The organism is Thermogemmatispora sp., assembly GCF_042408735.1.
Lineage (GTDB): Bacteria > Chloroflexota > Ktedonobacteria > Ktedonobacterales > Ktedonobacteraceae > Thermogemmatispora.
In genome coordinates, this window is the sequence record NZ_JBHOQV010000186.1 from 1 (window position 1) to 45,901 (window position 45,901).

At 62.7% G+C, this 45,901-nt stretch carries 36 protein-coding genes, 2 tRNA genes and 2 rRNA genes; 22 read left to right on the plus strand and 18 right to left on the minus strand.

What is annotated here, in order from left to right:
• Positions 1-349: 349 nt before the first annotated feature.
• Complete coding sequence (locus tag ACFMO7_RS19610) at positions 350-2,035, minus strand: DUF4129 domain-containing protein (protein WP_376797175.1); 1,686 nt, start codon at positions 2,033-2,035, stop codon at positions 350-352.
• Positions 2,036-2,505: 470 nt separating this feature from the next.
• On the opposite strand from ACFMO7_RS19610, the gene ACFMO7_RS19615 reads away from it, so the two are divergent.
• From ACFMO7_RS19615 to plsX, 3 genes are all read left to right on the plus strand, one after another.
• Positions 2,506-5,181: a type ISP restriction/modification enzyme gene (locus tag ACFMO7_RS19615; protein ID WP_376797176.1), complete on the plus strand. Its 2,676-nt coding sequence runs from the start codon at positions 2,506-2,508 to the stop codon at positions 5,179-5,181.
• A gap of 359 nt (positions 5,182-5,540) precedes the next feature.
• Positions 5,541-5,912: a response regulator gene (locus ACFMO7_RS19620; protein WP_069805377.1), complete on the plus strand. Its 372-nt coding sequence runs from the start codon at positions 5,541-5,543 to the stop codon at positions 5,910-5,912.
• A 92-nt stretch (positions 5,913-6,004) separates the two neighbouring features.
• Positions 6,005-7,054 carry a phosphate acyltransferase PlsX gene (gene plsX / locus ACFMO7_RS19625; RefSeq protein ID WP_376797177.1) on the plus strand — a complete coding sequence of 350 codons (1,050 nt, stop codon included), beginning with the start codon at positions 6,005-6,007 and terminating at the stop codon, positions 7,052-7,054.
• A 238-nt stretch (positions 7,055-7,292) separates the two neighbouring features.
• Here plsX and ACFMO7_RS19630 read toward each other — a convergent pair whose 3' ends face one another.
• The gene (locus ACFMO7_RS19630; RefSeq protein WP_376797178.1) at positions 7,293-7,658 is read right to left on the minus strand and encodes a J domain-containing protein; all 366 of its coding nucleotides are present in this window, start codon (positions 7,656-7,658) and stop codon (positions 7,293-7,295) included.
• Between the two features lie 8 nt (positions 7,659-7,666).
• The gene (locus ACFMO7_RS19635) at positions 7,667-8,116 is read right to left on the minus strand and encodes a dUTP diphosphatase (protein WP_376797179.1); all 450 of its coding nucleotides are present in this window, start codon (positions 8,114-8,116) and stop codon (positions 7,667-7,669) included.
• Between the two features lie 162 nt (positions 8,117-8,278).
• Between ACFMO7_RS19635 and ACFMO7_RS19640 the strand changes: the two genes are divergently transcribed.
• The 3 genes from ACFMO7_RS19640 to ACFMO7_RS19650 all read left to right on the plus strand — a co-directional run bounded on the left by ACFMO7_RS19640 (position 8,279) and on the right by ACFMO7_RS19650 (position 10,999).
• Complete coding sequence (locus ACFMO7_RS19640) at positions 8,279-8,689, plus strand: hypothetical protein (RefSeq protein ID WP_376797180.1); 411 nt, start codon at positions 8,279-8,281, stop codon at positions 8,687-8,689.
• Entirely contained in the window at positions 8,686-9,402 is a 717-nt protein-coding gene (locus tag ACFMO7_RS19645; RefSeq protein WP_376797181.1) for a DedA family protein, read from the plus strand. Before ACFMO7_RS19640 ends, ACFMO7_RS19645 begins: the two co-directional genes overlap by 4 nt.
• Positions 9,403-9,751: 349 nt before the next feature.
• Positions 9,752-10,999, plus strand: coding sequence for a sigma-70 family RNA polymerase sigma factor (locus tag ACFMO7_RS19650; RefSeq protein ID WP_376797182.1), 1,248 nt, complete (start codon positions 9,752-9,754; stop codon positions 10,997-10,999).
• A 319-nt stretch (positions 11,000-11,318) separates the two neighbouring features.
• On the opposite strand, the gene ACFMO7_RS19655 is transcribed toward ACFMO7_RS19650, so the two are convergent.
• Positions 11,319-12,698, minus strand: coding sequence for a dipeptidase (locus ACFMO7_RS19655; RefSeq protein ID WP_376797183.1), 1,380 nt, complete (start codon positions 12,696-12,698; stop codon positions 11,319-11,321).
• A gap of 267 nt (positions 12,699-12,965) precedes the next feature.
• Between ACFMO7_RS19655 and ACFMO7_RS19660 the strand changes: the two genes are divergently transcribed.
• The 3 genes from ACFMO7_RS19660 (at position 12,966) to ACFMO7_RS19670 (ending at position 15,324) form a co-directional block, all read left to right on the plus strand.
• Positions 12,966-13,619, plus strand: coding sequence for an SOS response-associated peptidase (locus tag ACFMO7_RS19660; RefSeq protein ID WP_376797184.1), 654 nt, complete (start codon positions 12,966-12,968; stop codon positions 13,617-13,619).
• 199 nt (positions 13,620-13,818) lie between these two features.
• Positions 13,819-14,451 carry a biotin transporter BioY gene (locus ACFMO7_RS19665; protein ID WP_376797185.1) on the plus strand — a complete coding sequence of 211 codons (633 nt, stop codon included), beginning with the start codon at positions 13,819-13,821 and terminating at the stop codon, positions 14,449-14,451.
• A gap of 75 nt (positions 14,452-14,526) precedes the next feature.
• A complete protein-coding gene (locus tag ACFMO7_RS19670; protein ID WP_376797186.1) occupies positions 14,527-15,324 on the plus strand; it encodes a methyltransferase domain-containing protein in 798 nt (265 codons plus the stop codon).
• Here the strand turns inward: ACFMO7_RS19670 and ACFMO7_RS19675 are convergent.
• Positions 15,321-16,727: a DUF512 domain-containing protein gene (locus ACFMO7_RS19675; protein ID WP_376797187.1), complete on the minus strand. Its 1,407-nt coding sequence runs from the start codon at positions 16,725-16,727 to the stop codon at positions 15,321-15,323. The two genes, ACFMO7_RS19670 and ACFMO7_RS19675, sit on opposite strands and share 4 nt — an antisense overlap.
• Positions 16,728-17,248: 521 nt before the next feature.
• On the opposite strand from ACFMO7_RS19675, the gene ACFMO7_RS19680 reads away from it, so the two are divergent.
• The 3 genes from ACFMO7_RS19680 (at position 17,249) to ACFMO7_RS19690 (ending at position 18,897) form a co-directional block, all read left to right on the plus strand.
• Positions 17,249-17,824 carry a pyridoxamine 5'-phosphate oxidase family protein gene (locus ACFMO7_RS19680; protein ID WP_376797188.1) on the plus strand — a complete coding sequence of 192 codons (576 nt, stop codon included), beginning with the start codon at positions 17,249-17,251 and terminating at the stop codon, positions 17,822-17,824.
• 490 nt (positions 17,825-18,314) lie between these two features.
• Entirely contained in the window at positions 18,315-18,473 is a 159-nt protein-coding gene (locus tag ACFMO7_RS19685; protein WP_376797189.1) for a hypothetical protein, read from the plus strand.
• A gap of 85 nt (positions 18,474-18,558) precedes the next feature.
• A complete protein-coding gene (locus ACFMO7_RS19690) occupies positions 18,559-18,897 on the plus strand; it encodes a zinc ribbon domain-containing protein (protein ID WP_376797190.1) in 339 nt (112 codons plus the stop codon).
• Between the two features lie 243 nt (positions 18,898-19,140).
• Here the strand turns inward: ACFMO7_RS19690 and ACFMO7_RS19695 are convergent, their stop codons facing one another.
• Entirely contained in the window at positions 19,141-20,088 is a 948-nt protein-coding gene (locus tag ACFMO7_RS19695) for a DUF4352 domain-containing protein (protein ID WP_376797191.1), read from the minus strand.
• A 441-nt stretch (positions 20,089-20,529) separates the two neighbouring features.
• On the opposite strand from ACFMO7_RS19695, the gene ACFMO7_RS19700 reads away from it, so the two are divergent.
• From ACFMO7_RS19700 to ACFMO7_RS19720, 5 genes are all read left to right on the plus strand, one after another.
• A complete protein-coding gene (locus ACFMO7_RS19700; protein ID WP_376797192.1) occupies positions 20,530-21,483 on the plus strand; it encodes a nucleoside hydrolase in 954 nt (317 codons plus the stop codon).
• Positions 21,484-21,674: 191 nt separating this feature from the next.
• Positions 21,675-24,782 carry an FAD-binding and (Fe-S)-binding domain-containing protein gene (locus ACFMO7_RS19705; RefSeq protein WP_376797193.1) on the plus strand — a complete coding sequence of 1,036 codons (3,108 nt, stop codon included), beginning with the start codon at positions 21,675-21,677 and terminating at the stop codon, positions 24,780-24,782.
• A gap of 252 nt (positions 24,783-25,034) precedes the next feature.
• Positions 25,035-26,411: a hypothetical protein gene (locus ACFMO7_RS19710; RefSeq protein ID WP_376797194.1), complete on the plus strand. Its 1,377-nt coding sequence runs from the start codon at positions 25,035-25,037 to the stop codon at positions 26,409-26,411.
• A gap of 671 nt (positions 26,412-27,082) precedes the next feature.
• Positions 27,083-28,648, plus strand: a complete 1,566-nt coding sequence (locus ACFMO7_RS19715) for an APC family permease (RefSeq protein ID WP_376797195.1) — start codon at positions 27,083-27,085, stop codon at positions 28,646-28,648.
• Between the two features lie 265 nt (positions 28,649-28,913).
• Positions 28,914-29,597: a helix-turn-helix domain-containing protein gene (locus ACFMO7_RS19720; RefSeq protein WP_376797196.1), complete on the plus strand. Its 684-nt coding sequence runs from the start codon at positions 28,914-28,916 to the stop codon at positions 29,595-29,597.
• 116 nt (positions 29,598-29,713) lie between these two features.
• Here ACFMO7_RS19720 and ACFMO7_RS19725 read toward each other — a convergent pair whose 3' ends face one another.
• Positions 29,714-30,229: a hypothetical protein gene (locus ACFMO7_RS19725; protein WP_376797197.1), complete on the minus strand. Its 516-nt coding sequence runs from the start codon at positions 30,227-30,229 to the stop codon at positions 29,714-29,716.
• Positions 30,216-31,676: a CCA tRNA nucleotidyltransferase gene (locus tag ACFMO7_RS19730; RefSeq protein WP_376797198.1), complete on the minus strand. Its 1,461-nt coding sequence runs from the start codon at positions 31,674-31,676 to the stop codon at positions 30,216-30,218. The genes ACFMO7_RS19725 and ACFMO7_RS19730 overlap by 14 nt, the downstream gene beginning before the upstream one ends.
• Positions 31,677-32,133: 457 nt before the next feature.
• Here ACFMO7_RS19730 and gpmI point away from each other — a divergent pair, with 457 nt between their 5' ends.
• Positions 32,134-33,723, plus strand: coding sequence for a 2,3-bisphosphoglycerate-independent phosphoglycerate mutase (gene gpmI, locus ACFMO7_RS19735; RefSeq protein WP_376797199.1), 1,590 nt, complete (start codon positions 32,134-32,136; stop codon positions 33,721-33,723).
• 116 nt (positions 33,724-33,839) lie between these two features.
• Here the strand turns inward: gpmI and ACFMO7_RS19740 are convergent, their stop codons facing one another.
• From ACFMO7_RS19740 to ACFMO7_RS19755, 4 genes are all read right to left on the minus strand, one after another.
• Positions 33,840-34,607, minus strand: coding sequence for a class I SAM-dependent methyltransferase (locus ACFMO7_RS19740; protein WP_376797200.1), 768 nt, complete (start codon positions 34,605-34,607; stop codon positions 33,840-33,842).
• Positions 34,608-34,737: 130 nt separating this feature from the next.
• Complete coding sequence (locus ACFMO7_RS19745) at positions 34,738-35,781, minus strand: hypothetical protein (RefSeq protein WP_376797201.1); 1,044 nt, start codon at positions 35,779-35,781, stop codon at positions 34,738-34,740.
• A gap of 184 nt (positions 35,782-35,965) precedes the next feature.
• Complete coding sequence (locus ACFMO7_RS19750; RefSeq protein ID WP_376797202.1) at positions 35,966-37,834, minus strand: glutamate mutase L; 1,869 nt, start codon at positions 37,832-37,834, stop codon at positions 35,966-35,968.
• Between the two features lie 25 nt (positions 37,835-37,859).
• Positions 37,860-39,170 (minus strand): hypothetical protein, encoded by a 1,311-nt coding sequence (locus tag ACFMO7_RS19755; protein ID WP_376797203.1) that lies wholly within the window; start codon positions 39,168-39,170, stop codon positions 37,860-37,862.
• Positions 39,171-39,701: 531 nt separating this feature from the next.
• Between ACFMO7_RS19755 and ACFMO7_RS19760 the strand changes: the two genes are divergently transcribed.
• The gene (locus ACFMO7_RS19760; protein ID WP_376797204.1) at positions 39,702-40,625 is read left to right on the plus strand and encodes a DUF92 domain-containing protein; all 924 of its coding nucleotides are present in this window, start codon (positions 39,702-39,704) and stop codon (positions 40,623-40,625) included.
• Here ACFMO7_RS19760 and ACFMO7_RS19765 read toward each other — a convergent pair.
• A complete protein-coding gene (locus tag ACFMO7_RS19765; RefSeq protein WP_376797205.1) occupies positions 40,613-40,981 on the minus strand; it encodes a DUF4870 domain-containing protein in 369 nt (122 codons plus the stop codon). The genes ACFMO7_RS19760 and ACFMO7_RS19765 overlap by 13 nt on opposite strands.
• Before the next feature lie 284 nt (positions 40,982-41,265).
• Between ACFMO7_RS19765 and ACFMO7_RS19770 the strand changes: the two genes are divergently transcribed.
• The 3 genes from ACFMO7_RS19770 to ACFMO7_RS19780 all read left to right on the plus strand — a co-directional run bounded on the left by ACFMO7_RS19770 (position 41,266) and on the right by ACFMO7_RS19780 (position 44,110).
• Positions 41,266-41,637, plus strand: a complete 372-nt coding sequence (locus tag ACFMO7_RS19770; protein WP_376797206.1) for a PTS sucrose transporter subunit IIBC — start codon at positions 41,266-41,268, stop codon at positions 41,635-41,637.
• Between the two features lie 84 nt (positions 41,638-41,721).
• Positions 41,722-42,819, plus strand: coding sequence for a DNA polymerase III subunit delta (holA, locus tag ACFMO7_RS19775; RefSeq protein WP_376797207.1), 1,098 nt, complete (start codon positions 41,722-41,724; stop codon positions 42,817-42,819).
• Positions 42,820-43,003: 184 nt separating this feature from the next.
• Positions 43,004-44,110 (plus strand): class I SAM-dependent methyltransferase, encoded by a 1,107-nt coding sequence (locus ACFMO7_RS19780; RefSeq protein WP_376797208.1) that lies wholly within the window; start codon positions 43,004-43,006, stop codon positions 44,108-44,110.
• Between the two features lie 146 nt (positions 44,111-44,256).
• On the opposite strand, the gene ACFMO7_RS19785 is transcribed toward ACFMO7_RS19780, so the two are convergent.
• From ACFMO7_RS19785 to ACFMO7_RS19805, 5 genes are all read right to left on the minus strand, one after another.
• Complete coding sequence (locus ACFMO7_RS19785; protein WP_376797209.1) at positions 44,257-44,733, minus strand: hypothetical protein; 477 nt, start codon at positions 44,731-44,733, stop codon at positions 44,257-44,259.
• A 269-nt stretch (positions 44,734-45,002) separates the two neighbouring features.
• Positions 45,003-45,119 (minus strand): 5S ribosomal RNA (rrf, locus tag ACFMO7_RS19790).
• 69 nt (positions 45,120-45,188) lie between these two features.
• A tRNA-Ala gene (locus ACFMO7_RS19795) sits at positions 45,189-45,261 on the minus strand.
• A gap of 13 nt (positions 45,262-45,274) precedes the next feature.
• A tRNA-Ile gene (locus ACFMO7_RS19800) sits at positions 45,275-45,348 on the minus strand.
• Positions 45,349-45,769: 421 nt separating this feature from the next.
• Positions 45,770-45,901: ribosomal RNA gene (locus ACFMO7_RS19805) — 16S ribosomal RNA — on the minus strand; the annotation flags it as partial.

Consider the following 45,901-nt stretch of genomic DNA (forward strand, 5'->3'; position numbering starts at 1 on the left):
ACGTGGGGGGATAGTAGAGAAACGGGACTCCTGGGGTCAGGTAACGTGGCAGGGTGGCACGTCTCTCTGGGCAGTTCTCCGTCATCTCACTACTACTACTTGCTCGACACGGATCGGCGCAACGTGGTGAGGGTGGTTACTTTGGAAGCCTGAAGGGTGCCTCCCCTTCAGGCTTTTTTTCGCCCTCCTGCCTGCCTGCCCACCTCCTGCTGCTCCCTTGCGCCAGCTCTCTCGTTGACTGATGGCTGGCGTCCCCAGCACGGAGGTCGTTCACCTGGGCCTTGCCGCCGCCCATTACCCTGACCCTGCCGCTCCTCTTCTCCGCCCTGAGCAGTGGCCCAACGGACCGTCAGCGCTGGCGCCAGCGGCTGCGCAGCTCCTCCCAGTAAGTTCGCAACTGAGCTAAACGCGCGCCGTCAGGCTCATGCCGGCCATAGCGTGCCCGCAGATAGGCCCCTGTGAGGGGCTCCAGACGCAGATCGGCCAGCGGGGTCCCGGCATTGAGGCGCTGCTGATATTCGAGCGGCGTCTCGCTGGGCTGGCGCGGATATCCCTGCTGGCGGGCCTCCTCCAGCAGAGCGCGATAGATGGCCCGTATGGTCTCCAGGCTTCTGGCAGGCCCTCGCCGTCCGTCTCGCTTTAGCCGCTGGCGGGCCTCCACAACCCGCCGGCCGAGTCTCCTGAGAGGGCGCCTCAGCTTCGACAGCAGGCTCCCTAGCAGGTTCCGGGTCTGGCGCCAGAAAAGCGCCGCCGACCACAGACTCTCGCGATATTCCTCGAGTTGGCGCCGCCTATAGAGGCGAACCCGTCGCTGACGTAAGGTCTTCCCAATGAGTCGCGCAAGGCCCAAAACGAGCAGAGCCAGCAACAACAGTATCAGCAGGCGACTGGCCAGGAGCAGGCCCGTTGGCAGATTCTCGCTCTCCCCCGCCGCTCTCAGGGCCGGCTGGCCCGGTCCCCGTGGGAAATGAAGGACCAGTCCCCTGCTTTGAAAATGCAGGGCCTGCAGCAGCCAGACTATCGGCGTGAGCAGCCAGACGATGAGTTGGGCCAGGGCTCGTACCAGCCAATCGTAAGGGATCAAGAGCAGAGTCAGTCCGCGCCGCAGAACCTCGAAAAGGCCTCCCCCCGAGAGAGAGACGAGCGCCAGAGCGAGCAAGGCGAAGAGCAAACCCAGGCCGACAAAGAAGAGCAGCACGGCCCGCTCTTGTTCCTGGACGCTGCCTTCGAGTCCAAAAGGATGGCGACGGCGCTCTGCAATGGCCTGCGCCAGGGCATGCCCCAGGAGAGCACAATAGCCAAAGAGCGGGACAAGCAGAACGAAGACCGCGGTGCTGGCCTCAGCCAGGGCCGGCTCGCTTTCGCCGTCCGCGCCGAGATGAACCAGAAGCGCCAGCAGCATGAACAGGCCACTGCCGCTCAAGGCCCAGCGCACCGTGGCCGGCTCCGGCTCCTGCCGGGCCCGTCTGGCGCCGCGCCAGACGAGCAACATTTCACAGAGGAGAACAGCGAGGCTGCGATAGGCGGCGGGCCGCAGGGTGAGCAGGTCGCTCCCCAGAGTAAGCAACCAGGCAGGATGATAGAGGGGCCAGACGGCGGCGTAGTTGTTGAGCCAGCAGAGATAGAGAACGCTGGCGATCAGCCAGGCCGCGATAAGGCCCCAGCCCGGCAGCGGCGCCCCGGGCCGGTCAAACTCGTCGAGCGGCGGCGTCCGGCGTACAAGGCGCAGCTCGTGGAGGCGCGTGAGCCAGAGCACAACCGCGCCGAGCGGGAAGAGGGCCCAGAGTGGCACCAGCGGCAACGTGCTCCCGAAGAGACGCCTCTCGGCCAGGACCTGAAGCCAGGCAGCCAGGGCGCAGACTTCAAGAGCCAGGCAAAGGTAGGCCACCAGCCGTTCGCCTATCGTACGCACGCCAGGCAGATAGGTGGTGCTCTGAGAAAGGCGCTCGCGGCGCCGGCGCTCCGCGAGTACGATGCGCCCTAACAGCTCATCTGGTAGCTCGCGCTCTCTGCCCAACGGGTCCTTCTGACTCATGTCTTCCCCCCCTGGCCCCAGCAGGCCCACCGTGCTTGCCGCACGCTTGTCGCTTCTCCTCTGTGGCTCTGGGCTATCCTACCGACCCATGAGGGCGGGCGTCTGTACGGAAGGCAGCGCAGCTTCGCTCAGACAGGGCCTCTCCCTCAGCATCTTCCCTTCCCAGGGTCCAAGGACAGAGAGGAAGAGTCGTCAAGCCTGGAGTGCCGCCCATCTATTGTAGCGCTGAGAGGAGCGAGCCGCAAGGCGTTGCTTACCTTTCCTGCCTGCTGGCGGAAGCCGATGCGATGCGCAATGCCACCATGCTCGCAAGCCAGGGACCACGGCGTTTTATAATTTCAGAGCGGCATTGACATACGCCAGTCCAGGACCAAAACTGGAGTCTGGCATCTGCCTGCCTGGGCGCGTTCGACGGAAGGAACGATCTCCAGCTTGCGCCCAGGCCAGAGGAGCCCAAGAGAAGAAGAGCGATGCCATCCCGATCCCTATCATCGGTTTCAAGGCCGGCTGGCCTCTCCCCACGTCCCTATCGCCGTCAGCCAGCGATCGTTGGCCAGTGCAATCGTCTGGCCAGACAGTTTGCTGCCCTGGCCATGAGCCGTCTGTATCCGCTCTGTGAGCGGGCCGTGCGGGCAGGAGCCTGGGAACCAGCGGCAGAAATGGCGCAACTCGATCTGCCGCCGGCAGAGAGAGCCGACCTCTATACGCAAGGTCTCTGCTGTCTGGCCCTGAGCGCCGTCCTGGCCGGAGCGAGCCACGAGCGCGGGCGCAATGGGCTGGAAGAGGTACTGCCCTGGCTGCCCCCACCGCTGCAATCTTCCTTCAGCCAGATGCTGCTGGCGCCAGAGCTGGCGGGAACCATCGCTGAGCTGCAGGAGCTGAGCGCGGCGGCCTCCATCCCGTCGGCGGGCGAGCAACTCGCAAGGCGCGCGGCTATACCCGCACTGCAACTCCTAAAGCAAGATCCACTTATCTACTGCTATGAGCAATTTTTGCGCAACTATCGTCCCAGCCTGCGCAGATCCGGGAGCATCTACGCCACACCGACGCCGGTAGTCTCGTACATGGTGCGCAGCGTCGACTTCTTGCTGAAACAGGCGTTTGCCTTGCGCCGGGGCCTGAGCGAGCTGGGGCGTTGCGAAGTCATCGATCCGGCGGTCGGCAGCGGCGCTTTCCTGCATGGTCTGATAGAGTTTTTGGCTCATCAGGAGGGAGAGCAGGCGGAGCCGGACCACTGGCGGCACTTCCTGAGCGAAAGGCTCCTGCCCAACCTGCGCGGCTACGAACTCTTACCGGCCCCCTGGCTCGTAGCCCACCTCAGTCTTGGCCTGAAGCTGGCTACCTGTGGCTACGACCTGAGGCGGTGGCCAGGTCGACCTCAGCTTATTCTTGGGGATGGCCTGCTCTGGCTGGCACGCGAGCCGGCGCGCACGGGCCTGCCCGTGCTGATTGGCAATCCCCCCTATGGGAACTTCGGACGACCAACGCGCTATCCCTGGTTGCGCCTTCTCCTTCAGGATTACAAACGCGATCTGGGCGAACGCAAGCTGAACCTGGACGACGACTTCATCAAGTTTATGCGCTGCGCCCAGTGGTACATCGAGCGAGCCGGCTGTGGTCTACTGGCCTTTATCACCAGCCGGACCTACCTCGACGGCCTGACCCATCGCCGCATGCGCGAGAGCCTGCTCGCCAGCTTTGACGAGATCTACCTGCTTGATCTGTGCGGCAACAACCAGCGCGAGCGAGTCGCCGCTGAGGGGCAGGTTGCAGACGGAGCAGATGAGAATGTCTTTCCTATCCGTCAGGGCGTAGCGATCGGCTTTTTTGTCAGGCGTCGGGACTCCGTTCAGCGCTCGTGCAGCGTTTCCAGGCGGGCCAGGGTCCACTATGCCTTGCTGCGCGGCAGCCGCAGTGAGAAGTATACCAATCTGGAGAGGATGGACCTGGCCAGCACTTCCTGGCAGGGCTTGCAGCCTCAGCCCCGTCTCTACTTTTTTGTGCCGCGCACCCTGGCCGGCCAATCCGAATGGGAGCGCTATCCGGCTCTTCCGGAGATCTTTCCCGTCTACGGCACAGGCATCAAAACCCATCTTGATGCGGTACTGGTCGGCGCTTCCGACACGGCTATCGCCCAGCAGATCGCCGCCTATCTGGCCCGCTACAGCCAGGACCAGCTCCGGAGGACCGGCGAAGCACCCGAGGCCGCGGAGAGTCGCCGCGGTACGCCGCAGCACAAAGCTCAGCTCCTGCGCCAACTCTGCGGGCTGCCATCCCAACAGCTTTATCATGACTACGCCTACCGTCCCTTCGACACACGCCGCATCGCCTACTGGCCCCCGGCTATCGAGGCCGGTGACCACCGCTTTGCCCTTATGCGCCACGCCCGGCCACCTAACATCTTGCTCGTCACGACGCGCCAGCTCAGTCAGGGAAGCTTCCGCCACGTCTTTGTCAGCCAGACCCTGACCGACATGTGCCTGCTCTCAACCGCTACTCGCGAGTGCGCCTACGTCTTCCCCCTCTACCTGTTCGAGGACGGAGCGGGAGCGACAGGGATGCGTCCAAATCTGGCACCCGCCTTCATCGCAGACCTTGCGAAGCGGCTCAACCTGCGCTTTGTGCCCTGGGGCAGCGGCGACCTGCTCACCAGCTTCGGACCGGAAGCCGTGCTGGCTTACCTCTACGCCCTTTTTCATGCGCCGAGCTACCGCCAGCGCTACAGCGAGCAGCTCAGCTACGACTTTCCGCGCTCTCCCCTGCCCACCCATCTCACCGCCTTCCGCCTGCTCTACCGCATCGGCAGCCGCCTGCTCAAGCTGCACCTGCAGATCAGTCCTCCCCATCCTTCGGCCTACCTCTTGCCAGCAGCCCAGAACACCCGGCTGCGCCTCGACTGCCTGCACTATAGCACGGACGGACGCCTCTGGCTGAACAGGCACCAGGCCCTGGCAGGGCTGCCGCCCGACTGCTGGCATTTCCGTATCGGACATTATCAGATCTGTGCGCGCTGGTTGCAGGAGCGTCTTGGGCAGGAACTATCACCTGCCGAGTATGAGCGTTATCGCCTGCTGGTAGCCATCGTTGCGGAAACGCAGGAACTGATGGCCCAAAGCAGCAGCGCCTTAGAAGCCTTGCTTTCCTGAGCAGAGAGCGGAAAGAGGAAGAGGGCCAGCCAGGGCAGAGAGAGGCAAGCCCCTGGACGGCCCAAGCGCTCCGGTGCCGGCCAGAGCAAAAAAGCAGAACCGTCAGACAGAAGGTCCTACTGCGTGAGCAAAAGGCCCGGCTGACACGTCTAAAGACAGTGGCAGAGTGCTATAATTATACGAGCATCTACCACCCGGTCCACTCAGGCAGAGTCAGTCAAAGGTACCTGCTCGCTGAGCGCGGTCGGCTCTCCTCCGAGAGCGAGAGCCAAAGATCGATCGATCGATCGTAGCACAAAGGAGACTGTAGTTTAGTTAGAGAGTATCACGAGACGAGAGACGAGGGGGCTGTTGGTCATATGGCCAAAAAGATCTTGATTATGGATGACGACCCCACCATCGCCGATCTCCTGACCGAGGCGCTCGCCGACGAGGGCTACGAGACCCACATGACGACGCAGAGCCTGCGCTTCTACGACGCTGTGCGCGAGCACGATCCCGATCTGATCCTGCTCGACATTATGATGCCCTATCTGGACGGACGGGACGAGCTGAAGTTGATGGAGATGTGGCTAGAAAAGAAGATCCCTGTCATCATCGTGACGGCCTACCCCAACGTGGCCCACGAAGAGCAGACCTTCCGCGACGCGGGCGTCGTAGAGATTGTCTCGAAGCCCTTTAACCTGGACGAGCTAGTCGAGCTGGTGCGCAAGACCATCGGCGAGCCGTGAAGCGGCCCTGCTGGCGCAGAGGCGGCCAGGACAACAGGAGCAAGGACAAGAAGAGCAGAGCAGACTGAGGGCAAGCGGAGGAAAGCAAGGCAATGGAGGCGAAAGTACGCGTCGCACTCGACGCAATGGGGGGAGATTACGCTCCCGGGGCAACCGTCCAGGGAGCGGTGGAAGCGGCGCGTGAATACGGCATCGGCGTCCAGCTAGTGGGCCACGAGGAGCAGATCCGCGCCGAGCTGGCTCGCTACGACACGCGCGGCCTCGATCTGGCGATCACCCATACCCCGGAAGTCATCGCCATGGACGAGCATCCGGCCAACGCGGTGCGGCGCAAGAAGAACGCTTCGCTGGTAGTGGCCCTGGAGCTGGTGCGCGCCGGCCAGGTGGTAGGAGCGGTCTCCGCCGGCAACAGCGGGGCCATGATGGCCGCCTCGCTGTTTGTCTTAAAACGCATCGCCGGCGTCGATCGGCCCGCCCTGGGCACGGTCATGCCCACCCGCACCGGTACGACCCTGGTGCTTGACGTGGGCGCCAATACGGACTGCAAGCCCGAGTACCTGCAGCAGTTCGCCCTGATGGGCGCCGTCTATATGGAGCGCATTTTCCGCATGAATCGCCCGCGGGTAGCCCTGCTGGCCAACGGCGAGGAAGAGACCAAGGGCAATCAGCAGGTGCAGGAAGCCCATCGCCTGCTCAAGGAGAGCGCCCCCCAGCTCGGACTGAACTTCATCGGCAATATCGAAGGGCGCCATATCCCCGCCGGTGCCGCCGAGGTGGTGGTCTGCGATGGGTTTGTGGGCAATGTGGTTCTCAAGCTCAGCGAGGGACTGGCCGAAACTCTGATTGCCATGCTGCGTAGCCAGATGACCAGCAACCCTCTCAATACCCTGGCAGCAGCCGTGCTCAAGCCGAGTCTGAAGCGGCTCTTCCAGCGCCTCGACTATGCCGAATACGGCGGAGTTCCTCTCCTGGGGGTTAACGGGGTAGCGGTCATCGCCCATGGACGTTCGAACGCCAAGGCGATCAAAAACGCCCTGCGGGTGGCACGCGAAACGGCTGAGCAGGGGGTAGTGACAGCCATCGCCGAAGGCCTGGCCAGATTGGGAACCAGCGGAGAGCAACGGGCCGAGGCCGAGGTCTGAGCCGAGCAGCTCACCAGCCAGCCAGTTATTTCTCCCTCGCGACCTCGTCCGCACGGGAGCGAGGGAGAGGGTCAGAGCGAGCGGGCCGGCCTGTGCCAGGCCAGAAAACTCCTGAGCGAGCACCCAGAGCCAGGACCTGCCGATGAACTCCGCGCACATCCTGCAGCACCGTTCGATGCCCGGCCGCGGCGGCAGGTCGGTGTGGCTGGGACTGAGGTGCTCGTCATCTCCAGATTGGCTAGTCCTCGCGCAGGCTGCGCTTCAGCTCGCGCACGAAGCCGACCAGACCTTCGAGCCAGGTCATTTCAGTGGAGGAGCCGTGCTTACTGGCCTGAGCCTGATATTTCAGGCGGGCCTCGCGCAGAGCGCGCACGCGCAGCTCGGCAGCGCGGTGCACATCGTAGGCGGCACGCCGCCGCGGGTCGCCCAGCACCTCATACGCCTCGTTAATCAGCTTCATCTGCTGCTCATGCACGCTCTGCAGGCCAGGAGTGGCTTGGTTGGCATCGGGATGATAACGGCGTACCAGGCGCAGATAGGCACGCCTGATCTCCTCGGGCGAGGCAGTGGGGGCCACGCCCAGAATCGAATAATAGTCCTGCATCGCTGGCCTCATTCGCCCGTACTCCCGAAGCCGCCACGCCCCGGTCCGAGGGCCGTAGTCTCCTGCCAGCAGGCCAGGGCGACCGGAACAAAGATTCCCTGAGCGATACGCTCGCCACGCCTGACCAGGGCAGGCTCATCGCGGAAATTATAGACCTGGATCAGCAGCTCGTCGCCCTCGCCGCAGTAGTCCTGATCGATAATGCCCACTCCATGAGGGATCAGCAGCCCCTTGCGCCGCGGCGTACTGCTGCGCAGGGTTACCAGGAGCAGGTAGCCCGGTGGTGTACGCACAATGACATTGCCGGGAACGAAACCGAGGTCGCGAGGAGCGATCTCAGTATCTTCGCGGCAGAGGAGATCGAAGCCCACCGAGCCAGGGGTGGCGTAGGTCGGCAACGGCAGGGTCGGGTCCACACGTTTGATCGCCACGTCTAGCGGTTGTGCATACTTGCTCATTTCTGCTATTCTAGAAAAGAGCTTCTGTGACGTCAAGAGAAGGTGCTGGATTTCCTTGCAGATCGAGATAGGAGGCCATCGCCGCTGGAAGCCAGCGGCCTCCTCCTCAGTCTTACCAGAGCTATGTCGGGCCGCAGCCTGCTCTTAAGTCTGAAACTGAAGATGCTTGGGCTGGTGCTCCTGCTCTGCCTGGCCGTCAGTACGACGGTCTACGCCGCCAGTTCAACTTATCACGCGGTGCAGCACCTGCAGCAGCAGAGCGCCTTAGTGAAAGCGGGGGATGTGCGCAGCATTCGCCCCTGGATGACGATTCCCTACGTGGCTCGCCTTTACCATGTACCAGCTACCTACCTGTATCGGACCCTGCACATAGCCGCCACGCCTTCTGTCGAACACCTGACCCTCCACGCCCTGGCTCTGCGCACCAGGCGACCCGTCGACGACCTGATTCGCACGCTGCAGCAGGCCATTGAGACCTATCGCCAGCGGCATCCGGCGCCAGCCAGCGCCAGAACGAACAGCCAGGGGCCAGCAGTACCCTCCGCGATGGCAGAGGGAGAAGAGCGGCTATGAGCGCCCTGCTTCCCTACCTGGTGAACTGGCTGCAGGAATACGGCTATCCAGCCCTCTGGGGCCTGGTTTTTTTGGGGGCCGCAGGCATCCCGCTGCCGATTACCCTGCTCTTGCTGGCCGCCGGCGCCTTCGCCGTGCTGGGCGACTACAACCTTGGGCTGCTGGCACTGCTGGCCGTGAGCGCCGCCGTGGCCGGCGACAGCGTCGGCTATAGCCTCGGTCGCCGCTGGGGAAGCCGCCTGCTGGACTATCTGGAGCACTCGCCTCAACACTGGATTCCAAAGCAGACCCTCGGCCGCGCGCGCCAGCTCTTCCACAAGCGCGGCGGCTGGGCGATTTTCCTCGGACGCACCGTCTTCTCGGCTATCGGCGTGCCGATTACGCTCCTCTCGGGGGCGGAACGCTATCCCTACCGCAAGTTTCTGCTCTTCGATGCGCTCGGCGAGCTGGTCGGCGTCGGCCTGCCGCTCAGTCTCGGCTTTCTCTTCGGAGCCAGTTGGGAGGCCGTAGGCGAGATCCTGGGGATGGTCTCGCTGCTCTTGCTGGCCCTGGCTCTGGCTACCTGGCTCAGCTACCGCTTGCTGCTGCTGCTGCGGCGCCTGCGGGCACCCCAGGCCACACCACAGCCGCGAGCACAGCCCCAGCCCGAAGCGCCAGAGCGGGCCGCTTCCCCCGGGGCCGCTTCCGGCTCCTCGGGTTCCTTGCCACTTTAGCCCTCCTCCAAGCGTATGTAATAGTGATTGCAACGTTGAAAAACGTTGCCGCTTTAGCACTGAGGGCTGCTATTGCCCTTATAGCAGCAATAAAACGTCCGTGCTGCCACAGGCTGGCACGGAAGGAAACCTTTAGGGTATAATTGGTATAGCGCTGGAATATTTCTGGGCCGTACTGTGTTCCTATCGGTAGAAGCAACGTGTCTCGTCTTACCTTTTTCTCCTACCCGGCGTTAGACCTGGTCTCTCTCAGGTCGAAGGCTCGCTTTCCCTGCGTGTAGGGTCAGACAGCCTCACAGCCGCTATCTTGCTGCTTAAGATAGACACTACCTTTTCATGGAGGGCGCATATGCTAGACCTGGAGCGTGCCGACACGGGAAATGCGCTTACCTTAGACGATCAGCCCACACGAGACGATCCAGATCTGGAGAAGCAGCTTGATCAGTTGCTTACGAAGGATCTTGAATATATAGATTTTGATGACGACAACGACGACGCTGTTGTTGATGGAGAGGAGGAACCTGGCAAGGACGAAGAGCCTGAGCTGGATGAGGACCTGAGCGGTCTGGAGCCAGCCGCCCTGGAGTTAGAAGAGATGCCTGATATGCATGAAGATCTGACGCAATTGCCAGGTTCGCCTGAGCTAGAAGACACTGCCTCGCTGCTCTCTCTCCCTTCCCTGCCTGCGGCCCGGGGGGCTGCGCCACGCCGTTCCGGTGGGCGCCGACGCCGCGCCGACTACGGGGACGAGAGCACGACGAGCGCTCTAGACACCGGCGAATCGGATGCCGTGATGGCATATCTGCGGGAGATCGGGCGTGTCCCGATGATCTCGCACGAGCGGGAAATCGAGCTGGCTAAGCGCATCGAGATGGGCGACCGTGAGGCCAAAAAGCAGTTCATTCTGGCCAACCTGCGCCTGGTAGTTAGCATCGCCAAGCGCTACGTTGGGCGTGGCCTGAGCCTGCTCGATCTGATCCAGGAGGGCAACATCGGGTTGATCCGTGCCGTGCAGCGCTATGACTGGCGGCGCGGCCATCGCTTCTCGACCCATGCCACCTGGTGGATTCGCCAGGCCATCAGTCGCGCGGTGGCCGACAAGGGGCGCACGATCCGCCTGCCCGTCTACGTGAATACGGCTTTGAACCGCATCCGCCGTGAGCGTCAGCGGCTGCTGCAGGAGCTGGGGCGAGAGCCGACAGAGCAGGAACTGGCCGAGGCTACGGGGCTGGACCCGATCCGCATGCTGGAGCTGCAATCGGCCCCGGGCGCGCCTGTCTCGCTGGAGCTGCCCGTCGGCGAGGATGAGGAGCAAGAGCTGGGCGATGTGCTGGCCGATACTGAGTCCGCCTCGCCCGAAGATATTGCAACAACGCAGACACTGAAGGACGAGGTCCAGCGCGTGCTGGAGTCGGTCCTGACGCCGCGCGAACGCCTGGTTCTGCAGCTGCGCTTTGGCCTGGGCAACGGCCAGGCCCATCCGCTGGAGCAGGTGGGTCGCGAGCTAGGGATTACGCGCGAGCGTGTGCGCCAGATCGAAGCCGGCGCGCTCGCAAAGCTGCGCCAGCCACCGGTCCTGGAGCGCCTGCGCGGCTGACTCTTCCAGGGCGTGGCCTTCGCCCTGTCCGTCCACCCGTCCTGTCGCTTGCTGCTCCCACGCGCAAAGACGGTGCTCTGACGCGCTGGCCCTATCGTCGGTTCGTGTATCTTTGCCAGATAGCGATCTCTCTCTAACGGAACCGAGTCCATCTGTGCCACGGGAACGGATAGGTCACAGAGCAGGGAAGGTAGCCTTTCCTCCATCGCGGAGGTGCTGCCTTTCCTGCCCTGTTTTTTTGGGGCCGTCAGCTCAGCTCAGGCTCAGGCTCAGGCAGGGCAGGGTAAGGCAGGCCCCATCTGGCCTGGTCTGCCCCCGCTCAGGCTCCGGCGCCATAGAGCTGCAAGAAGCGCGCGACGGTGCGCACGCCCTTGAAGAATTGCTTGAGCGAGTATTTTTCGTTAGGCGAGTGCAAGTTGTCATCGGGCAGGCCAAAGCCCATGAGGACGATGGGGACCCGCAAGATATCGTTGAAGAGGGCGGCGACGGGAATGGAGCCGCCTTCGCGGATAAAGACCGGCTCGCGCTCGTAGGTCTCCTGCAGGGCCGCTGAGGCGGCCCGGATGACCGGCGCCTCGGGCGAGACAATAACACCATCCCCGGCGTGGATCAGGTGAACGGAAACCTCAACGTCGGGCGGCGCCAGCTCTTTGACGCGCCGCTCGAAGAGACGATAGACTTCTTCGGCCCCTAGCCCAAGGTCGGGCGGGATGCGCATGCTGATTTTGACTTTGCCGGTGGCCGGAATGACGGTTTTGGCCCCTTCCCCGCTGAAGCCGCCGACAAAGCCGTGCACTTCCAGGGTCGGCCTGGCCCAGATGCGCTGCAGCGGCGGATACTCCGGCTCGCCAGAGAGCTGGGCTACGCCCATCTCTTCGCGCAGGGTCTCGGCCAGGTGCAGAGGATCTTCCTGCCAGAAGCGCTGCTCCTGCGGCGGCGCCTCGCGCTGGCGGTCGTAGAGACCGGGAATATGGATGTGCCCCCGCGCGTCTTTGAGGCCGGCTATGATGAGGGCCAGGGCGTGAAAGGGATTGGGAGCAATGCCGCCATAGGTGCCCGAGTGCAGATCGCGTATGGCTCCGCGCGCTTCGATTTCAGTGTAGATGATGCCGCGCAGGCCGGAGATGAGGGCCGGCAGATCGGGCGCCGGCATGTGGGTGTCGCAGATGAAGACGGCATCGCAGCTGAGACGCTCAGGATAGCTGCGCACGTAATGCTCAATAGACTGGCCCCCCGCTTCCTCCTCTCCTTCGATCAGGACGCGCACGTTGACAGGCAGCCCGCCCTGGGTGGTGATGAGAGTTTCCAGGGCCTTGAAGACCAGCATGGTCTGCCCCTTGTCGTCACAGGCTCCCCGACAGTAGAGGTTCTCCCCACGCACGGTCGGTTCAAAGGGCGGTGTCTTCCAGAGGTCGAGCGGATCAACGGGTTGGACATCATAATGTCCATAGATAAGCAGGGTGGGCTTGCCTGCCGCCCGGAGCCACTCGCCGTAGACGAGCGGATGGCCCTGGGTCTCGATCAGGCGCACGTTGTCGAGACCTATGCTGCGCAGTTGGGCGGCAGCGTACTCGGCTGCCCGCCTCACATCGGCGGCATATTCGGGCAGCGTGCTGATGCTCGGGATGCGCAGCCACCCCTTGAGGTCTTCTAGAAAACGCTGCTCATGCTCTGCTATATACGCTTCTATCTGCGTCATGATAACTCTTCCTTCCTTAAGCGTCTGCTAGGGAATTCTGCCTGTTATGGTAGCAGGGTCGGGCCGGCTTTGTCCAGAGCAAGCTGTGTCGCGAGCAGGAGAGCGCTGGCCACCTCGCCTCGCCCTTGCCACTTGCCCCCAGGCCGCGCAGAATAGAGAAAGAAAGGAAGAGGACCTGGCTGGCTGGCTGGGAATTGTTGTGCCTGGGATCTGTCCCGTTTCACCGCCGGGTGGAGCGGGCGGCCCGCTAAGGAAGGAGTTGTGTCTATGTGCGGTCGTTTTACGCTGATTACCGACCTGCAGACCATTGCTGAGATCTTCGGAGTGTCAGCGACGCTGGAGGCTCAGCCACGCTACAATATCGCTCCCTCTCAGGAGGTGGTGGCCATCCTTCACGAGCAGCAACGCCAGATGGCCTGGCTGCGCTGGGGCCTGATCCCTTCCTGGGCTAAGGAGGAGGCCATCGGCAACCGGATGATTAACGCGCGGGCTGAGACCCTGGCCGAAAGGCCAAGCTTTAAGCGCCTGCTGCGCACCCGCCGCTGCCTGGTGGTGGCCGATGGCTTTTACGAGTGGCAGCAGACGAATGGCTCGAAGAGGCCGATGTATATTACGCTGCGCGACCGCTCGCCTTTCGCTTTCGCCGGCCTGTGGGACCAGTGGAGCGCCCCCGATGGCCGCTCGTTGCGCACCTGCACGATCGTGACCACCGAGCCGAATGAGTTGCTAGCTCCGATTCATAACCGCATGCCGGTGATTCTCTCGCGCGAGGCCTGTGAGCGCTGGCTGGATCCACGACTGCAAGAGACGGAGGCTCTCCTGCCCCTGTTGCGCCCGTACCCGGCAACGGAGATGCAGGCTCGCCCAGTCTCGCGCCTGGTCAACGATCCGCGCAATGAGGGGGCCGCCCTGCTGGCCTGACAGTCGGAACCCTGAGGCGACCCGCCACCTGCCCTCTCTCCGGCGGCTTGCAGACGCCAGAGCCGGCTTTTTATAATGGTTGCGGAGGGGGCAGCCAGGGACCTGCCGGCCATCCGCTTGCTGGACCTGGCTCGCTCCCTGCCGCGCTGCACCCTCCCGAGATCATTGACAAGCACCCTCCTCAGAAAGGAGTGCCTCGATGGCTTCTCTATCCGGTACGACTCTGGTCGACCGCGTGCTGCCGGCCCGCTCACCGTCACGCTCGGCTGCTCTGCTGCGCGATGGAACGCTGGTTCTCGGCTTCAGCGCTTTGATGGCCTTATGTGCCCGTTTTTCTATTTATATTCCCTGGATTACGCCGGTGCCGATTACGCTGCAGACGCTGGGTGTCCTGCTGACCGGGGCGGTTCTGGGTAGCCGCCGCGGAGCCCTGGCGCTGCTGGCCTACCTGGTAGAGGGGGCCGTGGGCCTGCCGGTCTTCGCTGGGGGTGCCGGCGGCCTGGCGGTCTTGCTCGGCTATACGGGTGGCTACCTGTGGTCTTACCCGTTGGCTGCCTGGGTAACGGGCTGGCTGTGCGAGCGCGGCCTGGACCGTCGCTATCTGACGGCGGCTCTGGCCATGCTGCCTGGTTCGTTGATCATCTACGCCGTTGGCGTGCCCTGGCTGGCGGTGGTTCTCCATATGGGACCATGGCAGGCTCTGCTGCTCGGCATGGTGCCCTTCCTGATCGGCGATACGCTCAAGCTCTTGCTGGCGGCGGCTCTGCTGCCTTCCGCCTGGCTGCTGCTACGCCTGGGGGGAGAGCACGACCCGGGGGCCCCGTCCCGCTAAGTCAGGTTACAGGGCTGGTTCTCGCCAGCCCTGTTGGCAGGTCGTGACCATTTTTTTGTTCGCGAGAGGAGCACGATGAGCAACTCACTGGATTCGGCGGCGTTCGACGTCGAAGGGACCTTTGAAGCTTCCGACTATCGCTATTTTTACGATACCATGCTGACAGAGGAGCGCAGCGAGCGGGAGGTAGCCCTCATCTGGCAGTTGCTCGAGCTGCAGCCAGGCACGCCGCTGCTCGATCTGGCCTGCGGCTACGGCAGGATCGCCAACCGGCTGGCAGCTCGCGGCTGCCTGTTGAGTGGGCTGGACCAGAGTGCGACATTTCTGGATCAGGCTCGCTCTGAGGCCGAGCGGCTGGGCATAACGGTCGACTACCGGCAGGGCGATATGCGGGCCTTACCAGCAGAGTGGACGGGGCGCTTTGCGGCTGTCTTGAGCTGGTTTACATCCTTCGGCTACTTCAGCGATGAGGAGAATCGCCAGGTGCTGGCAGAGATCGCGCGCGTCCTTCAGCCTGGGGGCCGCTTGCTGCTCGATCTGCAGAATCGTGATCGCTTGCTGCGTGAGTTTCAGCCAGAGCGGGTTCTGGAGCGTGACGGAGCCTGGATGATCGATCAGCTGCACTACGATGTCTTCAGTGGGCGCCTGCACACCAGGCGGGTCTTTCTGCGGGCCGGTGGCCAGCGCGAGACCCATTTCTTTGTGCGTCTGCTGACCCTGCCGGAGCTGGCAGACTGGCTGCGCCAGGCCGGTTTCAGCCAGATCAGAGCCTATGACGAGCAGGGCGCCCCCTTTACTCTGGCCAGTCGGCGTCTGCTCACCTTGGCAGTTCGCCAGGGAGAACCGGCCGAACAGTCCCAGACGCCCGCTTAGCGGGCCGCCAACGCCGGCCAGAGACGCGGCATCGGCAGGCCAGCCAGCTCGCGCACCGCCGCCACCATCTCCTGAACATTGCGCACAAAGAGCGAACGGACCGGCAAGCGTTCCTGAAACTCTTCGACGGTCACATCGTCCAAAAAGCGCTCGCCGGCGTTGTCGAGCATGATGCGTGGCAAGAGAACCAGGTCGCCGAGATCCTGCCGGTCGAGCAGGGCGGCAAGCACGTCTTGACCGCAGAGTAATCCCGCCACTGTGACCTGGGAGCCGAAGAAGCGATTCTCGACGGCGACGACCTGCGCCTCCAGATCTTCTACACGATTGAGGTCGGCCGCCAGTCGTTCGATAATGGGCCGGGCCATTGTGCCGGTGACCAGGGTGAGCCGTCGCGGCTGCGGCATACGCGTCGGCAGGCGCCGCCGGGCACTCTCCCACTGATCGAGGAGATAGCGCGTCATACCAACGCCGTTCTCGATCTGGGCGTAGTCCCCATAGTGGGCGGCGGGTGGTACCTCGCGGCCTGTGAGATAGTACCATTCGTCCGAGAGGTAAACGAAGGGATAGCCCTCCGGATGGCTGGCGGCAAAGCGGCGCTGATGGCTCTCAACCTGGGCGATGATCTGCTCCCCTTCCTGGCGCGTGTAGGGGCGCAGCGGCGGCAGGTCGCCAGTTTTGAGCAGGTTGTTGTATTTGGTCAGGCCCACGGGCACCACCGAGATCGACTCGACAATGGGTCGCAGGGCAGCCAGGTCTCCGATGCTGCGCTCAAGGTGCTCGCCATCGTTGATGCCAGGGCAGAGCACAAGCTGAGTGTGACAGGTGATATGCAGCTCCCCAAGACGCCGGATCTGCTCCACAATCTCGCCGGCGCGTGGCCCATCGACCATCTTACGCCGCAGCTCAGGCTCGGTCGTGTGTACCGAGACGTAGAGCGGACTCAGACGCTGCTCGGCCAGTCGCTGCCAGTCCTGTTCTTTGAGGTTAGTCAGGGTAATGAAGTTGCCGAAAAGGAAGGAGTAGCGATAGTCGTCGTCCTTGATATAGAGAGTGGAGCGCAGGCCGTGTGGCAGCCCCGGCTGCGGCGCATAGCGCGGCGGCAGCCCTTTAATGAAGCAGAAGACGCATTTGTTGGCACACTGGCGAATAAAAGGGGTCGGCTCCTCGCCGAAGAGCAGGCCAAGGCTCTCGCCCGCCTGGCGCTCAATAGTGACCTCGTGCGGCTCCTGCTGGCGCTCGAAGACGATGGTTAGGACTTCGTCGGCGCTGTAGAACTGGTAATCGACCAGGTCGCGAATGAGATGGCCGTTGATGGTGCGAATGAGATCGCCTGGCTGCAAGCCAGCGCGATCAGCCGGGCTATCGGGCACCACCTCGCGCACCCAGCCGTAGAGCTTTGGCATGAACGCAGCTTCCTTCCTTTATCAGGCTGACAGGGGACCGGGCGGGGAACAGGGTTGCGAGCTATTGGCTCGCCTGGCCCGCTTCCCCGGGTCAAGAGTTTTCCTCTGCGACGATGGGAGGTATCGGCCAAGATTATACGGCTGACCAGGCCAGGACGTCAAATCGTTCTCTCTCCTGCCCTGGCCCGCAGCCTCTCGGGGGCCGCGCGTCCGACGCGCCTGACCCGGTCTCCCCATTTATCCTATTCGCCCCCTGGCGTCCTCTCTAAAACCGGGCCTCTTTTGGCAGGCCTGGTCGGCGCTCCAGGCTACGGCCGCTTCGCCCGCAGGACCCGAGTAGGGGACCGCTGCGCTGGCATTCGCCGGCGTTCATCCGTGAGGGCATCATTCTGACTGCTCGGCGCCATGCCAGTGGCGCCGCCGGCCTCAATGGCTACCGACCTCCGCTGGGATTGGCTCTTGTCCGGCGAGCTAACAGGGGGCATGCTAGGATCAGAACCCAGAGAAAGGAGCCAACGGACATGGAGCAATCTGAGCAGCAAGAGCTACATCAGATCCGCCGGCGCGATCGGGCCGTCAACGACCAGGGCTGGATCAGCACCTTTCTCAAACGCGCCCCGGTTGGGGTCCTGGCCACCGTCGACGGCGAGCAGCCTTTCCTCAACAGCAACCTTTTCGTCTACGACGAAGCCGCCCACGCCATCTATCTGCATACTGCCCAAGTCGGACGCACCCACAGCAACATCGAGGGGAGCCAGCGCGTCTGTTTCACCGTCTACGAAATGGGGCGACTCCTGCCAGCCAGGACCGCCCTCGGCTTCAGCGTCGAATACGCCAGCGTCGTAGTCTTTGGCCAGGGGGCCATTATCCAGGACCGCGAGCGCGCCAGGGCCGCTCTCCATCTGCTGCTCAAAAAGTATGCTCCGCATCTCGAGCCTGGACGCGACTATCGACCTGTCACCGACGAGGAACTGAGGCGTACCAGCGTCTACGAGATCCGCATCAGCGCCTGGAGCGGCAAAAAGAAAGAGGCAGCGCCGGACTTTGCGGGCGCCTACTACTATGGGGAAGCGCAGCAGGGTCGCCTACAGTCCTGACGCAGCATTGGTCCATAGCTCCCGATTTCCCTCTTTTATTTAACGCGGTGAGTCGTTATGCTTTTGAGCAGGGCAAAACAAGCAATGTGACTCGATTGCCCAAAGGGATGTCTACCGGGTTGCGCACCCGCTGCCATCTCCCCTCGCAACTGGCCTGTAGCGTGGAACGGCAGGTTGCAGCGACCTGCAAAGGTTTAAGGACGAAACTCAACAAGAAGAATGTGGAGCGTCGTCGCGCTAAGATCACGAAAAAAAATGCTTTAAAGGGCTGGACCAGCCGCCGCAATCCAGTTGCCCAACGGTTCAGTACACCTATGAACGGGATTACACCTTTCAAGGTGAGAGTCGGGTCAGTGTTGGTACCCTCTCCGGACGCATCAGTGACCCCTACCAGGGCGATGAGAAGCACACGGCCCTCATCCGAGAGGAGGCCAGGATCGGGAATGCCAAACTCTGCTATGATCAGCCTCAGAAACAGCTCTATCTGCTGGTGTCCCTGGAGATCAAGGTAGCTGATCCGACTCCTGAACATCTTAGAGAGGTGGTCGGTATGGAGATGGGCATTCGCCAGCTCGCCGTAACCTCGACCTCGACGGGCAAGGCCCGCTTTTATCCAGGCAAACGCGTCAGACACCGAGCCACCCATTAGGCGCGGCTCAGGAAACGCTTGCAACGTAAAGGCACTCGGGGCGCCAAACGCCGTTTACGGCGCATCGCCCAACGAGCGAGACAGGTTGAAGTTGCAAGCCAACCACCAGATCGCCACCCAGATCGTCAAGCAGCATCCAGACACCTTGATCGGGTTGGAACAACTCACCGATCGTCGGGAGCGCACCAGGTGCAAGAAACACCAGCCCAAGAAGCAGGGCAAGGGCACCAGGCTCCTCTCAAAAAAGGCGCGCACGGCCAATCGTCTGTCCTCCCAATGGTCCTTTGCCGAGTTGCAGGCGCTCATCAGCTACAAGGCGGCACTCTCGGGATCCCTGGCCATCAAAGTGGATGCGGACTACACCTCGAAGCAGTGCCCCAGGTGCGGGCATGCCGCCGATGCCAACCGCCCAAGCAAGGGGTGAGGCTTTGTGTGCCAGCAGTGTGGCTACCACCTGCATGCGGATCTGATGGGTGCCAGAAACATCACTATAAGAACGCTCTTGAGGCGGCAAGACTGGATCAGGACGGGGCTTTTGTCGGCTGCCCCAGATGCCCTGGACAAAGAAGCCAAAGCGGCACACCTGCAAAGGTATGCCGGGGCGCGGTAGAGTCCAGAGGGGACGCAAGCCTCCGGCTAGAAGCCGGAGGTCGCTGACTAGAGTTGACTAGACATGAATGTCCCAGAAGACCTGACCGCTCTGCATAATGTCAGAGAAGGAGAGAACAAAATCGTGCTGGGCCAGCGGCACCTCATAGGCCAGGGTGCCGCGGATCTTCTGCTCTGGCTCCACTTTACCTGACGGTGGCAGGTCGCCAAACCCTACAATGGTCATCTCAATTTCACGACCATCGGAATCGCGCAGCGTGAAATTCAAGCTGGCAGACACTACCTGCTCATCATTGGAAACATTCACCAGGGTCACATCGAGCAGCAGGTACTGGTCGCCAGCTTTGGGTTGATCCTCGCCCTGGCCTGGCAAGGTCTCAACAGAGTTCAGTGTGATCTGCCAGATGTCATTAAAGTTGACTGCCTCGCCGATACCATGATGAATGGCCATACTGGCAGTAGGACTAGGTGGTGCAGTAGGACTGGGTGTTGGGGTAGGCAGCGAGTTGGTGGAGCTGCTGCTCGTCGCGGTAGCGGTAGGAGCCGGAGCAGTCGTCTCGCTGGTACTGACTGCCCTCGGTGACGAAGAGCGATTAGCTGTGCTGGTGACGCTGGATATAGCCCTCAGCGTACCGATGACATCGCCCAGGCTCAGGCCAGCCAGAAAGGCCACGATGAGGGCCACGATCCAGAGCCAGGTTAGATTGCGCCTCTGGCTTTGAGCCGGCTGAAGAGGCGAGACCACCGGTGCTCCCCCTACTGTCGGGATCATTGGCGAGGATGCCTGCATGGAGCCGAGCGGAGGCAGTGGCCCCGGTGGATAAGGAGACACTGTGCGAGAGGTGCCTGCCGCCGGGGCGTAGAGGTCCGCCCCTTTCCACTGCTCATAGCTGGGCGGCAAGAGTAAGCCTCCAGGCGCTGGTACCTGGCCTATCGCCGGTGGTTGTCCGGAACTACTCTCAGGAGGCGTCTGGTAAGGGTAGGGAGGAGGAGGATACGGTTCCATAGATCTTCCTTTCCGTTCTGTAGCCTCTAGCTCTCCATAATCCAGTATCAAAGCATAGTAATCCTGCTCCAGTGAGGCAGCTTTCTTGTCCAGAACCCGCCAAGATCACAGGAGTCACTCTCTCCTCACAGGAAGCCATACTTCCTTATCAGTCTCTATTCTACAATAGATTATACTCTATGTACACTGATTGCTTCCAGCAGTTGAGGCCCCATCGAGAAAGCAGAAGAGATTATCAGCGGGCTGCCAGATGGCAAGAGATCTTGACCCCAGGCCGCCGCCAGGGATATGCTACCTACACAAGCACCAAGAAGAAAGAGCGAGAGTCGACAGAGACAGCTCGGCCACGCACTGGTCCAGGCCCGCACAGCCGGAGCGCTCCATGAGCGCCGTAGTCCACTCGGCCAGTTCAGCCAGCCGACGCACCAGGAGGAAGCAACCATGTCAAGAGAGCAGCCACTGCGCCTGATCATCGACACCGACCCAGGCATCGACGACGCTCTGGCCCTCCTCCTGGCCCTGGCCTCGCCCGAGGTCAACCTGGAGGGTGTCACCACCGTCAGCGGCAACGTTCCGCTAGAGGACACCACACGCAACGCACGGGCCTTATTGGCCCTGGCTGGACGAGAAGACATTCCCGTTGCTGCGGGCGCGGCGCGTCCGCTTGTGCGCGAGCCGATCCATGCCGTTGAGGTACACGGTCGGCACGGCCTGGGCAGGGCCGAGCTGGCGGAGCCATCGACGCTTCCCGTTCCCGAACCCGCAGCCATCTTTCTCAGCGAGCGCATCAAGGCCGCTCCAGGCGCCATCACCCTGGTCGCAGTCGGGCCTCTCACCAACCTGGCTTTGGCCGTCAGACTGGCCCCAGAGATTAGCCAGCAGGTGCGCGAAGTTGTCATCATGGGAGGCGCCCTGCGCGTTCCTGGCAACGTCACCCCTGTCGCCGAATTCAATATCTACGCCGATCCCGAGGCAGCTCATATTGTCTTTCACGCCGGCTGGCCCCTGCGCCTGGTCAGTCTCGATACCACCCGCCAGGTGGGCCTGACGCGGGCGCAGTTCGCCCCCCTGTGTCGGTCCGAGAGCCGCATCGGGCGTTGCCTCGAAGCCATGCTCGCGCACTATTTTGAAGAGTTCGCCCCGCGAACTGGTAGCGAGCACTTTCACCTTCACGATCCGCTGGCGCTGGCAGCCGCCCTTCATCCCGAGCTGCTCCGCTGGGAGCCGGCTTATGTCGACATCGTACTGAGCGGCAGAGAGAACGAAGGAGCTACTGTGGCGCGGTTCCATGACCGGCCCCAAATGCCTCCGCCCAACGTTCTGGCGGCCACCGCCGTCGACGTCAGCGGCTTCACCACCTTCTTCCTGGAGCGGCTGGCGCGCCTGCTCTCATAACAAGCGGAACGGGAACGACCCAGCGGCTGCCTGTCTCTGTGGCGGCTCTGGCCAACACACGAATCGTTGCAGGCGCCCGCCCGCCCTATCTGAGGCAGGCGGTGCCTGGAACTTGACCAGGCCGGGCCAGCATCCTCTCCTGCTGACCGCGACCCCATCAGGACCAGGAAGGAAGGACGGAAGATCGAGCCGTGGAGCATCTTCAGCAGCAGCCGAGAGAAGAACTGCGCAGCTCAGGCCGGCTCAACGAGCTAGCCAGCGCCCTACGCGCCCAGGTACGCGGCGATGTACGCTTCGAGGCCGGTAGCCGCGCCATGTACTCGACCGATGCCTCGAACTACCGCCAGGTGCCGCTAGGCGTCGTGCTCCCCCGCGACGCTAACGATGTCATCGCCGCAATGGCCGTCTGCCGCGCCTACGATGTACCCGTGCTAGCGCGCGGCGGTGGCACGAGCACCGCTGGCCAGACCTGCAACTTCGCCGTCGTACTCGATCTGTCGCGCTACATGCAGCGTCTCATCAGCCTCGACCCTGAGCGGCGCCAGGCGCGTGTTGAACCGGGGATAGTGCTGGACGACCTGCGCCGGGCCGCCGAGCAGTACCACCTGACCTTCGCCCCCGATCCCTCGACGCACAATCGCTGTACCCTGGGCGGCATGATCGGCAATAACTCCTGCGGCACCCACTCGCTGATGGGCGGCAAGACCGTCGACAACGTCGAGGAGCTGGAAATCCTGACCTATGACGGCTTACGCCTGCGCGTTGGTCGCACCAGCGAGGAAGAGCTGGCCCAGATCATCGCCGCCGGAGGGCGCCGCGGCGAGATCTACGCCCGCCTCAAGGCCCTGCGCGACCGCTATGCCGACCTCATTCGCCAGCGCTACCCAGCCATCCCACGCCGCGTCTCTGGCTACAACCTTGACCAACTGCTCCCGGAAAACGGCTTTCATGTCGCCCGCGCCCTGGTTGGCAGCGAAAGTACCTGCGTCACCGTGCTCGCGGCCACCGTTCGCCTGGTGCCTAGTCCACCGGAGCGGGTCCTGCTGGTCCTCGGCTACCCGGACTTCTTCCGCGCCTGCGACGAGGTACCCGCTCTGCTCGAATTCCGACCCATCGCGCTCGAAGGTCTTGACGAGGGCCTCGTAGCCGATAGCCGTCGCAAGGGTCTCAACCTCGAACACCTGCGCCTGCTTCCTGCCGGAGGCGGCTGGTTACTGCTCGAATTCAGGGGCCAGAGCCGCGCCGAGGCCGAAGAGCAGGCCCGCGCCCTGATGGCCCACCTGCAGCGAGGCAGTGCCCCCCCACAGATGAAGCTCTGCAGCAACCGGGACGAAGCGCGAGCCTTGTGGGAAGTGCGCGAATCGGCCCTTGGCGCCTCCACCTTCGTGCCGGGCCAGCCGCTCAAATGGGAAGGCTGGGAAGACTCCGCCGTGCATCCGAGCCGTCTCGGCGCCTACCTGCGCGACCTGCGCGCCCTCCTCGACCGCTACGGCTACCAGGCCAACTTCTACGGGCACTGCGGCGAAGGCTGCGTCCACATGCGTGCCAGCTTCGATCTGGAGAGCCAGGAGGGCATCCGCCAGTTTCGTGCCTTTATGGAAGAGGCCGCCGACCTGGTCGTGCGCTACGGCGGTTCGCTCTCCGGCGAGCACGGCGATGGCCAGGCCCGGGCCGAATTGCTGCCTAAAATGTTCGGGCCAGAACTGCTGGCAGCCTTCCGCGAATTCAAGGCTATCTGGGACCCCGCCGGGCGCATGAATCCAGGCAAAGTCGTCAATCCCTACCGGCTCGACGAGCACCTGCGCCATGCCCTGCCTCTGCCACGCCCACGGTCGACCTACTTCCAGTTTCCCGCCGACCGTGGCGACTTTGCCCATGCTGTCATGCGCTGCGTTGGCGTTGGCAAATGCCGGCGCACCGACGGTGGCCTCATGTGCCCCAGCTACATGGTCACCGGCGAAGAAGCCCACTCTACCCGTGGGCGCGCCCGCCTGCTTTTCGAGATGCTCCACGGTGATCCCCTGCGCGGCGGCTGGCGTTCCGAGGAAGTTCGTCAGGCCCTCGATCTTTGCCTGGCCTGCAAGGGCTGCAAAAGCGAGTGCCCGGTCAACGTCGACATGGCCACCTACAAAGCCGAGTTCCTGGCCCACTACTACGCGGGCCGCCTGCGACCAGCCAGCGCCTACCTTTTTGGCCTCATCCAGCGCTGGGCCGCACTAGGAGCACGCGCGCCCGAGCTAAGCAACCTGCTGACTCAGGCTCCACTGCTCAGCCAGTTGCTCAAGCGCGCCTGCGGCATCGCTCCCGAGAGGCGCCTGCCACGCCTGGCCCCGCTCAGCTTTCGCCGCTGGTTCCAGGCGCGCCCACAGCCACCGGGCAGGAGCGCCAGGCCGCGCGTCCTCCTCTGGCCCGATACCTTCAATAACTACTTCCACCCAGAGACGGCACGCGCCGCCGTCGAAGTCCTCGAAGCCCTGGGCTTCCAGGTCGAAATACCGCCGGTCGCTCTTTGCTGCGGGCGTCCCCTCTACGACTACGGCATGCTCGCCACCGCCAAAGAGCAGCTCCGCCAGATTCTGAGCGTGCTGCGCCCCTATCTGGACCAGGAGATACCCATCGTCGGGCTAGAGCCAGGCTGCGTTTCCGTCTTCCGCGACGAGCTGCCCAACCTCTTCCCGACCAACCCAGCAGCGCAACAGCTCAAGGAGCGCGTCCTGCTCCTGAGCGAATTTCTAGAGCAGCAGGCCAGTGACTACCACTGGCCCCGCCTCGAAGGCCAGGTCCTGCTCCAGCCCCACTGTCATCAGCGCGCGCTCATGAACGTGGGCGCCGAGCGCAGGCTTCTGAGCCGACTTGGCCTGCAGATCGAGGTGCCCGACGCCGGCTGCTGCGGCATGGCCGGGGCCTTTGGCTTCGAAGCTGAACACTACGCGCTCTCGCTGCAGGTTGGCGAGCGGCGGCTGCTACCAGCAGTGCGCTCCGCCCGCCCTGAAACCCTGATCGTCGCCGACGGCTTCAGCTGCCGCGAGCAGATCGCCCAATGCACGCCGCGCCAGGCCCTGCATCTGGCCGAAGTCTTGCAACTGGCCCTCCGCCTGCCGGCCAACGCGCGGTTGGGACCCTATCCCGAGCGGGCCGCCCTCTTTGCCCCTCCCCTGCCAGCCGCCAGGCGCCGCCTGGCCAGCGCCCTGGCCCTGACCGGCAGCGCTCTCCTGGCCCTGGGTTCCCTCCTGCTGCTCCGACAGCGCCATCGGCGTCGCCCGGGCCAGTCTGCTCGACGAGGTAGAACAAATGTTTGACATCCGATTCAACCTGAGCTATAATAGGGGCCACCGAGAGCGATCAACACGACGCTCGGGAGAGCAAGGACCATAAAGTTGGCGGGCGGGCGTTTTTTTTCTATAGAACGACGCGCCACGCTAGACGAACCGCTCTCCGATGAGGTAAAATGAGTATAAAGCGCACAGTGTTCAACGCTTACTCAGGCCACCGACGCTGGCAAGGAGACCACGCCGCCGCCCGAACAGCCTGATCAGTGTTGGGAGGAATACATGACAAACGAGCGTATGGAGAGAAGGCTCTATCGCAGAAGTCCGGGCCGCCAGTACAGCCAGGAAGACTACGAAGGGTTGAGATCGCAGAGCTATCGTGGACAGACGGCGCAGACGCGCTGGCCCTCCGCCAGCAGCAATAGCAGCAGCAGCAGCCGTACCCCCTCTGGCTCCCTGCTAACGCGGCGCCCTGATCTGCGCCGAACGCGGCAACTGATGCGTCAGAGCATTCTGGCAAGCAAGCGCGAGGAGATGAGTCTGCACAGCGAAGGGATCTTGACCGCGTCTCCGGAGATGGAGGAAGAGCCATTCCCTTTGACTCGGGGCCGGAGCCATACGCTCTACAGCCACGAGCGGCACGCCACAGCTGTGCCGCGCCCGGCTCGCCTTTCCTCACGCCTCCCTTCACGCCGCCAGCTAGCGGAAGAGGAAGAGGAGGAAGAGGCCGAGGGCTGGGACGACGAGGTCATTGCGGTTGTTGACGAAGAGCCGGAGCCATATGGTTTTGCCTCTCCGGATCCTGAGGAGAGCTACGAGCAGGAGCGCTACAGAGGTAATGCCGCCCTGGTGAGCCGCTACGAGGACGAGCTGGCTCAGGAGCAAGAGGAGGAGATGGCTTTCGAGAGCGGTGAGCCGCTGCCGTCAGTCAGGCGACGAGCCACCAGGCACCCGGCCACGCGCTGGTTGGCCGAACCGGAGCCAGACAACTACCCGCCCGAGGAAGAGGAATACTTCGAAGAGGAGAAGCCCCGCCGGAAAAAGCGCATCCTCACACGGCGCCGCGTTCTGGTCGGCCTGGGCGTGGCCGCCACCGGCGGTGCGGTGGTTGCCGCTTCGCAACTGGCCCCCAAGATTCCAGAAACCCTCGGCAATACCGCTAACAATATCGAGCGCCAGGTGGCCGACGCCTTCAACCGCGGCTTCCAGGCCGGCGCCGACTCCGTGCGCAAGGAACTGATCTCCTCCCTGGAGAGCATCGAAGGAGTCTCTCTCGATGCCGCCATCGCTGCAGCTCGCCTGCTACGCACGGCCTACGACGTCTTTGTCAGTCCGCTGCTGACCCTGGCCGCCAACGTTACAGGCGATTTCTTGAACGTGACCCTGCGTGCCTTCAAACAGGCCCGGCAATGGTTGGCCAACATCGGCCAGGACAATCAGGTGCTGGCTGCCCTGCAGACCGTGCTGGAGAGCTGGTCGACCCAAGTGAAGCAGATGCCAAAGCAGCTACAGGCTATCACCGATGCCGATCTCGACGGTACTCAAGCCTACCTGCGGGGCGTACAGCGCAAGATCGCCGAGGAAAAGGCCAAGCTGAACGGCGGCAGCCAGCAAGCGACTCCCACGCCTTCGCCTAGCCCTTCAGCCAAGAAAAGCTGACCCTGGCGCATTGGCCCACTGTCGTCTATACTTACTCTTAGGTAGAGAGCCTCTCGCCGCAGCTTCGGCCGCCGGGCCGGGCGCCAGTCGCTGATTCAGGTCTTCATTCATGCCCGCCCTATGCGTTCACCAGGGCAAGGAAGCGCTTTCCATCGTGACAGGAAGTTACGGAAAGGGGGATGTTTTCTAGCTCCAGATAGCTCAGCCGTACAACAGCCTTATCGGCTAGCCCGTTCCAATCAGGAAGGCAAGCGAGGGCGCCTCGCCCTCAGCGGATGAGCAAGGCGGATCTATGTCCCCCAGGCTTTGCTCCTCCACCCTGCGCCCAACTCGCGCCCAAGTTCAGCGCTTGCCAGCACTGAAAAAGAGAGCCACTCAGGCCAGGTTTGCTGAGGCCAGGTCAATTAGCCAGCCAGTCAGCCAGCCGGGTCAGGTAGGCTCAACAGCCTCTCACCATAAGGACCGACCGTTGTCAGGGCCGCTCAAGTGTGGCCTTGCCAGCCTTCTCGGCCTGCGCGCGCCCGGCGTCCTGCGCCAGGAGAGAGGTGAGGGGATGAGAAGGGAGAAAGGGAGGCAGGACCAGGCGGGCAAGCAGGCAGGGTCAGGCAGACTGTTCTGCAGGCAACCACGCTTGGCTAGCGGTCAACGTCTCAGCCGGGAGGTAAGCCCTCATGGAAACAGCAGCAGAGAAGACCGGTACAGTCCTGCGCTCCGAGCGTATCGCCGGCGGCATTCTCCCGAAGGTGCTCAACTCCTTCGACATGGTCGCCATCTTTGTCGCCATCGTTCTCTTCATCAGCAACTCCAGCGTTGTCACCGGAGCGGGAGCAGCCGCCTTTATCTACTGGCTTCTAGGGTTCCTGACCTTCCTCATTCCCGGAGCCATCGTTACCGGCCAGCTTGGCCTGATGTTCCCGGGGGAAGGATCGATCTACGTCTGGACCACGCGCGCTTTCGGGGCCTTCATGGGCTTCTTCGCCGGCTTCTGCGCCTGGTGGCCCGGCGTTCTGGTGATGATCGCGACCGGCGATGCCGTGGTCTCCCTTATTCAGCAGCTTGGCAGCCAGTATAATCTCAGCCTGCTGCCGGAGCCCTGGCAGCAGGGACTCGTCATTCTCCTGGTGATCGCCCTCTCATGCCTGCTCTCGGTCCTGCGCTTCCGCGTGACGCAGAACCTCGTCAACGTCATCTTTGTGGCTTACGGCGGCGCCATACTTCTCGTCGGCCTTGCCGGCCTGATCTGGCTCCTGAGCGGCCACCCGGCCCAGGCCGACTTCTCCCCTGCTCGCTGGGGGCTTAACAGCACGAACTACACCTTCTACGGTCTGGTGATCCTGGCTCTGCTGGGCATCGAAGTTCCCCTGAACATGGGGGTAGAGATCCAGAACACGCGCGCCATCACGCGCTACCTGCTCTGGGGCTCGGTTGTGGTGATGGTGGCCTACCTGCTGGGGACCTTCGGCGTCATGATGGCCGTCCCCCCGACCATCCAGAGCCAGGGGAATCCCTCAGTTGTGGCAGCAGCCGTCAAGTACGGCTTTGGTCCGGCGGGCAACGTGCTGGCCACCATCGTCAACCTGATCTTTATTGGCTTCTTCCTCTTCAACACCGTCGTCTACAACTACTCCTTCGGGCGTCTGCTCTTCGTCTCCGGCCTCGACCGGCGCCTGCCCACCGTGATGAGCAAGGTCAATCGCAACCGTGTGCCCTGGGTAGCGGTAGTAGTCCAGAGCATCATCTCGGGGATCTTGACCCTCATCACCTTCGTCATCGCCCCCTTCGTGATTCAGGCCCTCAAGCCCTCAGACCTCTCAACGGTGGTCTACGATGTCCTGCAGGCCGCAGTCACCATTATCTGGTGCATCTCGATGGTCTTCCTCTTCATTGACGTGATCTATATCCGCTATAAGTATCGTGAGAGTTTCCAGCGCGTGCAATTGGCTCCAGACTGGGTCTTCTACCTCTGTGCGGCCATCGGCTGTATCGCCAGCGCCTTCGGCGTGGCCGTCATCTTTATCTCGCCCTGGACCACCCTGATCAGCACGCTCGCCTGGGATCTCTCGCTGGTGGGCTTTGCCCTGATTTCGCTGGTCGCCGGAGCTGTGATCTACTTCATCGGCCAGGCCACCATGCGACGCGATGTCTCTGATGAGGAAATACTGGCCGAGGTCATTGGCGCGCCAGAGGGAGCGAATCCGAGCAGCGAAGCCGCTGGCGGTAGCGGCGCCTCCGCCTGAGCGCTGAGCAGAGAGTCTTCGAGTGTCCAGAGAGCCGGCAGCGTCTGTCCCACCCTTGCTCCTGCGGCCGAGCCGAGCTGGGAGGCCCGGCTCGGCTCGGCGGGCGGGAGCAAGAGGAGAGGCGCCGCCGGCCCCGCCTTTGCTGCAGGCTTACCTAAGAGAAGACTCCTGCCCGCCATTCTCCCACCCACCGGGTCTTGAAAGCTGGTCAGCGGCACGTTATATGTAACAGCAATCATCTTATCAGTGCCGAGGTCCGCTTTCCTTGCAGCAAGAAGATGTCGAGCGCGAGCTGAGCATCGATGAGCTATCACAGGCGACGGGCATTCCCAGCCGTACCATCCGCTTCTACAATACTCAGGGTTTGCTGCCGCCGCCCCACAAGCGAGGGCGCATTGCCTACTACAGCGGGGAACATGTGCGAGTCCTCACCCTGATCAAAGAGCTGAAAGAGCGGCACAACCTCCCGCTTGACCTGATCAGGCAGTTATTGGAGATCCGCGCCCAACACGGCGAGATCCAGATGAATCTGGCCCTTAAGCAACGGCTGCTTCGTCCTCTAGCGACAAGCGGTCAAGAAACGCTTTTCAGCCGCGAGCTGCTGCTTGAGCAAACAGGAATCGCGCCGGAGCTGCTTGAAGAGCTACTGAGACTAGAGCTGCTTTTTCCTGTCCAGAGCGGCGGGCAGCTCCTGTTCACGGGTGATGATCTCCTGCTGGTCGAATTGTACCGCCGACTGACAGAGCTGGGCCTGCCGCTGGCCTTGGTGACGCTCATCCGCTTCCATCTGCGCCAACTGGTCCGCAGCGAGCTGGCCGCCTTTGAGCAGCACCTGCTTCCTCGCTGGCGGAATCGTGGCTTCCCGTTGGAGGAGCAGGCACGCCAGTATGAGGAGATCCTCACGCTGACCGATACCCTGATCTCCATCCTCCATCGCAAGTTGCTTTAAAGCCGACGTAGGGCGGCTCTCTCAGGCGGAGAGGAGCGACAGAGGCTCAGCACAGCGCCGCGCCAAGAGAGAAGCAAGCCGGCGTCTCAAGGCAAGCAGCACAAGATGAGTGAGCGCTAGAAGACGCCGAAGTGGTGGAGGACAGCCAGGGCAATCAATACCACCAGGAGCAGCACGATGGCGATGACAAAATAAGTAAGGCGGCGCCCAAGGTGGATCTGGCGTGGAGCCGTCTCGACGATCCTCTCCACTGCCTTCTTTTTCTGTTCCTGCTTCTTTTTCCGCTTCTCTAGCTTCTTGCGGTACTTCTCGGCGGGAGAAGGGGTCTCGCTATAGGGGCCGGCCTTCATCTGACGCAGGCGGCGGCGCATCTCGCGGTTCATGCTCTCCAACTGCTGCTGCTGAGGGTCGTTGGAGGTCACGGTTCGCGGCAGCGTCGACTTGGCCCCAGGCACAGCCGGACCACCGATACGGGGCTTCTGCTCCTGTCGTCCCTTGCGCGCCTCTAGAGATTGCTCGTCTGCCCTGAGCTTTTGGGAAGCAGACGAAGAAGAGGAGGTAGAGGAGGACGGGCGAGAGGCAGCCGCCTGCGACTGCGGCTGTCCCTGGGCTTCTGGCTTATTCTTTGGCATGGCTCAAACCCTCATGTCGCTCTTCTTGCTGTTTCTCTGACTGTTGTTGTGGTTGTTGTTGGGCACCTTCGGCCTGCTGCTCTTGCCGGGCCATGAACTCTCGGGCAAACTGAGCAGCGCGCTCCTTATCGTCGGGGGCCAGCACGCCATCGATGACCAGGCTGAGCAGGTAGTCCTTGAGAGGCCGCAGCCAGGGACCGGGGCCGCGACCGAACATGGCCATCAGCTCGTGGCCATCGAGAGGGCTTTTCAGAGGTACGCGCTCGGCCTCCTCCTTCAAGCGGCGGCAACGCTCGGCCAGCTCCAGGACGCGAGCGGCGGCGCGCGACACCTTATCAGCGCGGTAGCTGGTAATGTCGGCGCGAGAGAGATCGAGCAGGTCCTCCAGATCGTCGTTGGCCTCCAGCATCAGGCGTCGCACCGCTCCATCGGTCCAATCGGAAGTATAGGCATTGGCCCGCATATGCAAGCGGACTACACGCGCCACGCGCTCGCAGAAATCGCGATCGAAGTGGAGGCGACGCAAGATATCGCGTGCCATCGCCGCCCCGACCTCCTCGTGGCCGAAGAAATGGACCTTGCCCTCTTCGACCGTCCGAGTGCGTGGTTTGGCAATATCGTGCAGCAGCGCGCTCCAACGGGCCACTGGGCGCGGCGAGGTGCGTTCCACGACCCGCAGCACGTGGGCATAGACGTCCTTCGAGGAGACGCCGCGCGGATTCTGCTGCTGGCTCACACCGCGCAGCTCAAGGACCTCGGGGATGATCCACTGCATGAGGCCCAGCTCAACCAGCAGATCCAGGCCACGGGCCGGATGCGGCGAGAGCAGCAACTTGTGCATCTCGTCCCGAATGCGCTCGCGGCTGATCTTTTGTAGCTTGCTGGCCTGACGAACGATCGCGCGCCGGGTCTCCTCCTCGATGCTAAAGTTGAGCTGGGCCGCCAGGCGAACGGCACGCAAGAGGCGCAGAGGGTCCTCGTCGAAGCGCTTATCAGGCTCGTTGCCGACGGCCCGCAAGACGCGGCGCGCCAGATCAAGGCGCCCGCCGAAGGGGTCATAGAGCTGGCCCGTTAGAGGATCGTAGGCCATGGCGTTGATTGTGAAATCGCGCCGGCGCAGGTCCTCCTCCAGGACAGTGCCAAAGCAAACCTCCGGCTTGCGCGATTCGGGATTGTAGCGCTCGTCGCGGAAGGTCGTGATCTCAATAATATGCTCGTCATAGTGCAGGCGCACTGTGCCAAAGCGCTCCCCTACCAGCACAATAGCTGTGGGTCTTGTCGGCGCCACCAGACGCTTGACCTCATCCGGGCGCGCATCCGTCGCCAGGTCGGCATCGCTTGACTCACTGCGTCCCAGCAGCACATCGCGCACCGTCCCCCCCACCATATACAGTTGTTTGTTATGCGCGCGAAAAGTCCGGGCCAGTGCCAAAATGATGTCACGCATCGAATGTGTGTATATTCGCTTCCCTTCCCTAATAAAGTCGTTCCTTTGCTGGTTCGCTACGATTGGCTTTCTCCTTCTTCGAGCTTTGAGCGATGTCGGCGGGGGAATTGCTGGAAGCGATCTGCCTCTCTATCAGATCCAGGACAGGTCACAGCAAGTGCAACGGATTTATTATATCATGGCCCCAGTCCACAGGCGATAGCCAGCTTTGCCCGCTCAGCGGCGTCCCCCTCTCCTCGGGCGGGTCCCAATCCAGAGCGGAACTGTGGGGCACCTGGCCAGGCGCTTTCTTCTCCTCTCAGGGGGTTATCCCCTGGTTATCCGCCGGCCCGGCCCTGCTATCATCCGACCTTGCTGGCCTGGTGGCTTTTTGAGCTTCGCCTGCTGAAGCTCGGAGGCGACCATGATACAATAGGACACACCCCTTAACTTTTTGACTGGAGCAGAACGAGGAACGATGAGTAAGGCATCTACTGGGCGACCGCGCCCGTTCGTGCTGATCGTCATGGACGGCTGGGGGTTCAACCCGCGCAAGGAAGGCAACGCTATCGCCCTGGCGCGCACGCCACACATCGACGAGCTGGAGCGCCGCTGGCCACACACCCTGGTCAGAACCTCGGGCGAGGCGGTTGGTCTGCCTCCGGGCCAGATGGGCAATTCCGAGGTGGGCCATCAGAACATCGGGGCTGGCAAGCGCGTCCTGCAGGACTTCACGCGCATCAGCGAGTCTATCCAGGACGGCAGCTTCTACCAGAACCCGGCGCTGCTGAAGGCTATCGAGCATGTCAGACGCAACCACTCGCGTTTGCATATCTGCGGTTTGCTTGGCAACGGCGGCGTTCACGCTCATGAGGACCATCTGGAGGCCCTGCTACGTCTGGCCCGTCAGCACGAGATCGAGCGGGTCTACATCCACGCTTTTACCGACGGGCGAGATACCTCGCCTACCGCTGGCATCGAGTTCATGAAGCGCCTGGAGACGCGCGCCCGTGAGATTGGGGGCGAGCATCCGGCGCGCGTGGCCACGGTCAGCGGGCGCTACTATGCGATGGATCGAGACAACCGGTGGGAACGCACCGCCAAAACATACTTTGCCATGACGCGCGGCGAAGGTGAGCGCGCCTCATCGGCGGTCGCCGCTATCCAGCAATCCTACGAACGCGACGTCACCGACGAATTCATTGTTCCCACGGTGATCATGGAAGAGGAGCACCCGTTGGCTCTCGTTAAGGAAGGTGACGCCCTCATCCACTATAATTTCCGTCCCGACCGCGCCCGCCAACTGACCAAAGCCTTCGTCCTGGAAGAGCTACCGCCTCAGGCTGCTGGCAAATTCGAGCGCGGTCCCCGTCTGCGCGACCTCGTCTTTGTGATGATGACCGAGTACGAGGCTGGCCTGCCGGCAGAGGTGGCTTTCCGTGCCGACGAGGTTGAGATGCCGCTGGCCCGCGTCGTCTCCGAACACGGCCTGCGCCAGTTCCACACGGCAGAAACCGAGAAGTATGCTCACGTGACCTACTTTATCAACGGGCGCCGCGAGACGCCCTTTCCAGGCGAGGATCGTCTGCTTGTCCCTTCGCCAAAGGTTCCCACCTACGATCTGCAGCCCGAGATGAGCGCCGCCGGTGTGACCGAGACGGCGATCGAGCGCATTCGCAGCGGCCAGTACGACCTGGTGATTATGAACTACGCCAACGCCGACATGGTCGGCCACACAGGTGTGCTGGAGGCCGCGATCAAAGCCGTCGAGGCCGTTGACGCAGGCGTCGGGCGTGTCGTAGAAGCCACTCTGGCCGCCGGTGGTGGCCTGCTGATCACCGCCGATCACGGCAACGCCGAGCAGATGATCTACTACGACAGCGGCAAACCCATGACGGCCCACACGACAAACCCGGTACCCCTCTACCTGGTCGTGCCCCAGCTCGCCGACGCGAAGCTGCGCAGCGACGGCATCCTGGCCGATATTGCGCCGACCATCCTGCAGATTATGGGGCTGTCTCAGCCGCGCGAGATGACGGGGCGCTCTCTGCTTTTACCTCAACAGTAGCCAGAATTATCCACATCTTGTGCTGGAATCGGGGGAGTTATCCACATCTTGTGGTGGTATATGTGGATAACTCTCCACCAGTGTGGATAACTCTGAGACTGGATGCAGCAGCCTGCTCAAAGGCGATGAGCCAGAACGCGCAGACGGCGATAATCCAGCTCCCAATGTCCTTCTTTGAAAAGGGCAGGGCGGGCCTGCTCCTCGACAGCGCTTAGAATCTCCTCCTTGCGCTCCTCCGGCACGGCCTCTAAGAGGGGGGAGCCGAACATCTCCAACCAGAGGCGCAGCCCCCGCTCACCATCTTCCAACACAGTTGGTCGCTTAAAGAGCCAGGCCGCCTGGACCTCGAAGCCGTGGGCCTCCAGCAAAGCGGCATACTCTCCCAGGGCGGGAAAGTACCAGGGATTGGCCGGCCTGATCGCCAGGCGCGCCTGCAGCACCTTTTCGACAGCGGAGCAGACGGCCGCCACGTTGCCGCGTCCCCCCATCTCCAGGACCAGGCGCCCACCTGGTCGAAGCAGGCGAGCCAGTCTCTCGACGACAGCCTCTGGCTCGCGTATCCAGTGCAGCGTAGCGTTAGAGAAGATGGCATCAAAGGGCTGGGGATAGAGGAAAGAGCGAATATCGTCCAGATGCCATTCGAGCGTTGGATAGCGTTGACGAGCAGCCTCGATCATCGCCGGCGAGCGATCGAGGCCCACCACCCGCGCCCCACTCTGGGCAATGGCAGCCGTCAGATGGCCTGTCCCGCAGCCCACATCGAGGATCAGCTCGCCCGCGTGCGGCGCCAGCAGCTCCAGCAGGTCGCTGCCATAGGCAAAGACGAAGGCGTGCTTCGCATCGTACAAGGAGGCATTCCAATCGCCAGTAGTCAAAACCAACACCTCAGCTTCTTCGAGGCCGCTCCCTCAGCTCAGAGCAGCAGCCAGAAAGTGATAGATCAACAAGAGCAAGAGAACCAGGGGCCGGTGAATGCCCACCAGGGCACAGGCGGCGGAGGGAGCCGTCGGGAAGCTAGCCGATGCGATCGAGGCAGGCCAGAGCCGTCATGATCACCTGGCCCTCTTCTAGAAGGACGTGGGCGGCGTAAGCCTGCACTCCCGACGGAAGACGCTGGCGATGGCGAAAAAGCGAGAGAATCTCACCAGTTCTTCCGCAGTAGTCGCCGCCGCGGACACGTACCCTGGCGCCCGGAACCAGCTCCAGGTGCGGCTCCTGACGGGGAAGAGCTTCGGCCTCAGCGGAGGTCAGCGAGATCAGCAGCTCGGGCAGGACATGCTGTCGAACCGAGGTCAAACCCGAGAGGAGGGCCACGCGTCCCTGATAACAGCTCAGCAGTTGCAGCAGGCGGGCTGGCATCGCCAGGCTTCCAAGGCCCTCCGTCAGCATGATCGTCAAGGGAGGCAGATGGGCCTGGAGGGCCTCCCCGTTTGGGCTGTTCACCAGCTCGAGCAGGTCGGCGTGAAGGAAGCCTTCGAGATCGCGCAAGAAAATACTGCTGGCGATGATGCCGACCACGCCAGAATTGAGGGCATGACGTAGCAGGAGGAAGCTCAGTGGGCCGGGCACCACCAGGATCGCTCCGGGAGGAATAGGCTGCACCGAACGCGAGCCATCACTGCCGAGCGCCCGCCAGAGGGTCAGGACCCCAGCCACCTGGGGGCCGGCCCCGAGGACTCCCTGAACAGCCACCACCCGACTTTCGATTACTACTCCGCCGCGGGCCGTCACGTCGACAACGCGTCCCCGCAGGCCAGCCGGCACCGTCTCCTCTCCCAGGGCAGGCACGGCCAGCGCCGTCTGAGTATCGCCCGGAAGATGCGTCCCCGTTGGCCGGATAGCTGGTAGCTTCCGCGTCACCGCCGGCAGCGAGAGACGGGGCAGATCGCCCAGCTCCTCGCCACGTTCCTCGCGCTTCAGCCGGATCACCGGCTGGTCAGGCTCGACTACCTGGCCAGGATAGACCAGAGCCACCGCTCCCGCACGCGAGCCACCGGGCCAGCGCTCCCTGCGTACCACGACCTGCAAGCGTACAGACCACCCCAGGGGATAGGCCATCGTAGTGGGCGCCTCCCACGCGCACCAGATCACAAAGGCATAATCAGCAACAAAGCGCCTTAGAGAGAATCTCAGGCCGTCAGGCAAACACCCGCAATCGGGTCAGAGAGCGAGCATATCGGGTGGGCCCAGCGGCCAGACCAGCCAGCCAGCCGGACCGATGACCGACCGCGGTCAGACCAGGCTAGGCTCCGATCGCCTGAGACCACTGCAACAAGCGCGCCTGGCGCTCAGCCTTATCCGCCGGCAGTACCAGCGGGCGACCGCGGGCATCAATGATCAGACCCACCAGGCCACCATCGATCTCTTCGGCCGCGCGAGCGCGCTCGCCTGGACCCAGTCCCACATCGACCGACGGGGCCGGATAGAGCGTCAGCAAGGCCTGCTCGTTCAAGCGCAGAGGAACCACCTCGATCGAACCGCTCATGACCTCAACCTGGACCTGCCGTCCATTACTATACTCCAGAACAACGCGCAGCGCAATCTGGTCGGGCGGCAGCGCCCCATAGGGGATGACACAGGTGCCCAGGCGATGGGTGACCGCATCGTTCTCGTTAACCTGTACGGCAGCCACGGGGTTCACGGTGGCAATCGCCCCCAATTGCTGGAAGAGCAAGGTGCGATCCAAGACCAGCGAGGTCACGCCCCGCGGTTGCAAGGCATCGAGCAGCATCAAGGCCGCCTGAGCGGGACGAGGGGCATGGGCCAGGACACTGCCGGTGGCCAGGATCAGATCGGGCGAAAAATCGTTCAAGGCCCCAGCCCCAGTCTTGAGAGCTTCGGCGGTCAGCAGGATCGCCTCGCGCGCAAAAGCCTGGCTGATCTGCAGCTCCCGCTGACTGCTGGGGACGACATGGGGATGCAGCATCGTATTGAGCACAAACTGACGCAGCTCCTCGTCAGAGACATCAAACGGGAGCCAGCGGCTGATGTGCTGGGAACCGACGCGCTTGAGCAGCTCGCCCAAACCGGAGCCGACCCCGATGCCCGCGTTGACCATCGGTATAAACTCGCCGCGCTCGCCAGCCAGCAGCAAGGTTGTGTTGGCCCCTCCAGCATCGACGGCCATCACATTCATCGTATAGTGGTGAGCCAGAAAGCGTACCAGGCTGCTGAGCGAGGTCGCCGTCGCCACAGGGGCGGCCGAAGACCAGGACCAGAGGGTCTCGCTGCCGGGCAAGCGGCGCAGGATAGTGCGCTCGTAGAGGGCATTGACGGCCAGACTGATCGGGCCGAGATTGGAGGCCGAGACCAGGGGGTCCAGGCGTAAGACCTCGCCGGCGCCGTCGATCAGACGGCGCGAGGCCTCCACATACTGAGGGGCGGCGGCATAGAGGACCGGAAGCGGGAAAATCTTCGTCTTCTCGCGCTGCTCGTGAGCCGCATTGACCAGAAGCTGACAGGCCTCCTGAATGGGGGTGGGGCCCGTAGGCCCATCGGCCATACCGACGATGATGGCCGCATGTGGCTGCAATTCGCGCAAACGATCGAGCTGGCGGCGCCACTCCAGAGCCAGGCGTTCGGAAGTCCAGGGTAGCGGACTGACGCCAGGCAAGGGCGTAGTCCCGGGCTGGGAGAGCTGGCCGACGCTCATGCTGGCTGTGAAACTTGGGGAAGGCAAAGCCTGCGTCTCCGCGTAGAGGCCCGAGACAGCCTGGCTTACCAGTTCGGTCAGCGCAGGGCTGGCCGCCCCTAAAACGACCAGGCGCAGCGGGCCGCCAGCGCTAATGGTCGTCACGAAGACATCCACGCCGTTCCCATCTGGCTGTTCTGGGGCCAGCAAACGTCCATTGGCGACAATTTGCCGTCCTGTGACCAGCTCGATCTCATTAATGGCCTGCACGATACCCTGGGTAATATCCTCCTGGGGAGCGGCCAACGTCGTCGGGGCCTCGCCGCGCGCCATCAGGCGATACTGTCCCTCGACCAGACCCAGCAACGAGACCTTAGTCAGGACACTGCCGCAGTCGGCCACCAGAATAGAATTTGCGGTAGCGGCATCCTTTCTATGAGCTGCCGCCTGACCCTCCTGCTGATTCAACTGCGTCTGCATCTCCGGAACACCCCTCTTCTCTCACCTAATGCGGGAACCAGCTACGAATCACATCGAGGAAGCTGCGCCTGGCAGGCCGGGCCTGAGCCTGGGCCCGGGCCTGAGCCTGCGCCTCGGCGCCGCCCGGCCCCGGAGCGGGCGCTGATGGGGGAGGCGCGTAGGCGGGAGCTGCTGGCATAGGATTCGCGCTGGCATTGGCGCCGACGTAGGCAGCGGGATACCCGGGAGGGCCTGCCGGCGCGCTGGGCACTCCGCCGGCAGCCGGAGCGGATGGGGGAGAGGATGGCGCCATCTGTCCGTAGCGTGGATCGGCTCCCTGAGCAGGCAACGAAGGCGTAGCCGAGGCCACACCCAGAAGAGAAGCGAAGACATTGGCCGCCGCCTCGCTCTGCTCGCTGACGCCCAGCTCCGTGCGGGGTCGGCTGGGTACGCGCATGTTCTCCACGCGCGGCTGCATGGGATCGGGCACGGGGCGCCCAGGCTCTTGTGCGGCCATTGCGGCCAGCGGACCCTGTCCGCCGGAGCCAGCCGGAGGAGGTGTTTCCATCGAGGAGCGTAGCCATTCGGGCAAGGCATTCATATCGATGAGCGAGGCCGCTGTCAGGCCGCCGGCAGGCACCGCTGGTGAAGGAGGAGGGCCTGCCGGGCTGGTCGGCGCCCCCGACGAGGCCGGCGCAGGCGCCGGGCCTGTTCTCTCTGGCTGGCCCTCACGCAGCCAGGTGGGCAAAGCATTCATATCGATCAGAGAAGCCGCCTCCAGCCTGGTAGCGCCTCCCACTCCGGGAGCACCCGGCTTCGGCGCCGCCTCGGCGCTCGCGCCTTGACTCCGCAGCCAATCTGGCAACTGCTGCGGATCGATCAGATCACGAGCTTGCAGCGGCTGCCCAGGCACAGGGGCCGGTCCTGGCTGGCTAGCTGCCGGTCGGGTCCACTCAGGAGCAGCCGGCTCCGCAGGCATCGACGAGGGAGCCGATCCTCCCTTCGACGGCTCCAAGGACTTCATCCAGTCCGGTAGAGCCTCCGGCTCAACCAGACTGGAGGCGGGAATGTCCTTCTGACCGCTCAGGCCCCCCTCACGCACCCCTGCTCCCTCCTGCCCCTGTCCCTCACGCATCCAGGAGGGCAGGGCCTGCTCATCGATGAGAGAGCGCGCAGCAATCCCCCGAGCCGGCGAGGGCGGCGTGTAGCCCGTCGGCCCGCCGAACTGGGAACCGGCAGGAAACTGATATTCGGCCGTATCTTCCTTTTGCTCCGCGCGCATCCAGCTCGGGAGGCTATCCTCGTCGATCAGATCAGCAGCAGAGAGAGGAATGGGGCCGGTAGCACCCGCTGGCAAGCGCTCGCCCGCCCGCAACGATTGCAGCCACGCTGGTAACTCCGACCGCTGAGGTATCCCCTTCTGCGCATCTGCAGCACTTGCAGCACTTGCAGCACTTCCAACTCCGCCAGATAACGGCAAGCCGCAGCGCCGGCACGTCGCCATGCCGGCAGCGACTGGCTCTCCACAGTTGCTACACCTAATCACTGTTGCTCCTCACTTTCACCAGGCCGTCTCCTTCGCTCCTGGATCTGGCTCGCTCGCAGTGTAGCATGCTTTTCGCTGGCACGCAACGCACTGCGCTGGTCGCCGCCTCGATTGCTATGGCCACCACCTGGTGATAAACATGACCAGGCTCACTGATATGATACTATAGATCCATAATTCCCAACCAAAAGTACTACTTACTTCTCTCCCCTGCAGACTCCGCTCCTCGTCCCTTGCAGACGAGCAAGGCCCTTTTTACAATAGAACTGGCCCTGTCGGCATTCTGTAACAAAAGATAGGACAGATGCTTATCATTCGCCAGACAAAGGAGGAGAAACAGCGATGGGGAAAAGGAGGACCAGTCAGCGCCCGTGGTGGCGACAGCTTATCTTGTGGTTACTAGTGAGCAGCGGGATCAGCCTGCTTGCCCGGCGGCGTGGCGCCCTTAGCCGGAGCGGGGTGCCGGCGGCTATCGCTACAGGCACGCTGACCGCCGGCATCGGCGGTTGGGAGCTGGGCCTCTCCCTCATCTTCTTCTTCGTTTCCTCCACTCTGCTTTCTCGCTTTCGCCCCCAGAAAAAGGTCCATGCTACAGCGGAGAAGCTGGCCAAGGGCAGCGCTCGCGACATGTTGCAGGTACTGGCCAACGGCGGCGTGGCCACCTGGTGTGCGCTACGCTATGGATTGCGCCGCCGCTCCAGCGGCGCTTTGGACTCCCTCGCCCATCCAGAGAGCGATTCCCCTGATCTGTGGCTAGCCGCCTTTGGGGGTGCCCTGGCTACGGCCACCGCCGACACCTGGGCCACCGAAGTGGGGATGTTGGCCTCCCGTCCTCCCCGCCTGCTGACGACTGGTCGCCCCGTCGCTCCAGGGACCTCGGGGGCGCTTTCCTGGCCGGGCACCCTTGCCGCCGCTGCCGGTGCGCTGAGCAGCGGAATTGTCTTGCAGGGATTGTTCGCCCTGGGCGACTTTTTGTCGGGCCTTCCCCGAGGGGGGGTCAGAGGCCGATCCCTGCCCTTGGCTTTCCTCGCCTGTTCCAGTGGCCTCGCGGGGAGCCTGATCGACAGCTTCCTTGGAGCTACCTTACAGACCGTCTATTGCTGTCCGCGCTGTGGTCAGGAGACAGAGCAACCTCTTCACCAAAGCTGTCAGACTGTCACCCGGCGCCTGCGCGGTCTGCCAGGAGTGAACAACGATACGGTGAATTTCCTGGCCACTCTGAGCGGTGGCCTGATCGCCTCACTTCTGGCCCGCTACACAAGGTGATCGGCTAGCTGGCTGAAAAAGGGCAGTCGGTAGTCTGGCCTGAGCCAGGCCATCACCATTAACCAGATCCAAAGCAGGAGCATCAGCCAGCCGAGCAGGTTGAGCAGCAAGCTCAGCCCAAAGCCGATAAGCCAGCCGACGAGTGGCAGCAGGCTCAACATCCCGTGGAGGAACTGGAGCACCATAATAACCAGCGAGAGCGAGCCAAAGGTTACCAGCGATTGGGCAGCGTGCCAGCGGACGTTGCGGTTCTTCTCGATCACAAGGAGGATCAGGCCCGAGATCCACAATAGCACGTAAGCAAGCGCCCGTTCTAGACGCTCGTCCAAGCCCAGGGTTGTCATTCGATTCATCATGGCCTTTTCCTCGAATTCGTCTTGCTGAGACGTAAAATTGTTGCTTGATTTAACCGCCTATATATACGCAGAGTGCTGGGAGGTGTTGCAGGCGAGAAGGGCCGCCCTGGCTAGAGATGGTAGCTTGCGAGCAAGGGATGCAGATGCCCGCGCCAGTCCCTTCCCCGACGAGTTGGCAGGTCCTGCCGGACCGGTCCAATGGCAGGCAGAGCTATTGTCAGTCCTCTGGGGCTGCAGTATAATACGAACGCAAAAGCTAGCTAGCGGGAGGCAATGCGAGGTCTATGGGAGGACCAGCACTTATCATCAACCCCGGCGACGGGCTTTTCCTGGCCAGCTTCTTCGGCTTCTTGCTGTCGCTGCCCCTTTCGCTCTTCGTGATTTTCTGGGTCAGCATGGTGCTGGTCAGACGGCGCTGGGCCGTGATTCTGGGAGCCTTTATCGGGGCCTTTATTGGCCTGCTGGCAATCTTAGGCTGGGTCGATACGCTGATTTTCGATACGCCCTTGCCCAATGCTCAGGTCGGGGCGACCTTCTTTGGCTCGCTCTTCCTGTGTAGTGTCCTGGGCCTGGTCGGCGGCATGCTGACCGACTGGATCGTTGCGCGCTCCGAGAGCCGCCGCTCGCGCCGGCAGACAACTCTTCTGCCCGAGTGAGGTGGGGCCCAGCCGGAGCGCGCCAGCTCACAGGTGAGTTTGCCAGCGGAGGGGTCTTTTTGGTTGGGAGCAAGTGAGAGCGCTATGTTCTATTTGCTGCATGGCGATGATGAGTTCAGCAGCCGTGAGGCGCTGAGACGCCTCCGCCAGCAGGGGGACTTTGGCTACAACCAGGATGTCTACCACGGCGATGAGACCGAGCTAGCAACCATCGTCGCTACCTGTAGCACTTTGCCTTTCCTGAGCGAGGGTCGGCTGGTGATCGTTGAGGGGCTGCCCCGCAAGCGCCGGAGCAGTTCCTCGACCGCCCACGAGCGCCAGGGAGCCAGCGTTCCCGAGGGCGAGACGGGGTCCGGAACAACAGCGGGCGAGGCCGGCGAAGAACGCAAGCGCAGCCGTGCGCGCAAGGGAGGCAAGAAAGCCGCTGGCTCTTCGCGCGCCGACTTCGAGCAGGGTCTGGCCCAATTTGTGCCCTCGATGCCAGCTTCGACTACTTTAATTCTCCTGGTCGATGAGGTACTGGAGGCGCGCCACCCGCTGGTTGAGGCCGCCCGTCGTCATGGTCAAGAGATTAAAAGCCTGCTCCCGAAAGGGGCCGCCCTCGAACGCTGGATCGAAGAGCGAGCTGCCCTGCTCAAAGTTCGCATTACGCGCGAGGCGGTGGCCCTGTTGGCCAACTTCATCGGGAGTCAGACCCGCATGCTGGCCAACGAGCTGGAAAAGCTCGCCACCTATGTCGGCGAAGGTGGGACCATCGATGTCCCGGACGTGCGGGCACTTTCCGCCCAGGTCCAGGAGACGCGCATTTTTGAGCTAACCGATGCTCTGGCTCAGCGGAGACCGCAGCATGCCTTTGACATCCTCCATAGTCTGCTCTCCGAGGGACAGCCACCGTTGCTGCTGCTAGGCTTCCTGCTCTCCCAGGTGCGCACACTCTTGCTTGTTAAAGAGCTTAGCCAGAAGGGATTGCGGGCAGCCGAGATCGCCTCAACGCTTGGCGTTGCGCCTTTTATTGCCGAGCGAGCCGCTCAGCAAGTGCGGCACTTCAGCCTTGCTCAGTTAGAGTTCATCTATCGCCAGCTTGTTGAGACAGACGCCGCTCTCAAGCGCAGCCGTCTCAGTCCCGAGGTCGCTTTTGACCTGCTGATCACCCACTTCTTCGCTGCCCCAGCCCGTCCCTAGCGGTCGGCGGCTTACCCAGACGGTGCTTTCCCGATCCTGTCTGTCTGTCTGCGTGCCTGCGTGCGTGCCTGGCCGGTCTCCGGGAGAGCACCTCTCCTCACCGTCGGAGGCAACCTGCTGTTCTGCTGTTCCCCCAGCGCCTGCGCCCGCCAGCTCGGCTCACTGTTCTCAAAAAGGTGCACCGATGACCACAAGCTCTCTCCTTGAACAAAGAGTGATAGCACGCATCGAGCGCGAAGGGCCGCTCTCTTTCGCAGAATATATGCGTATGGTCCTCTACGATCCCGAAAATGGCTACTATACTGCCGGCCTTCCGCGCATCGGCTGGTCAGGAGACTACTTCACCAGCGGCGATCTTGGCTCCTTCTTCGCTCACTGCTTGGGGCGTCAGCTCTACCAGATGTGGGAGGAGTTGGGCCGCCCGCAGCCCTTTCGCGTCTGGGAGCAAGGAGCCGGGCGCGGTGAGCTAGAGCAAGAGGTCCGCGCCAGTCTTCAGGAAGAGCGTCCAGAGTTTGCCGCGGCCTTGAGCTACCGCAGCCTGGACTTGCAGCGAGGAGAAGATGCACTCTCTGGCGAGACCCTGCAGCAGCTTCGTCAACAAGAAGGGGAGCCGCAGGTTATCCTGGCCAACGAGTTAGTCGATGCCTTCCCGGTGCATCTCGTTGAAGTGCATCAGGGTCAGCTCTATGAAATCTACGTAGATGTCGACAAAGGCCGATTACAGGCAATTGCTGCCGCCCCATCCACGCCAGCAGTGGTCGGCTACCTTGACCGCTATTGTCCCCGCTGGCGCAGTTTTCCCGATGGCTGGCGAGCGGAGATTAATCTGGCAGCCCTCCGTTGGGTAGAGCTGCAAGCCTCGCTCCTTCGACGCGGCTTTCTACTCGTGATCGACTATGGCGACCGGGCCTCTCAGCTCTACCACCGCTCGCGGCTCCGTGGGACACTGCTCTGCTACTATCAGCATCGCATCAACGAGCAGCCGCTGATGAGGCCGGGGGAGCAAGACATCACTGCCCATGTCAACTTCAGCGCCCTGATCGACGAGGGGCGTCGCCACGGTCTGCGCCGGCGCCTCTTCACCACGCAGCGCGCCTGGCTAGAGCGCATGGGCATCTTTGAGGAGCTGGAGGGCCTTCGCCGCACTCACTTCGCGGCAGCCGACCAGGAGCGGGCCAGCGATCGCGGGCAGATCGCCCTACTGCGCTGGTACAACCTGCGCCAGCAAGTACTGGCCCTGACTGACCCTGCCGGACTGGGGAACTTCAAGGTACTTATCATGAGGCGCTAAGCAGCAGCGCTCCTCTGGCGCTGCAGGCAGCCAGTAATCAAAGCCCAGAGAGGTCCCTTGCTGGCAGAGACCAGTCTGCCTTTAGAGAGAGAAGCCAGGCCAGCTTTTCCCTCCCTTTGCCTTTGTGCCAGGCAGGAAAGCAAAAGCTAGCGGAGCAAAGAAGTATCGATAGGAGAGCAGGCACTACTTGTTCCACTGAAGCCGCCGCTATGGAAATTCAGCCACAACTTGCGCGAGGCGAAGCTAGCGGGATCGCTCAGATCGAGCGAGAAATCCTTCAAGGCGGCCCCGACATCGTCGGTCGTCAGCGAGCCGACCAGGATGAGCGTGGGGCCGCTGCAACTGCCCTCATTGATAGTCAGATAATACGTAGTGGCCGGTTTGAGGCCCTGAACGGCGAGCTGCAGATGGGAGGGGGAGAAAGTCGAGGGATCCGTTGGGGAATGGACCAGGTGGGCCTGAATATTGGAGGACGGCAAAGAGAGCGTGCTGGAGAACGGCTTGCTGACATTGCCGAGGAGGCCCTTAGCAAGATCGGCCAGGTTCGGGCCGAAGATAGCCACGATGATCAACACGAGGAAGAGCGCCACAGCCAGGCGTGTCAAGAGCTTCCAGGGCTTCATCCGAGCAATTCCCCCAGTCAAACAAGCTCCCCACAGAGATGACATGAGCAGAGCTTTTCGGCCCCCGCTCCGCTTCATGACCAGCGACTTCCTGCCAGTCACAGGCCGGCAGGGCAGCCAGAACGCCAACATCATGGGTTCAGAATCTATTATAGGCGAAGGGCGGCGCCAGTGTCCATCGTAGGTTCTACGGCCCTGCGTGCGGAGGAGGGAGAAAAGGAGTCGAAGGGGGAGGAAAAGGAAACAAAAAGCGCCCGTCCAGGCAGGTGGGGCGGCGACGTCCTACTTTCCCACGGGGTCCCCCCCGCAGTATCATCGGGGCTGGAAGGCTTAACTTCCGTGTTCGGGATGGGAACGGGTGTAACCCTTCCGCTATAGTCACCGCCCCACCTGCATGGACAGGCGGGCAACCAACGAGTCGAGTCAGTTCATCAGGGAACTGACATCCCCTCAGGTGGAGATGAGGGGACTCGAACCCCTGACCTCTGCCGTGCAAAGGCAGCGCTCTACCAGCTAAGCTACATCCCCCTGTACGGGTAGGTGGGCTATCCTGGAATCGAACCAGGGACCTCAGTCTTATCAGGACTGCGCTCTAACCATCTGAGCTAATAGCCCGCAGTTAGAGATCTCAAGGGAATGCCTTGAGGGATGCGTGCCGGGTGACCCGAACACCTGGAGAGTGATAAGGCTGAGTAGCTGACGACCGACCTGTCAGGCATCAGCCTGATGGCAAGTGGTGTTCTCTCTGCGCGCTGCCACCCGCTCGCCGGCTATTATTTTACCACCCGCCAGCGTTTCTGGCAAGGGGGTTTCTAGCGGACTTCCCGACTTCGCAGAGAGGAGAAGCCGGGACCTTGAGACGGGTGACAGGATCGACCTGGGAGAGGAGGAGCAAGCGAGGCAGAGGCGGAACCAGAGACACAACCGGGTGATGAGTTAACACCCTGGCCGGAGTAGCAGAGGAGAGGAGCGAGTCCTCTCATAGCGGCTCCGCGTCTCTACTGCCTGCTGGGAAACCCTCCAGTCGACTCCCTAGAAAGGAGGTGATCCAGCCGCACCTTCCGGTACGGCTACCTTGTTACGACTTCACCCCAATCACCGACCCCACCCTCGACGCCTGCCTCTGGCCTTGCGGCCAGTTCGCCCAGCGGCTTCAGGTGTTGCCGGC

Coding starts and splice junctions, on each gene's coding strand:
- ACFMO7_RS19610 (WP_376797175.1), bottom strand. CDS start 2,035: ATGAGTCAGAAGGACCCGTTGGGCAGAGAGCGCGAGCTACCAGATGAG.
- ACFMO7_RS19615 (WP_376797176.1), top strand. CDS start 2,506: ATGCCATCCCGATCCCTATCATCGGTTTCAAGGCCGGCTGGCCTCTCC.
- ACFMO7_RS19620 (WP_069805377.1), top strand. CDS start 5,541: ATGGCCAAAAAGATCTTGATTATGGATGACGACCCCACCATCGCCGAT.
- plsX (WP_376797177.1), top strand. CDS start 6,005: ATGGAGGCGAAAGTACGCGTCGCACTCGACGCAATGGGGGGAGATTAC.
- ACFMO7_RS19630 (WP_376797178.1), bottom strand. CDS start 7,658: ATGCAGGACTATTATTCGATTCTGGGCGTGGCCCCCACTGCCTCGCCC.
- ACFMO7_RS19635 (WP_376797179.1), bottom strand. CDS start 8,116: ATGAGCAAGTATGCACAACCGCTAGACGTGGCGATCAAACGTGTGGAC.
- ACFMO7_RS19640 (WP_376797180.1), top strand. CDS start 8,279: ATGCTTGGGCTGGTGCTCCTGCTCTGCCTGGCCGTCAGTACGACGGTC.
- ACFMO7_RS19645 (WP_376797181.1), top strand. CDS start 8,686: ATGAGCGCCCTGCTTCCCTACCTGGTGAACTGGCTGCAGGAATACGGC.
- ACFMO7_RS19650 (WP_376797182.1), top strand. CDS start 9,752: ATGCTAGACCTGGAGCGTGCCGACACGGGAAATGCGCTTACCTTAGAC.
- ACFMO7_RS19655 (WP_376797183.1), bottom strand. CDS start 12,698: ATGACGCAGATAGAAGCGTATATAGCAGAGCATGAGCAGCGTTTTCTA.
- ACFMO7_RS19660 (WP_376797184.1), top strand. CDS start 12,966: ATGTGCGGTCGTTTTACGCTGATTACCGACCTGCAGACCATTGCTGAG.
- ACFMO7_RS19665 (WP_376797185.1), top strand. CDS start 13,819: ATGGCTTCTCTATCCGGTACGACTCTGGTCGACCGCGTGCTGCCGGCC.
- ACFMO7_RS19670 (WP_376797186.1), top strand. CDS start 14,527: ATGAGCAACTCACTGGATTCGGCGGCGTTCGACGTCGAAGGGACCTTT.
- ACFMO7_RS19675 (WP_376797187.1), bottom strand. CDS start 16,727: ATGCCAAAGCTCTACGGCTGGGTGCGCGAGGTGGTGCCCGATAGCCCG.
- ACFMO7_RS19680 (WP_376797188.1), top strand. CDS start 17,249: ATGGAGCAATCTGAGCAGCAAGAGCTACATCAGATCCGCCGGCGCGAT.
- ACFMO7_RS19695 (WP_376797191.1), bottom strand. CDS start 20,088: ATGGAACCGTATCCTCCTCCTCCCTACCCTTACCAGACGCCTCCTGAG.
- ACFMO7_RS19700 (WP_376797192.1), top strand. CDS start 20,530: ATGTCAAGAGAGCAGCCACTGCGCCTGATCATCGACACCGACCCAGGC.
- ACFMO7_RS19710 (WP_376797194.1), top strand. CDS start 25,035: ATGACAAACGAGCGTATGGAGAGAAGGCTCTATCGCAGAAGTCCGGGC.
- ACFMO7_RS19715 (WP_376797195.1), top strand. CDS start 27,083: ATGGAAACAGCAGCAGAGAAGACCGGTACAGTCCTGCGCTCCGAGCGT.
- ACFMO7_RS19725 (WP_376797197.1), bottom strand. CDS start 30,229: ATGCCAAAGAATAAGCCAGAAGCCCAGGGACAGCCGCAGTCGCAGGCG.
- ACFMO7_RS19730 (WP_376797198.1), bottom strand. CDS start 31,676: ATGCGTGACATCATTTTGGCACTGGCCCGGACTTTTCGCGCGCATAAC.
- gpmI (WP_376797199.1), top strand. CDS start 32,134: ATGAGTAAGGCATCTACTGGGCGACCGCGCCCGTTCGTGCTGATCGTC.
- ACFMO7_RS19745 (WP_376797201.1), bottom strand. CDS start 35,781: ATGGCCTATCCCCTGGGGTGGTCTGTACGCTTGCAGGTCGTGGTACGC.
- ACFMO7_RS19750 (WP_376797202.1), bottom strand. CDS start 37,834: ATGCAGACGCAGTTGAATCAGCAGGAGGGTCAGGCGGCAGCTCATAGA.
- ACFMO7_RS19760 (WP_376797204.1), top strand. CDS start 39,702: ATGGGGAAAAGGAGGACCAGTCAGCGCCCGTGGTGGCGACAGCTTATC.
- ACFMO7_RS19765 (WP_376797205.1), bottom strand. CDS start 40,981: ATGATGAATCGAATGACAACCCTGGGCTTGGACGAGCGTCTAGAACGG.
- ACFMO7_RS19770 (WP_376797206.1), top strand. CDS start 41,266: ATGGGAGGACCAGCACTTATCATCAACCCCGGCGACGGGCTTTTCCTG.
- holA (WP_376797207.1), top strand. CDS start 41,722: ATGTTCTATTTGCTGCATGGCGATGATGAGTTCAGCAGCCGTGAGGCG.
- ACFMO7_RS19780 (WP_376797208.1), top strand. CDS start 43,004: ATGACCACAAGCTCTCTCCTTGAACAAAGAGTGATAGCACGCATCGAG.
- ACFMO7_RS19785 (WP_376797209.1), bottom strand. CDS start 44,733: ATGAAGCCCTGGAAGCTCTTGACACGCCTGGCTGTGGCGCTCTTCCTC.